General features: G+C 43.0%; 50 protein-coding genes (1 of these 50 running past the window's edge). 19 read left to right on the top strand and 31 right to left on the bottom strand.

The genetic code is table 11. The features are described 5' to 3' along the window. Window positions 1-139 precede the first annotated feature (139 nt). Window positions 140-874, bottom strand: a complete 735-nt coding sequence (locus I5907_RS09825; protein ID WP_196990537.1) for a LytR/AlgR family response regulator transcription factor — start codon at window positions 872-874, stop codon at window positions 140-142. A 21-nt stretch (window positions 875-895) separates the two neighbouring features. Then, window positions 896-1,945 (bottom strand): sensor histidine kinase, encoded by a 1,050-nt coding sequence (locus tag I5907_RS09820; protein WP_196990536.1) that lies wholly within the window; start codon window positions 1,943-1,945, stop codon window positions 896-898. A gap of 264 nt (window positions 1,946-2,209) precedes the next feature. Between I5907_RS09820 and dxs the strand changes: the two genes are divergently transcribed. Beyond that, a complete protein-coding gene (gene dxs, locus I5907_RS09815; RefSeq protein ID WP_196990535.1) occupies window positions 2,210-4,144 on the top strand; it encodes a 1-deoxy-D-xylulose-5-phosphate synthase in 1,935 nt (644 codons plus the stop codon). A gap of 226 nt (window positions 4,145-4,370) precedes the next feature. Here dxs and I5907_RS09810 read toward each other — a convergent pair whose 3' ends face one another. After that, window positions 4,371-4,895: a hypothetical protein gene (locus I5907_RS09810; protein WP_196990534.1), complete on the bottom strand. Its 525-nt coding sequence runs from the start codon at window positions 4,893-4,895 to the stop codon at window positions 4,371-4,373. A gap of 548 nt (window positions 4,896-5,443) precedes the next feature. Further along, complete coding sequence (locus I5907_RS09805) at window positions 5,444-6,601, bottom strand: homogentisate 1,2-dioxygenase (RefSeq protein WP_196990533.1); 1,158 nt, start codon at window positions 6,599-6,601, stop codon at window positions 5,444-5,446. 318 nt (window positions 6,602-6,919) lie between these two features. Here I5907_RS09805 and I5907_RS09800 point away from each other — a divergent pair, with 318 nt between their 5' ends. Further along, the gene (locus tag I5907_RS09800) at window positions 6,920-7,426 is read left to right on the top strand and encodes a metallophosphoesterase family protein (protein WP_196990532.1); all 507 of its coding nucleotides are present in this window, start codon (window positions 6,920-6,922) and stop codon (window positions 7,424-7,426) included. A gap of 183 nt (window positions 7,427-7,609) precedes the next feature. Here I5907_RS09800 and I5907_RS09795 read toward each other — a convergent pair whose 3' ends face one another. Together I5907_RS09795 and I5907_RS09790 are read right to left on the bottom strand one after the other, a co-directional pair. Further along, a complete protein-coding gene (locus I5907_RS09795) occupies window positions 7,610-9,871 on the bottom strand; it encodes a RelA/SpoT family protein (protein WP_196990531.1) in 2,262 nt (753 codons plus the stop codon). Window positions 9,872-10,256: 385 nt separating this feature from the next. Continuing rightward, a complete protein-coding gene (locus tag I5907_RS09790) occupies window positions 10,257-10,682 on the bottom strand; it encodes a hypothetical protein (protein WP_196990530.1) in 426 nt (141 codons plus the stop codon). A gap of 224 nt (window positions 10,683-10,906) precedes the next feature. Between I5907_RS09790 and I5907_RS09785 the strand changes: the two genes are divergently transcribed. Then, on the top strand, window positions 10,907-11,095 hold the full coding sequence (locus tag I5907_RS09785; protein WP_196990529.1) for a hypothetical protein: 189 nt from the start codon (window positions 10,907-10,909) through the stop codon (window positions 11,093-11,095). A gap of 131 nt (window positions 11,096-11,226) precedes the next feature. Here I5907_RS09785 and aspS read toward each other — a convergent pair whose 3' ends face one another. The 6 genes from aspS to I5907_RS09755 form a co-directional block, all read right to left on the bottom strand. Further along, window positions 11,227-13,056 (bottom strand): aspartate--tRNA ligase, encoded by a 1,830-nt coding sequence (gene aspS, locus I5907_RS09780; RefSeq protein ID WP_196990528.1) that lies wholly within the window; start codon window positions 13,054-13,056, stop codon window positions 11,227-11,229. 375 nt (window positions 13,057-13,431) lie between these two features. Then, complete coding sequence (locus I5907_RS09775) at window positions 13,432-14,115, bottom strand: ABC transporter ATP-binding protein (protein WP_196990527.1); 684 nt, start codon at window positions 14,113-14,115, stop codon at window positions 13,432-13,434. A 125-nt stretch (window positions 14,116-14,240) separates the two neighbouring features. Further along, window positions 14,241-15,038 carry an acyl-ACP--UDP-N-acetylglucosamine O-acyltransferase gene (gene lpxA, locus I5907_RS09770; protein WP_196990526.1) on the bottom strand — a complete coding sequence of 266 codons (798 nt, stop codon included), beginning with the start codon at window positions 15,036-15,038 and terminating at the stop codon, window positions 14,241-14,243. Between the two features lie 122 nt (window positions 15,039-15,160). Beyond that, a complete protein-coding gene (locus tag I5907_RS09765; protein WP_196990525.1) occupies window positions 15,161-16,564 on the bottom strand; it encodes a bifunctional UDP-3-O-[3-hydroxymyristoyl] N-acetylglucosamine deacetylase/3-hydroxyacyl-ACP dehydratase in 1,404 nt (467 codons plus the stop codon). 302 nt (window positions 16,565-16,866) lie between these two features. After that, window positions 16,867-17,919 (bottom strand): UDP-3-O-(3-hydroxymyristoyl)glucosamine N-acyltransferase, encoded by a 1,053-nt coding sequence (lpxD, locus tag I5907_RS09760; protein WP_196990524.1) that lies wholly within the window; start codon window positions 17,917-17,919, stop codon window positions 16,867-16,869. 73 nt (window positions 17,920-17,992) lie between these two features. After that, window positions 17,993-19,198 (bottom strand): HD domain-containing protein, encoded by a 1,206-nt coding sequence (locus I5907_RS09755; protein WP_196990523.1) that lies wholly within the window; start codon window positions 19,196-19,198, stop codon window positions 17,993-17,995. 344 nt (window positions 19,199-19,542) lie between these two features. On the opposite strand from I5907_RS09755, the gene porX reads away from it, so the two are divergent. Continuing rightward, entirely contained in the window at window positions 19,543-21,099 is a 1,557-nt protein-coding gene (gene porX, locus I5907_RS09750; protein ID WP_196990522.1) for a T9SS response regulator signal transducer PorX, read from the top strand. A 188-nt stretch (window positions 21,100-21,287) separates the two neighbouring features. Further along, window positions 21,288-21,575, top strand: a complete 288-nt coding sequence (locus tag I5907_RS09745; RefSeq protein WP_196990521.1) for a hypothetical protein — start codon at window positions 21,288-21,290, stop codon at window positions 21,573-21,575. A gap of 67 nt (window positions 21,576-21,642) precedes the next feature. Here the strand turns inward: I5907_RS09745 and hemL are convergent, their stop codons facing one another. The 9 genes from hemL to hemA form a co-directional block, all read right to left on the bottom strand. Continuing rightward, entirely contained in the window at window positions 21,643-22,932 is a 1,290-nt protein-coding gene (gene hemL, locus I5907_RS09740; RefSeq protein ID WP_196990520.1) for a glutamate-1-semialdehyde 2,1-aminomutase, read from the bottom strand. A gap of 26 nt (window positions 22,933-22,958) precedes the next feature. Continuing rightward, on the bottom strand, window positions 22,959-23,321 hold the full coding sequence (locus I5907_RS09735) for a four helix bundle protein (protein ID WP_196990519.1): 363 nt from the start codon (window positions 23,319-23,321) through the stop codon (window positions 22,959-22,961). Window positions 23,322-23,416: 95 nt separating this feature from the next. Then, window positions 23,417-23,710 carry a YciI family protein gene (locus tag I5907_RS09730; RefSeq protein ID WP_196990518.1) on the bottom strand — a complete coding sequence of 98 codons (294 nt, stop codon included), beginning with the start codon at window positions 23,708-23,710 and terminating at the stop codon, window positions 23,417-23,419. Window positions 23,711-23,799: 89 nt separating this feature from the next. After that, window positions 23,800-24,774, bottom strand: coding sequence for a porphobilinogen synthase (gene hemB, locus I5907_RS09725; protein ID WP_196990517.1), 975 nt, complete (start codon window positions 24,772-24,774; stop codon window positions 23,800-23,802). A gap of 301 nt (window positions 24,775-25,075) precedes the next feature. Next, entirely contained in the window at window positions 25,076-26,011 is a 936-nt protein-coding gene (gene hemF / locus I5907_RS09720) for an oxygen-dependent coproporphyrinogen oxidase (protein ID WP_196990516.1), read from the bottom strand. A 327-nt stretch (window positions 26,012-26,338) separates the two neighbouring features. Then, window positions 26,339-27,382 (bottom strand): uroporphyrinogen decarboxylase, encoded by a 1,044-nt coding sequence (gene hemE, locus I5907_RS09715; protein ID WP_196990515.1) that lies wholly within the window; start codon window positions 27,380-27,382, stop codon window positions 26,339-26,341. A gap of 124 nt (window positions 27,383-27,506) precedes the next feature. Then, a complete protein-coding gene (locus tag I5907_RS09710; protein WP_196990514.1) occupies window positions 27,507-28,214 on the bottom strand; it encodes a uroporphyrinogen-III synthase in 708 nt (235 codons plus the stop codon). Continuing rightward, window positions 28,201-29,124 carry a hydroxymethylbilane synthase gene (gene hemC / locus I5907_RS09705; protein ID WP_196990513.1) on the bottom strand — a complete coding sequence of 308 codons (924 nt, stop codon included), beginning with the start codon at window positions 29,122-29,124 and terminating at the stop codon, window positions 28,201-28,203. Before hemC ends, I5907_RS09710 begins: the two co-directional genes overlap by 14 nt. Window positions 29,125-29,132: 8 nt before the next feature. Then, the gene (gene hemA / locus I5907_RS09700; RefSeq protein ID WP_196990512.1) at window positions 29,133-30,356 is read right to left on the bottom strand and encodes a glutamyl-tRNA reductase; all 1,224 of its coding nucleotides are present in this window, start codon (window positions 30,354-30,356) and stop codon (window positions 29,133-29,135) included. A gap of 597 nt (window positions 30,357-30,953) precedes the next feature. Here hemA and rplM point away from each other — a divergent pair. The 5 genes from rplM to I5907_RS09675 all read left to right on the top strand — a co-directional run bounded on the left by rplM (window position 30,954) and on the right by I5907_RS09675 (window position 35,771). Beyond that, a complete protein-coding gene (gene rplM, locus I5907_RS09695; RefSeq protein ID WP_196990511.1) occupies window positions 30,954-31,397 on the top strand; it encodes a 50S ribosomal protein L13 in 444 nt (147 codons plus the stop codon). A 44-nt stretch (window positions 31,398-31,441) separates the two neighbouring features. Further along, a complete protein-coding gene (gene rpsI / locus I5907_RS09690) occupies window positions 31,442-31,831 on the top strand; it encodes a 30S ribosomal protein S9 (RefSeq protein ID WP_196990510.1) in 390 nt (129 codons plus the stop codon). Window positions 31,832-31,939: 108 nt separating this feature from the next. Beyond that, window positions 31,940-32,875: a 30S ribosomal protein S2 gene (gene rpsB, locus I5907_RS09685; RefSeq protein ID WP_196990509.1), complete on the top strand. Its 936-nt coding sequence runs from the start codon at window positions 31,940-31,942 to the stop codon at window positions 32,873-32,875. 410 nt (window positions 32,876-33,285) lie between these two features. Then, window positions 33,286-34,125 carry a translation elongation factor Ts gene (tsf, locus tag I5907_RS09680; RefSeq protein ID WP_196990508.1) on the top strand — a complete coding sequence of 280 codons (840 nt, stop codon included), beginning with the start codon at window positions 33,286-33,288 and terminating at the stop codon, window positions 34,123-34,125. A gap of 95 nt (window positions 34,126-34,220) precedes the next feature. After that, window positions 34,221-35,771 (top strand): CotH kinase family protein, encoded by a 1,551-nt coding sequence (locus I5907_RS09675; RefSeq protein WP_196990507.1) that lies wholly within the window; start codon window positions 34,221-34,223, stop codon window positions 35,769-35,771. Window positions 35,772-35,788: 17 nt separating this feature from the next. Here I5907_RS09675 and I5907_RS09670 read toward each other — a convergent pair whose 3' ends face one another. From I5907_RS09670 to I5907_RS09660, 3 genes are all read right to left on the bottom strand, one after another. Then, a complete protein-coding gene (locus tag I5907_RS09670) occupies window positions 35,789-36,679 on the bottom strand; it encodes a hypothetical protein (protein WP_196990506.1) in 891 nt (296 codons plus the stop codon). A gap of 273 nt (window positions 36,680-36,952) precedes the next feature. Then, the gene (locus I5907_RS09665) at window positions 36,953-40,060 is read right to left on the bottom strand and encodes an alpha-amylase family glycosyl hydrolase (RefSeq protein WP_196990505.1); all 3,108 of its coding nucleotides are present in this window, start codon (window positions 40,058-40,060) and stop codon (window positions 36,953-36,955) included. Window positions 40,061-40,202: 142 nt separating this feature from the next. Then, window positions 40,203-40,769, bottom strand: coding sequence for a hypothetical protein (locus I5907_RS09660; protein WP_196990504.1), 567 nt, complete (start codon window positions 40,767-40,769; stop codon window positions 40,203-40,205). 256 nt (window positions 40,770-41,025) lie between these two features. On the opposite strand from I5907_RS09660, the gene I5907_RS09655 reads away from it, so the two are divergent. The 3 genes from I5907_RS09655 to I5907_RS09645 all read left to right on the top strand — a co-directional run bounded on the left by I5907_RS09655 (window position 41,026) and on the right by I5907_RS09645 (window position 42,876). Continuing rightward, window positions 41,026-41,424: a hypothetical protein gene (locus I5907_RS09655; protein ID WP_196990503.1), complete on the top strand. Its 399-nt coding sequence runs from the start codon at window positions 41,026-41,028 to the stop codon at window positions 41,422-41,424. 76 nt (window positions 41,425-41,500) lie between these two features. Beyond that, window positions 41,501-42,295: a thymidylate synthase gene (locus I5907_RS09650; protein WP_196990502.1), complete on the top strand. Its 795-nt coding sequence runs from the start codon at window positions 41,501-41,503 to the stop codon at window positions 42,293-42,295. 83 nt (window positions 42,296-42,378) lie between these two features. Beyond that, window positions 42,379-42,876, top strand: coding sequence for a dihydrofolate reductase (locus tag I5907_RS09645; RefSeq protein WP_196990501.1), 498 nt, complete (start codon window positions 42,379-42,381; stop codon window positions 42,874-42,876). A 248-nt stretch (window positions 42,877-43,124) separates the two neighbouring features. Here the strand turns inward: I5907_RS09645 and leuB are convergent, their stop codons facing one another. The 7 genes from leuB to I5907_RS09610 form a co-directional block, all read right to left on the bottom strand. Next, window positions 43,125-44,195 (bottom strand): 3-isopropylmalate dehydrogenase, encoded by a 1,071-nt coding sequence (leuB, locus tag I5907_RS09640; RefSeq protein WP_196990500.1) that lies wholly within the window; start codon window positions 44,193-44,195, stop codon window positions 43,125-43,127. Window positions 44,196-44,260: 65 nt separating this feature from the next. Next, complete coding sequence (locus I5907_RS09635) at window positions 44,261-44,620, bottom strand: four helix bundle protein (RefSeq protein ID WP_196990499.1); 360 nt, start codon at window positions 44,618-44,620, stop codon at window positions 44,261-44,263. 43 nt (window positions 44,621-44,663) lie between these two features. Then, a complete protein-coding gene (locus I5907_RS09630) occupies window positions 44,664-46,238 on the bottom strand; it encodes an alpha-isopropylmalate synthase regulatory domain-containing protein (RefSeq protein WP_231402012.1) in 1,575 nt (524 codons plus the stop codon). Between the two features lie 311 nt (window positions 46,239-46,549). Next, on the bottom strand, window positions 46,550-47,146 hold the full coding sequence (gene leuD / locus I5907_RS09625) for a 3-isopropylmalate dehydratase small subunit (protein WP_196990498.1): 597 nt from the start codon (window positions 47,144-47,146) through the stop codon (window positions 46,550-46,552). A gap of 125 nt (window positions 47,147-47,271) precedes the next feature. Next, window positions 47,272-48,681 carry a 3-isopropylmalate dehydratase large subunit gene (gene leuC / locus I5907_RS09620; protein ID WP_196990497.1) on the bottom strand — a complete coding sequence of 470 codons (1,410 nt, stop codon included), beginning with the start codon at window positions 48,679-48,681 and terminating at the stop codon, window positions 47,272-47,274. A gap of 185 nt (window positions 48,682-48,866) precedes the next feature. After that, window positions 48,867-50,153 (bottom strand): YCF48-related protein, encoded by a 1,287-nt coding sequence (locus tag I5907_RS09615; protein WP_196990496.1) that lies wholly within the window; start codon window positions 50,151-50,153, stop codon window positions 48,867-48,869. Between the two features lie 218 nt (window positions 50,154-50,371). Continuing rightward, the gene (locus tag I5907_RS09610; protein WP_196990495.1) at window positions 50,372-51,730 is read right to left on the bottom strand and encodes an MATE family efflux transporter; all 1,359 of its coding nucleotides are present in this window, start codon (window positions 51,728-51,730) and stop codon (window positions 50,372-50,374) included. A gap of 300 nt (window positions 51,731-52,030) precedes the next feature. Here I5907_RS09610 and I5907_RS09605 point away from each other — a divergent pair, with 300 nt between their 5' ends. The 6 genes from I5907_RS09605 to rnr form a co-directional block, all read left to right on the top strand. Further along, window positions 52,031-52,852: a DUF3822 family protein gene (locus I5907_RS09605; RefSeq protein WP_196990494.1), complete on the top strand. Its 822-nt coding sequence runs from the start codon at window positions 52,031-52,033 to the stop codon at window positions 52,850-52,852. Beyond that, window positions 52,849-53,391 (top strand): RsmD family RNA methyltransferase, encoded by a 543-nt coding sequence (locus I5907_RS09600; RefSeq protein WP_196990493.1) that lies wholly within the window; start codon window positions 52,849-52,851, stop codon window positions 53,389-53,391. Before I5907_RS09605 ends, I5907_RS09600 begins: the two co-directional genes overlap by 4 nt. An 11-nt stretch (window positions 53,392-53,402) precedes the next feature. Beyond that, window positions 53,403-54,047, top strand: a complete 645-nt coding sequence (gene bioD / locus I5907_RS09595; RefSeq protein ID WP_196990492.1) for a dethiobiotin synthase — start codon at window positions 53,403-53,405, stop codon at window positions 54,045-54,047. Beyond that, the gene (locus I5907_RS09590; RefSeq protein ID WP_196990491.1) at window positions 54,044-54,613 is read left to right on the top strand and encodes a 5-formyltetrahydrofolate cyclo-ligase; all 570 of its coding nucleotides are present in this window, start codon (window positions 54,044-54,046) and stop codon (window positions 54,611-54,613) included. The genes bioD and I5907_RS09590 overlap by 4 nt, the downstream gene beginning before the upstream one ends. Next, window positions 54,603-55,691, top strand: coding sequence for a tetraacyldisaccharide 4'-kinase (gene lpxK / locus I5907_RS09585; protein WP_196990490.1), 1,089 nt, complete (start codon window positions 54,603-54,605; stop codon window positions 55,689-55,691). The genes I5907_RS09590 and lpxK overlap by 11 nt, the downstream gene beginning before the upstream one ends. A gap of 233 nt (window positions 55,692-55,924) precedes the next feature. Continuing rightward, window positions 55,925-57,671, top strand: partial view of a ribonuclease R gene (gene rnr, locus I5907_RS09580; protein WP_196990489.1) — the 5' portion only. The gene runs 299 nt beyond the window's last position; only the first 1,747 of its 2,046 coding nucleotides appear in the window; the start codon lies at window positions 55,925-55,927; the stop codon falls past the right edge of the window.

The raw sequence follows: 57,671 nt of genomic DNA, 5'->3' as shown, positions 1-57,671 counted from the left end.
GTGCTTTTTTACGCAGGCAACGTCTTTTGCGGTGTACAGGTTATAACACCCGCTCCTGCTCCTTTTACTTCCTGCAGTTGAAGAGTGCGACGCAACAGCAGTCTCATGCATGTACTGCTGCCGGGCTCATCATTAAAAACTAAAAACTCATCATCTCTTTAAACTTTACAGTTTGCCTGCGGCTTACTTCTATTTTTTCGCCGCCTTTCAACTCCACCAATAAACCACCGTTGAAGTATGGCTCTATTTTTTCTATCCAGCGCAGGTTAATGATATGCTTGCGGTTTGCACGGAAAAACACACGTTCATCCAGCCGCTCTTCCAGTGCGTTGAGCGATTTTAAGATCAGCGGCTTGTTGGTACCAAAAAATACTTTTGCGTAGTTGCCCACGCTTTCGAACAGGCGGATCTCGTTGAGTTTTACAAACCAGCAGCGTTCGCCGTCTTTTACAAAAACCTGGTCGTTTTCTGTTAATGGTCCGCGGTTCAGAAAACCGTTGAGCCCTTCTTTTTCTTTGCTTATCTCGTACTGCAGTTTTTGAATAGCATCACTCAGGCGTTTTGGCTCAATGGGCTTTAGCAAATAATCAAGCGCATTTACTTCAAATGCTTTCAGCGCATACTCGTCATACGCGGTAGTAAAAATAACATGCGGTGCCTTATCCAGCTCACCTAAAAGGTCGAAGCCTGTTTTTCCCGGCATTTGTATGTCGAGAAAAATAAGATCGGGGTTTTGTGTTTCTACTTTTTCCACACCTTCGTCTACATTGGCGGCTTCGTCTATTACATGAATGTCTGAAAACTCCTGTAATAATTTCCGCAACTCTGTACGGGCAAGTCTTTCGTCGTCAATAATTATCGCTTTAATTGGCATACAACAATAATTTGGTTTTAGTTATACATTTAATACTGGTATTACCACTTTTGCTTCAACCATGTTGCCGTTTACATTCTGTAAAGCAAAAGCTGCTTTATTGCCATACAATATTTTCAGCCTGTTTTGTGTGCTTACAATTCCGAAACCTTCCGGGTTTTGATCGGAAATAAAATGGCCTGTGTTCTGCACAATCAGTTCATGGTTGTTTCCCCTGAAATCTGAGATGATCCTGATTTTCCCGCCGTTTACCTGTTTGCTGATGCCGTGTTTAATGGCATTTTCCACCAGTGTTTGCAACATCATTGGCGGTACATGCTGATCGAGCGTGTCTTCATCTATATCATACTCTACATTTAGCCGGTCTTCAAAACGGATATGCTCAAGCCCCAGGTAATCTTTTACCAGGTTGAGCTCCCGTTCCAGCGGCGCTGTTTCCAGTTTCTCGGCTTGCATGCTGCTGCGTAGTATATTGCTCAATTCTGTAATGGCCGTTCTTGCACGTTCAGGATTTTCGTCTACCAGCGCCCTTATGCTATTGAGCGCATTGAATATAAAGTGTGGGTTGATATGTGATTTGATGGTCTTAAGTTCCAGTTCTTTCACAAGACTCTCGAGCCTGATTTTATCGAGTTGATCAGTTCTTGATTTCACTACATAGTGATAAGTGAAGTAAATCAGGTTCCAGATAAGTAAAATGAGAAAATAGTTTACAGACATGCGCAGTACTTTGTTCCAGAAAGTATACTTCTTCCACATGTCTGATTCCAGGCCAAGGAATTCGTCTACTTTCACGATCAGTGTGCCGTAAATCAGCGAGAAGAACAGGGTGGTTAAACCCATGAAAATGATCTGCCTCCTGATATCGAAATTCAGCAGCCTGTAGCGTTTTATAAACGTGCGCATTACGTGCGTAATACACAAACCCCCGATGGCATCAAGAAAAAGTGTAGGAAAAAAATCGGGACTGGGCAGTGTACGGATGGTAAAGTAAAAAAAGGTATATACAAGTATATAGCTGCTCCAGCCGCCTAACTGGCAAAGCCAATATGCTGAAATTTTGTTCTTCATTTGTGATTAAGGTTTATGCTTTCTCATGTTCAAATCAATTCCTTTCTATCATAAGCATTTTGGTACAAATGGCACAAATACAAATTTAACCTAAACTGCTTCCGCTCATTTTTTGTTTTGACTAAAGGCAAATAATACGGCTATGAGGTAATAATTTATTTTGAAAATGCTAAACCATATTTACAGGTGTATGTTTTTGTAATTTAACCAAAAGCGGCGTATGGCCTTAAAATTGTACTTTTACAGCTTTAAAATTGTTTCCGAATGGATATAACACCCGGCGCTCTGTTAGCCAGGATCAACACACCTGACGACCTTAAACTATTGACCCGAGAGCAGTTACACCAGGTTTGTGACGAATTGCGTCAATACATCATCGATGTGGTAAGTGTGCATGGGGGTCATTTTGGTGCCAGTCTTGGCGTGGTAGAATTATCAGTGGCGCTGCACTATGTGTACAATACACCCTACGACCAGCTTGTGTGGGATGTTGGTCACCAGGCATATGGCCATAAAATACTTACCGGCCGCCGGGAAAATTTTCATACCAACCGTAAATACAAAGGCCTGAGTGGTTTCCCCAAAAGATCAGAAAGTGAATACGATACTTTTGGTGTGGGGCATTCATCTACCTCTATTTCAGCAGCGCTTGGTATGGCTATTGCTGCCAAGCTAAAAGGAGAAGACCGCAAATCAGTTGCAGTTATAGGCGATGGTGCAATGACTGCCGGTATGGCCTTCGAAGCAATGAACCACGCCGGTGTTGCAGACGCAGATATGCTTGTTGTGCTAAACGATAATTGCATGAGTATAGACCCTAATGTGGGTGCGCTGAAAGAGTATCTTACAGATATCACAACCTCTCATACCTATAATAAATTCCGGGATGATGTATGGAAGATGCTGGGCAAACTGCCCGTGGGTAAACATTTTACACGGGACATGGCCAGCAAACTTGAAGCAGGTGTAAAAGGTATGATCAGCAAAAGCAGTAATCTTTTCGAATCACTTGGTATACGGTACTTTGGCCCTATAGATGGTCATAACATTACGAAACTGGTAGATACACTTAAAGACCTGCGCAGTATGCCGGGCCCTAAATTATTACACATTGTTACCGTAAAAGGAAAAGGTTACGAACTGGCAGAAAAGGACCAAACCAAATGGCATGCGCCAGGTTTATTTGATAAGGTAACAGGTGAAATTTACAAAAAGAAGTTCGACACAATACAACCGCCCAAATACCAGGATGTATTTGGACACACGATGATAGAACTGGCGGAAAAGAATGAAAAGATCATGGGTATAACGCCCGCTATGCCAAGCGGTTCTTCTTTAAAGTTTATGATGGAAAAAATGCCTGCACGTGCGCTGGATGTAGGTATATGCGAACAGCATGCTGCCACACTAAGCGCAGGCCTTGCCACACAGGGCATGCGGGTTTTCTGTAATATCTATTCCTCTTTTATGCAGCGGGCATTCGACCAGGTAGTGCATGATATTGCAATACAGAAACTACCGGTGGTATTATGTTTAGACAGGGCTGGCCTTGTAGGGGAAGATGGACCAACGCATCACGGTGCGTACGACGTGGCGTATTTCCGCTGTATACCAGACATGATCATCAGTGCGCCGATGAATGAAAAAGAATTGCGTAATCTCATGTACACTGCGCAGCTCGAAAGTACTGTTTATCCTTTTGTAATCCGCTATCCACGTGGTGAGGGTGTAATGCCGGACTGGAAAACCCCTTTTGAAGAAATCACTATCGGCAAGGGCAGGAAAATAAAAGATGGTAAAGATGTGGCGATTTTAACCTTTGGTCACCCCGGCAATTTTGCCACTGCGGCCATCCGCGAATTACGCACAGAAGGCATTGATCCTGCGCATTACGATATGCGTTTTGTAAAACCCATTGACGAAGCATTGTTACACGAGGTTTTTTCAAACTATAGCAACATTATTACTGTAGAAGATGGAACGGTGATAGGAGGTTTTGGCAGTGCCGTGCTCGAGTTTATGAATGCACACAATTACAAGTCCACAGTCAAGATTTTAGGTATACCAGACAGGCTTGTAGAACATGGTACCCTGAAAGAATTACACCGCGAATGTGGGTACGATGCCACCGCCATTGCAGCAACGGTTCGCAGTTTTGTAAAAGACAAGGTGCATACAAGTTTTACAATAGCCGGATAAAACGTAGATTCATTTATATAAAACACCATCCCTGACCGATGGTGTTTTTTTATTTACTTAACTGTTGTCTATCCATTAAGCTTTTGTTGTGTCACTCACTTGTGCGGCGGTGCGTTCTTCAGCATATGCGGCCGGGCCGGCGATAAATCAAACTGCTCGTTGTAAAACCTGTTAAAACAAAAAAGAGGCTGATCAGCAGCCCTTGGTGTATGCTTTTTGAAGGTATTTATTTAACTACCGGCAAATAAAACTTACCGTCGGTTACAGAAACTTTTCCTGGCCCGTCGCCGCCATGATCGAAAAATGTACCGCTAAAAGTGCCACGTATGATCTTATCAGTTAATTCTGTGATCGTAATGGTGAGCTTTGGATCTGTCCCTTCCTGTAAACCTGCGCCGTAGGCTTCTGCGTCATCCATCGATCCAAGGTTAAAACCACCTAATACAAATACATCCTCGTTTGTATAATCATCTACATAAGTTCCGGGAACAATGGCGCCCAGTTCAGATTGTTTCAATATGTTCAGTGTAAAAATATCGTTGACTGAAGCGTCTGTATAAGCTGCCATGCCCACGCTGTAGGCATCAAATGCATCAAGCATAACTGCAGTCGGCGTATAGGTATAAGATTTTACATTGCCATCAATTGTTGCTACGATAGCATAATTCTCAGACGGCTCACCGCCTTCCTTTTTACAGGCTGTAAAACAGAGGCAATACAATAAGACCAGTGACGAAAGTGTACGATTCATTTTTTAAAGTTTAGTTGTTGAATACAATGATAAGTTATCTTATCAAGTTGCCATACAAACGTTGTACGCACAATTTTAGTCTATGGCGGAAGTAATTTATGTTTAGCGCGTTAAGTGATGAGTTTTTAGTGATGAGTTTTTAGTTAATCAACTTATCACCTACAACCTACCACTTACTACTTATTACCTAATACGCAAAACTTACCACCCATAACCTTCAACCTAACCACTTACTACTTACTACCTAATACGCAAAACTTCCCACCCATAACCTTCAACCTACCACTTACTACTTACTACCTAATACGCAAAACTTACCACCCATAACCTTCAACCTACCACTTACTACTTACTACCTAATACGCAAAATTTACCACCCATAACCTTCAACCTACCACTTACTACTTACTACCTAATACGCAAAACTTACCACCCATAACCTACGACCTACCACTTACTACTTACTACCTAATACGCAAAACTTACCACCCATAACCTACAACCTACCACTTACTACTTACTACCTAATACGCAAAACTTACCACCCACTACTCTGCCCAACTCATTACATAACCATCATTCTCTATTTCCAGCGCGTCAACAGTTAGCTGTAATGGGTGAAAAGTGTCAATCATTACAGCCAGCTCTTTTGTTTCTTTTGCACCAATACTTTTTTCTACAGCACCCGGGTGCGGACCATGTGGTATACCGCCCGGGTGTAAAGTAAGCATACCACGCGTTACATTTTTGCGGCTCATAAAATCGCCATCTACATAGTATAATAATTCATCGCTGTCTATGTTGCTGTGGTTGTATGGCGCCGGAATAGCCTGCGGATGATAATCATACAGGCGTGGCACAAAACTACATACCACGAAGTTGTGCGCATCAAATGTCTGGTGCACCGGAGGCGGCTGATGCACACGGCCTGTTATTGGTTCAAAATCGTGTATGCTTAAAGCATATGGATAACAGCAACCATCCCACCCTACCACATCAAACGGATGATGGCCGTAGTGAATATGATACATCATACCGCGCTTCTTTGTTTTAATAAGAAAGTCGCCTTGTTCATCAACTGTAACAAGGTTTTGCGGTGTACGGATATCGCGCTCACAATAAGGTGCATGCTCCAGCAACTGCCCGTATTTACTCAGGTAGCGTTTGGGAAATACAATGGGTGAAAAGCTCTCCACAATCAGTAACCGGTTGTTATCTCCATCAAATAGTAACTGGTAGATCGATCCCCGTGGTATAATAAGGTAATCACCATATGCAAACTGTATTTCACCGTATTGCGTTAATAATTTACCGCTACCCTCATGCACAAATAACAGTTCATCTGCATCAGCATTTTTATAAAAATAATCCTGCATACTTTGCTGCGGTGCAGCCAGTGAAATATGGCAGTCATTATTTACGAGTATTGGTTTGCGGCTCTCAAGATAATCTGCTGCAGGTTTTATTTTAAAGCCTTCAAAACTGCGGTGCTTCAACATTTTTTCTTCCGCTATTTTGGGCATTACACTATACTGCGCTTCTGTTTTAATAATCCTTGTTGGCGGGTGGCAATGGTAAAGCAACGAAGCATCGCTGCTGAAACCTTCAGTAGAGAACAATTGCTCTGAATATAAACTGCCATCTGGTTTACGGAACTGTGTATGGCGTTTATGTGGTATGGTACCGAGCGTATAATAGTGTGGCATAATAACCGAATTAATAATTGACAATTAGTAACTGTATATATAAAAATTATGGGCCCATCTGTATTGCTATTATTAAGCTTTGGTTGCGTCGCACACTTGTACTGTATATCATTTTGCAGCAACGATACTGCATGTGCCATCACGCTGCTTTAAAAGTGTACAATCTACAACCAGCTGCAGACATTTCAGGCAGATAATGCAAGCGATGCAAGCAGGAACACATATTTCCATCTGCGCTTGTCTATATAGTAAGTAAAGTTTCTGAAGAAAGGCATAGTTTGCAACGTTATTCCACAAATTTACAGTTTTAATTGTTGCATGAAAAAGATAGGACTTATCTCAGATACGCACAGCTTTCTCGATGATAAAGTGTTTACGCATTTTGCATCGGTTGATGAAATCTGGCATGCAGGAGATTTTGGCAATGCTGCCATTGCCGATGCACTGAAAGCATTTAAACCTCTGCGTGGCGTATATGGAAATATTGATGGTTACGATATTCGCAGTGATTACCCCGAAGAATTGATCTTTACGTGCGAAGCTGTGAAAGTTTTTATCAAACACATTGGCGGGTACCCAGGCAGGTATGCGCCGGGTGTGAAAAACACAATCCTGAAAGAACAACCGCAACTTTTCATCAGCGGGCACTCTCATATTCTTAAAATACAATACGATGAAGCACTGCGCTGCCTGCATATAAACCCCGGTGCAGCAGGCTTACAAGGCTGGCATAAAGTAAAAACACTGGTAAAGTTTAGCATAGATGGCAAGCAGTTAAAAGACTGCGAAGTAATTGAATTAGGCAAGCGCGGCAGCGTTAACTGAAGACATTGTTTACACGAGCATAGAACAGGATCATTTATTTCATCTGTTGCTCAAAAGACTTAGATGTTGCCACAGGAAGTAGCAACCATACAACACCACCACTTACACATTGCCCACCAGTATTGTTGCCGTACAAGTGAGTGACACAACCAAAGCTTAATAGTAGCAATGCAGCCAAGTACATTATTTCTTTATCTCTTCCATGTCAAATCTTGTTACACTTTGAATACCATTGAGCTCAAGTAATTTTATCACCAGTTCATCAAGCTCCTCTTTATCGTGTACAAATATTTTTATGGTACCATGAAAAAGCCCTTCGCCGGATTCAATAGTAAGCGCCGAAATATTGATGCGCATATCTCCACTTACCACGTTGGTAATTTTATTGATAACGCCCACATCATCCAGCCCAACGATCTTGAGGCCTGTAAGAAATGAAATCTCTTTGTTCTTGGCCCATTTGGTTTTTACAATACGGTGGCCATAATTAGCCATCATTTGTGCGGCATTGGGGCAATTGGTGCGGTGTATCGTTAACCCCTTGCCTGAGGTTACAAAACCAAACACATCATCCCCGGGAATGGGGTTACAGCATTTGGCGAGGTTATACATGATCTTATCGCTACTCTCACCAAATATGATAAGCTCAGAATCTTTTTTTGATACCGGTGCTTTTGTTTCTGTTTCTGTTTTTACTTCTGCAGGCTTAACAGGTTTTGGCGGCTCAAGTTTATCGCCCAGTACATGAAACTCTTTTAATTCTTTAAGATCATTTTGCTTGATAGAGATGCCATAAAATAAATCGAGCTGCGAGTGTACTTTGTAGAATTCAGTAAGTACATCAATATTGTGCTGGCTATATGCGGCGCCCATGCCTTCGAGCTTGCGTTGCAATACGTATTTGCCCTCATCGGCTATCTTGCGTTTTTCTTCCTTCAGTGCGTCTTTGATCTTGCTTTTGGCTTTTGCAGTAACCACAAAGTTCAACCAGTCTTCTGTGGGCTTTTGCTTGTTGCTGGTAATGATCTCCACCTGGTCTCCGCTGCGCAGCTTGTGGCTGATAGGCACCAGTTTGTGGTTCACTTTTGCACCAATGCATTTACTGCCAACCGCAGAGTGTATTGAAAATGCGAAATCCAGCGCAGTAGAACTGATGGGTAGCATTTTTACATCGCCCTTTGGTGTGTACACATAAATTTCTTCTGCAAGAAAACTTGTTTTAAAGTCCTGCAGAAAGTCAACACTGTCTGTATCCTGGTTGCTGATCACTTCACGTATCTGGCCAAACCATTTGTCGAAGCGGTCTTCATCATTGCTGCCTTCTTTGTATTTGTAGTGTGCAGCCAAACCTTTCTCTGCAATTTCATTCATACGTTTACTGCGTATCTGTACTTCTACCCAGCGGCCCTGCGGGCCCATAACTGTTGTATGCAGCGCTTCGTAGCCATTACTTTTAGGATTGCTCAGCCAATCGCGTAAGCGCTCGGGAGAAGGTGTGTTCTCATCAGTAATCATCGAATAAACCTTCCAGCAATCTTCCTTCTCTTTTTCAGGTGGCGAGTTTAGAATAACGCGAATAGCAAAGAGGTCATATACTTCGTTAAAGGCAACGCCTTTCTTTACTATTTTGTTCCATATAGAATGTATGCTTTTGGGTCTGCCATAAATCTCAAAATCGAGCCCGGCAGCTACCAGTTTTTCCCGCAGAGGTTTTATAAATTCGTTGATGTACCTCGAGCGTTCCCTTTTTGTTTCAGACAATCTCCGGGCTATGTCTTTGTAAGCTTCGGGTTCCAGGTATTTCATAGACAGGTCTTCGAGTTCTGTCTTTATGGTATACAACCCCATACGATGTGCCAGCGGTGCATATACCCATACTGTTTCACTGGCAATCTTCAATTGCTTCTCACGCTTCATGTAATCAAGCGTGCGCATGTTGTGCAAACGATCGGCAAGTTTAATAAGAATAACCCGCGGGTCATCCGTAAGCGTTATAAGAATTTTCTTAAAGTTATCTGCCTGCTGGCTGCTGCTGGCATCTATTACAGAAGATATCTTGGTAAGGCCGTCTACTATTCTTGCAATCTCGCTGCCAAATTCACGCTCCACATCTTCCAGTGTTACATCAGTGTCTTCAACGGTATCGTGCAGTAATGAACAAATGGTACTGCGCACACCCAGGCCAATTTCTTCCACGCAAATTCTTGCTACCGCAAGCGGGTGCAGGATGTAAGGCTCGCCGCTTTTCCGGCGCATTGTTTTATGCGCATCCGCAGCCATTTCAAAGGCTGTGCGCACCAGTTCCTTATCGCCGCGTTTCAGCTTGGCACGCAGGCTGCGCAATAATGCGCGGTACTGGCGCAATATCTCTTTACGCTCCTGCTCTTCGTTTAATGTATATTTTGGTAAAACATTTTCTGCAATCCTAACCTGCTCTTGCTCCATATTTACGAATTTACAAAAAGGCCATCAATCTATTGTACACGTGTATTGTTGTGAAAAGCTAAAATAAGCGATAAGATCATATAACAAAATAAACATATAGAAAGGCTTTTTGTGTAGCAGGCGGCACAGCTACTATCATCGCCTGTTGTGTCACTCCCTTGTACTTCCTGTTCAGTATTCGGCACATGCTATGCCGTTCTTCTTGCAAAAGCCGGCTTTTATGTAACATGTGCTTACGTTTTACAAATTTTTGTGCGTTGTCGTGCCCGAGGTGCTGAAATATGCTTCCGGCGTTGAAGAGTGCGACGCAACGATGCTTAATAGCAGTACAACTGCCGGGCTCATTCAATAAAAAAGCCGGCATTCGAACCGGCTTAATATCACTTTAACTGATAAACTTATCATGCCGGAAAAGATAAGGAATTAAGAAAGCTGCAAGGCCGCCGATGATTACCTGCGTACCTACAACGAGCACCCTGAACTCATCCGGCACTACATCCTGCACCAGGTAACGCAGGTTGATGCCAACATACACCATGAGCACCGTTACCAGCAACACCATAATGCGATAAAACAGGATGCCTTTATTAAGATAATGCACAAAGAAATAAAACATAACACCGCATGCAAGCGACAATAAGATGGTGCCGAATACTATGGTTGTAATGTCTATTGCATTGAACTCGTAAAACCGGGTAGCAGTTCTGTAAATAATTGTAAATGCAAGATTGGAAACCGTGGCCACAAGGCCTGAAAACAAACCGGCAAGAATTGATCTTGAAAGGTCTGATTGCGTGTAATCGTAATTCATAACCAGGTTTTGAATGGTGAGAAAAAAATGTTTGATACCAAACCTGAAAAGGCATCAAAATATTTCCGTTTTGCAGATTCTGTAATTATGGCCGGCGATCTTCAACAAACCTGTTTACCTTAACAGGGAAGCATCTTAAAGTTACTGTTTTCCGGCGCAGCAACCGAAAATTTAATCTGCCGGTTATTTTAAAGGGGCATAATTTTTGAACCTCTGAAAAGTGTATGCAAAGTCATATCCCCCATATCAATATTCAGCAATTAGAAGCAGAACTGCGAGATGAAAAATCGAAGTTTGCAAAGGCATTTCACCGCGGCAAAAGCATGGGAGAATTGAGGGAGGTGGTTGATAAAATCCATGCGCTTGAACAAAGGGTGAGAAACCTGTTGCAGCAATCATTCAACAGGCAGTAACGCGTATATTGCTCATAACCTGTGAAGAATATCCTGTACATTTTCTGCAGGGGCTACACTCTTATGAGATTGGTTAAGCTAAACAAAAACAGTTTCAACATAAAAAAAGCCGCTTTACAGCGGCTTTTTGTTTATCCTTTCAGGTTAAGCTTTATCTGTAGTTCGTCAAACTGTTTATCATCAATAGTGGAAGGTGCATCTAGCATTACATCCCTTCCGGAATTGTTTTTTGGAAAAGCAATAAAGTCGCGTATACTTTCGCTGCCGCCCAATATGGCACACAACCGGTCAAAACCAAAAGCAAGACCACCGTGCGGTGGTGCACCGTATTCAAATGCGCCGAGTAAAAAGCCAAATTTATGCAGTGCTTCTTCTTCGCTCATACCCAATGCAGCAAACATTTTTTCCTGCAGTTCGCGCTGGTATATACGAATAGAGCCCCCGCCAATTTCATTTCCGTTTAGTACCATGTCATAGGCATTTGCTTTAATGTTGGCGTATGGGTGCTCAAGATACCTGGCGGCATCTTTAATTGCAGGATCGTTGCCAATCATCGTTTGTATGTCAGACGGTTTGGGAGAAGTAAAAGGATGATGCCTTGCTACCCAACGGTTGCTTTCTTCGTCATATTCAAACAAAGGAAAATCGAGCACCCACAATAGCCTGAACTCATCTTCTTTCCTGAGACCTAAACGTTTACCCATTTCAAGGCGCAGTTCGCTGGTAGCTTTGCGGGTACGTTCTTCTGCACCTGCCAGTATCAATACCAGGTCGCCTGCTACTGCACCTGCTGCTGTTGCAATGGCTTTTAGCCTTTCTTCACTGTAAAACTTATCTACGCTGCTTTTATATGTTCCATCTGTATTGCATTTGATAAATACGAGCCCTTTCATGCCAATCTGCGGACGCTTTACCCACTCTGTTATTTCATCTGTTTGTTTGCGGGTATATTCACTGCAGCCGGGCACTGCAATTGCCAATACCGTTTCGGCATCGTCAAACACTTTAAAGTCTGCGCCGTTTACCAAAGCCGCATTATCGCTTTTGTTTACGTATACAGACCCCGGTTTTTTTATGTTGCAGATCTTCATGCCGTAACGAATGTCCGGTTTATCATTACCATAATGCCACATAGCATCCTCCCAGGTCATACGTTCTACTGTATCATTGTAGTCGATGTCTTTTACATCTTTGAAGATCCTTTTTACCAAACCTTCAAACATGTTCAAAATATCTTCCTGTTCTACAAAAGCCATTTCGCAGTCTATTTGTGTAAACTCCGGCTGCCGGTCTGCGCGCAGGTCTTCATCCCTGAAGCATTTTACAATCTGGTAATAACGGTCATAACCGCTTACCATCAGCAGTTGTTTAAATGTTTGCGGGCTTTGGGGCAAAGCATAAAACTGGCCCGGGTTCATACGGGATGGAACAACAAAATCCCTGGCACCTTCCGGTGTAGATTTTATAAGAAACGGCGTTTCAATATCCATAAAACCCTGTTCGTGCAAATAATTCCGGGCACTGCGGTTTACCGCGTAACGCAACTCCAGGTTTTTCTTTACCGCATTCCTGCGCAGGTCGAGGTAGCGGTATTTCATACGCAGGTCATCTCCGCCGTCTGTTTCATCTGTAATGGTAAAAGGCGGTACGGCAGATTTGTTGAGCACGGTAAATTTATGCACCTGCATTTCAATTTCACCGGTTGGTATATGCAGGTTTTTATTACTGCGTTCCTGTATAAAACCTTCGGCCTGTATTACAAATTCACGCCCCAGCGGGCTGGCATCTAACTGTGCCTGCAGATCTTCTCCAAACAGCAATTGTGTAATGCCGTAACGGTCGCGCAGATCGACAAATGTTATAGCACCAAATTTTCTTACTGTCTGTACCCAGCCGGCAAGTGTTACCGTCATGTTTACATGCTTTACTCTTAACTCTCCGCAGGTGTGTGTGCGATACATATAATAGAGATTAACTATTCTAATAATCACTCTCTCAGAAGTGTGGAATGATGAACAAGGCGAGACAGCGCAGAGCTAACTGAGAATTCTCTGCCGAGAAGCCTTAATTCAACGGGGTGCAAATATAAGCGGAATGGGCAAGTAGTAAAACTTGCCAAAGAAGTTTAATATATGGTTTACGGGCAGATGATCTTTGGGCATCGCCTGTTGCGTCGCATTACGTTCATCTGCAGGGCAATGATTGAGCTGTGGCGTTCCGGTATAGCGGAGTTGTTATCGGTAGTTTGACGCTTTCAGGCGCCTGGCCGCACTCAGGCTTGCAGAGGTATGCAAAATAGCATTGATGTTTGTGTCAACGGTCAGCCGGGAGGCCCGTCAGACCGTGGTGTTGACGGGATTTTTGTAATCTGCAATAGAGATTACTTCTTTGCAGAAGTTGTATTCATTTTTATCGTTGCTGCTTACAATAATGAGTTTATCGCCGCAGTATTTTGCAATAAGTGCATGATAGAGTTCGTAACCGGAGAGATCAAGATTGGTGCAGGGTTCATCGAGCAGCAAAACAGGCACGGCTGAAAAAATGGCCTGCGCCATTTTCACACGTTGCTTCATGCCGCTGCTGTAAAAACGGATCTGCTTATGTGCAGCGGCGGCAAGGCCTATTTCGGCGATGATCTGCGGAATGCTGACAGCAGCCAGCAGGGGTTTGAATGATGCATGAAAAGCCAGGAACTCGGTAGCTGTCATTTCTTCAATTACTTCCAGGTAGGGTGCCACTATAGCTACATGTTTAAAAACTTCTTCATGACTGATCACAGTATCATTAAGCCTGTATTCAATGGTGCCTTCGTTTGATTGTATGGCCGCTGCTATGCACTGCAGTAAAGTACTTTTACCGCTGCCGTTGGGGCCTGTTACGGCGTAAGCATTGCCAGATGTAAAAGTGTAATGCATGCCGCGAAAAATCCAGTCGCGGTTGAAACGTTTACCAGCTCCTGTCAAATCTATGCGAAAGGTTTGCAGACCTGTATGCAATACCTGCTGTGCTGAAGCTTTCATGGAATGTTTGAGGAATGTTTAAACCGGAAACTACAGATGCCCACAGAACGGAACGATGAACGTAATGCGACGCAACAGGCGATGCCATAAAATACCACTGCCGGCTACCTGAAATATTTAACTCTTTAATCTTCGTCGCTGCCGCCTTTGGTATGTCGTTTTATAACACCACGGCCACTTTCGCGGATGAAGGTTACGATTTCATCGCGCTCATCCGTTGCGGGAAATTCTTCTTCGATGAATTCCAGCGCCTGGGATACGTTCATGCCTTTGTTATAAATAATGCGGTATATATCGAGTATCTGGTTGATTTGCTCCAGCGTAAAACCACGGCGTTTGAGCCCGACACTGTTTACACCACCATAGCTAAGCGGTGTTCTTACAGCTTTTATGTATGGCGGTACATCTTTATTAACAAGGCTGCCGCCACCAATGTAAGAATGCTGGCCAATGCGTGAGAACTGCTGCACGGCACATACGCCGCCAATGATTGCCCAATCGCCCATTATTACGTGACCAGCTACCTGAGAGCTGTTGCTGAGAATACAGTTGTTACCAATAATACAATCGTGGGCAATGTGGCTATATGCCATTACCAGGCAGTTATTGCCGACTTTCGTTTTCCAACGGTCGTTGGTACCGCGGTGTATGGTTACAAATTCGCGAATGGTGGTATTATCGCCAATTTCCACGTAAGTCTTTTCATCATTGTATTTGAGATCCTGTGGTGTGGCACCTAATACGGCGCCGGGAAAAATGCGGCAGTTCTTGCCAATTCTTACACCTTCCATTATGGTTACGTTACTGCCAATCCACGTACCTTCTCCAATCTCCACATCGTGGTGAATTACAGTAAACGGGTCTATTTTTACATTTTGTGCCAGCCTGGCATTGGGATGTATGTATGTATGCGGATGAATCATGAAAGCACTTCGATAGAGTGTTTGATGTATGTTTCTGAACTTTTTACAAAGCAGCCATCCCTGTTTTGGGATGGCTGCAAAAATAATGGTAATAATTTAATACGGCGCTTACAGTTTTGTGCTTACTTCTTCACTATCTGCGCCACAAGGTCTGCTTCGGTAGCTACTTTACCGGCTACATACACAGTGCCTTTCATTTCGCATATACCGCGGCGTATGGGAGAAGCCAGTTCCATTTTGAGCAACATGGTATCTCCCGGTACTACTTTCTGTTTGAATTTACAGTTGTCTATTTTTAAAAAATAAGTATCGTATTTACCACCGCCCATACTGTTGATGGCCAGTATGCCGCCCGTTTGCGCCAATGCTTCGATCTGTAAAACACCCGGCATTACAGGATTACCGGGGAAGTGGCCCTGGAAGAACGGTTCGTTGAATGTAACATTTTTTACACCCACGATCTTGGTATCTGTAAGTTCAATGATCTTATCGATCAGCAGAAAAGGATAACGGTGTGGCAGTGTTTTTTCAATATGCTGAAGGTCGTACACAGGCGGCTGTGCAGGATCGTACACAGGTACATCTTTTACATGTTTGTTCTTTTTGATATATTGTTTGATCTTCCTGGCAAAATCTACGTTGGTGCTGTGGCCGGGCCTGTTGGCAATAATCCTGGCTTTTATGGGATAGCCGATGAGTGCAAGGTCTCCTACCACATCGAGCAGTTTGTGACGTGCAGGCTCGTTAGGGAAACGCAGCTCCAGGTTGTTGAGATAACCTTCGCTCTTGATCTCAATCTTTTCTCTTTTAAAAACTTTTGCCAGCCTCTTCATCTCCTCTTCTGTTACGGGTTTATCAACCACCACGATGGCGTTATTGATATCGCCGCCTTTAATAAGGTTATGATCGAGCAGCATTTCCAGCTCGTGCAAAAAACAGAATGTGCGGCAGGGCGCTATTTCGGCTTTAAAGTCGCGCATGGTTTTTAGGCCAGCATGCTGGGTGCCCAATACGGGGCTGTTGAAATCTATGAGCGTGGTTATCTGGTATTCCATTGCAGGCAACGCCACCATTTCTACGCGTTTCACTTCATCGTAGTGATAAATATTTTCATCAAGGCTATACCAGATTTTTGCAGCTTCCTGCTCTGTTACACCTATTTCTTCAATCAGTTCTATAAATGGTTCTGAGCTGCCATCCATGATGGGTATTTCGGGGCCGTTCAGTTCAATGAGCACATTGTCTATGCCCATACCTACCAGTGCAGCCAGTATGTGCTCTACAGTACTCACTTTTGTATCGCCCACCTGCAGGGTGGTGCCGCGGCTGGTGTCTGTAACAAGATCGCAATCTGCTTTTATAACAGGCTTGTTGGGCAAATCAACACGCTGAAACTGGATACCAAAACCGGCACTTGCGGGGTTAAGCGTCATATCTACCATTACACCGGTGTGCAGGCCTGTACCGCTTATTGTAACTTTTGAAGACAGCGTATGCTGTTTGTCTGGATTAAATGTTGCGTTCATGTTTATTAATTATGAGCCCGGCTGCAGCACTGCTATGAAGCTTTTCTTGCGTCGCACTCTTGTACTGCAGCAGCAATACGCGGCAACCGCGAAGTTTATTCCATATGCAAATGTGCGTTTACGCACCCATTTGGCTTATATGGCTGCAAAAATAAGGTTTCAAAGCAAAGAGAAATGTGCGTTGGAATATTATAATGACTGAAGAAACACCGGGAGACTGTAACCGTGCTGAGAAAAGTGATGAGGTACAAGTGTGCGACGCAAGGGACGATGCCACCTGCACTGCTGCCGGGTACATACAATTATAAGGGCACCCGCTCCTGCAGTAGTTGTTGCACCAGCTTTTCAAGGTCTGCCACTCTTTTTTCAAGATCGGGCAAATTGCGTGTTACAGCCTGGCTGCGCAATGCGCTGGTATAGTCTGCGGCGGGTGAGCCGGTAACGGCGGTATTGGGTGTTTTAATACTTTTACTTACGCCGCTTTGTGCATTGATTCTTGTGCCATCGGCAATTTGTATATGGCCTACAATGCCGGCCTGGCCGCCGATCTGCACGTTGCTGCCAATTTTTGTGCTGCCGCTGATACCTGCCTGCGCGGCAATTACGGTGTTATTGCCCACTTCTACATTGTGGGCTATCTGTAAGAGGTTGTCCAGCTTTGCTCCTGATTTTACGATGGTGGAACCGATTGTTGCCCTGTCTATACAAGAATTGGACCCGATCTCCACAAAATCTTCCACTACTACATTACCGATCTGCGGTACTTTTTTGTAACTGCCATCAGGCTGTGGTGCAAAACCAAAACCATCTCCGCCAATTACGGTGCCGGCGTGTATGGTTACATTTTTACCAATAATACAATCGTGGTAAATTTTTACTCCGGGCAGTATAACTGAGTTATCGCCCACTTTTACATTATCGCCAATATAGGCGCCGGGATAAAGTTTAACATTATTGCCTATGTGTGCATGCTGGCTGATATAACAGAATGCGCCAACAAAAACATGCTCGCCCAATACTGCCGTTTTATCTATAAAGCTGGGTTCCTGTATGCCGGTAAGCTGCTGCCGCATTATTTCCTGGTACTTGTGCAGCAGCGTGGCGAAAGCTGAGTAGGCATCGGGCACACGTATGAGTGCTGCACTGATGGGTTCTTTTAGCTCCTGGGATTCATTTACGATGATTACCGAAGCTTTGGTAGTATAGAGAAAATCCTCGTATTTGGGATTGGCAAGAAATGCCAGCTGGCTGGCTTTTGCTTCCTCTATCTTACCAAACGAATCAACAGTTGCAGAGTCATTTCCTTCTACCTTACCGTTGATAAGCATGGCTATTTGCGCTGCGGTAAACTGCATAAAAAACAATTATTTAAATTTAGCTATTTAGATCATCGGGCAATAAAAAAACTTATACACGAAGGGGAACAACCTAAATATTAAGGTAGCAAATGTAGAATTTTTTCACAGGCATAGACAAGGTTTGATGGATAAGCGGGTTATCTACATTGGAAATGCCTTTTACTGTTTCATCTTTATACAAAACATTGATGTGTTCATCACCAAGTTTGTATGTTGTGTTGATGGCCTCGCCTGTAAAAACAAAATAACCTGCCTCGTGCGACGTGATATTAAGGCTTTCCATTACCGCCTTCGTTTTTTGCTGAACAAGTGCTTCATCAAAACGCTCTGTCTGCAACTTACATTTCAGCAAATCTCTTTTTAACAGGTTTTTACATAAGGTAGACAACACAACATCTTCATGCGTGGCCCAGCATTTAACAGAACCTATAACATCATAATCGTCGAGCTCGCAAAAGGCAGGCAGTTGCTGATGAACGGTTTGCGAAGTATGCGGCTTATGCAAAAAACCATTGAGGCTGGGCGAGAATGATATGGCGCCTGTTTCCCTGGCGCGTGTAATAATTTTAACCAGCATTTTTTCTGCAGCGAGTACGGTTTTATGCAAATAAACCTGCCAGTACATTTGCCGGCGTGCAACAAGAAATTTTTCAACGCTGTATATGCCCTTTTCCTCAATCATCAACTGGTTATCGTGCGCCACGAACATTTTGAGAATGCGATCGTAACCGATAACACCTTCACTTACACCTGTAAAGAAACTATCTCTTGTAAGGTAATCCATGCGGTCTACATCTAACTGGCTGCTGATGAGCTGGTGCAAAAAGAACTTGTGGTAATTGCCTGTAAACAACCTGATCGTAAGATCGAGCTGGCCATGCAGTTCTTTGTTGAGGGCATGCATAATGGCGAGGCTGATCTCTTCATGATCTACACCGGGTATTAAAACATTTTCCAGCGCATGCGAAAACGGGCCGTGACCAATATCGTGCATGAGGATGGCTGCTTTTGCCGCCACTTCTTCGTCCGGTGTGATTTGTGCGCCTTTGTTTTTTAATTCATTTATGGCAAGACACATAAGATGATAGGCACCGAGTGAATGATGCAATCTTGTGTGTACCGCACCGGGATAAACCAACTGGGCCAGCGCCATTTGATGTATACGGCGCAACCGCTGGTAAAAAGGATGTGCTATTATACTAAAGATGAGCGGGTGATCTATAGTAATGAAACCATGAACAGGATCATTAATGATTTTACGCCTGGGAATATGCACTGCTGCTTTTGATTTGTTAATTTGATAATAAAAATCGAGGCAAGTTAGTCAAATCTATATGTATTGAAAGAATGAATGTGCAGATTTGCAGAAACGCAGCACTAATATTGCTTGGTTAGCGTTTTACCAGTGAATGGTATTGCTGTTACAGCTTTCAGGCTTGCCGGTTTAGCTATATACGTGATCATTGTACCTGTTAAAGACAGTAACATTACAGGCTGACAGTGCCGGCGTGCCGAATAATGATGTGCAGTACAAGTGAGTGACACAACAAAAGCTGAATAGGCATTCAAAAGCCGGCTCAACAAAAAAAATCAAACATCACACAAATCAAATATTGATCTATGGCATTAGCAACTATACTTTGGGTAGATGATGAAATCGAAAGTCTTCAGTCTCAAAAATTGTTTTTAGAAAATAAAGGTTACGAAGTACATACATTAACGAATGGCTTTGAAGCGATCGATTTTGTAAAGGACAACCCGGTAGATGTTGTGCTGCTTGATGAAACGATGCCTGGTATAACCGGACTTGAAACGTTGCAGAAAATAAAAGAAGTGAACAGCCAGGTTCCGGTGGTAATGATCACCAAAAACGAAACGGAAAACCTGATGGATGACGCCATTGGCAGCCAGATAACCGATTACCTTATTAAACCTGTAAACCCTAACCAGGTATTGCTGAGCCTGAAAAAAATAATTGACAACAAAAGGCTGGTATCTGAAAAAACAAATACGGCTTACCAGCAACAGTTCAGGAATTTATTTATGGCACTTAACAGCAGCCCGGACCATAACGAGTGGATGGATATATATAAAAAACTGGTATACTGGGAACTGGAAATGGAGAAGAGTGACAGCCCCGAAATGCGGGAAGTATTGCAATCGCAGAAGCAGGAAGCTAACACGGAGTTTTTTAAATTTATTTCTAAAAACTATGCTGACTGGTTGCACCCAAAATCAACAGATGCACCTGTTATGAGCCACGACCTCTTTAAAAGAAAAGTACTGCCACATGTGGAGCAAGGTGTACCAACGTTCTTTATACTGATTGACAACCTGCGTTACGATCAGTGGAAAGCCATACAGCCCATTTTTGCTGAGTATTTTCGCATTCTGGAAGAAGAAACTTTTTACAGCATTTTACCCACGGCCACACAGTATGCACGCAATGCAATATTTGCAGGTATGTTACCGGTGGAAATTGAAAAACGCTTTCCGCAACAGTGGAAGAATGATGAAGATGAAGGTGGCAAGAACATGTTTGAAGATGAGTTTTTCAAGGGCCAGTTAAAACGCTTAAACAAGGCAGAACTGAAATACAGTTATACAAAAGTTATTCACCACAATGATGGACAGCAGCTCGTAAACAATATACACAACCTGCTGCGCAACGACCTAAACGTTATTATTTACAATTTTGTGGATATGCTTAGCCACGCACGTACAGAAATGGAAGTGCTGAAAGAGCTTGCCGGCGATGAAAGAAGCTACCGCAGCATTACGAAAAGCTGGTTTGAACACAGCCCTTTGTTCCAGGCACTGAAAAAAATTGCAGATAAAAAGATCAACCTTGTTTTGGCAACAGACCATGGCAGTGTGCGTGTAAAAACGCCATACAAAGTAATTGGGGATAAGCAAACTACTGCCAACCTGCGCTACAAGCATGGCAGAAATCTGAACTATGAGCCAAAAGAAGTATTGGCATTCAGAAATCCTAACGAGGCCGGTTTGCCTGTGCCAACGGTAAATTCATCGTTTATCTTTGCAAAAGAAGATGGCTTTTTATGCTACCCCAACAACTATAATTATTACGTTAACTACTATAAGAATACTTTTCAGCATGGTGGTATAAGCATGGAGGAAATGATTATTCCGGTTGTGAAGATGGTGAGTAAATAGTTATTGGCTACAGGCTATTGAAGAGCAGAATTTTATGAGCCGGGCTGAAGAATAAGTATGAAGCTTTGGTTGCGTCGCACTCTTGTACTGTATCACTTTATTGAACAGGTGCGCAGTTGCATGAAGGTGCAGACTTTTATACTATTCGTTATAAGCTATTCGTTTGTGAAAACATAAACCTTTAAAAATTGAAAGCGCTCAGGTATACTACCATTACTATCTCTATTTTCTTATCTGGAGTATTGCTGCTCACAATGCTTGATGAATTACCGACACAAACTTTTGATAGTCGAGAATTTTATGAAACGTTGTTATATGGTATAATAGGGATATTGTATTATGTTATCATTATCATCGTTGTTTCCAGGAATAAACATTCAGGTAAACTTGCTCAATGGCTGGCGTTTATTTTTTGTATGATCCCCGTAGCCCTGTTTATTACTGCACTGATCTTCATGAGCCGCATTGAGTGCTAAAATGAAATAATTATAAAAGCCGCATAGTTAATCTTATGCGGCTTTTATATCCCGTATTCCATTGAATTTATAAAATCTCTTTTAAACTTTCTGCTGTTGCTTTGATTGTATGATCAAGATCTTCCTTTGTGAGTGCATTATTTAAAAACCAGCTTTCAAATGCAGATGGTGGTAAATACACACCACGGTTGAGCATAGCATGGAAATATTTTTTAAACAGTTCATTGTTGGCAGATGCAGCAGTTGCAAAATCTGTAACAGGATGATCACTAAAATGTATGCTGATCATTGAGCCCAGGTGGTTGATGACATAAGGTGTACCTGATGCTTTCAACACGTTATCTAAACCATCTTTCAAATAAGCCGTTTTATCATCCAGCTCTTTTAGTAACTGGGGCTGCTCTTTTAAAATAGATAGCAAAGTATAGCCCGCAATCATAGCAATTGGGTTACCGCTTAATGTTCCTGCCTGGTAAACATTACCCAAAGGAGATACCACTTCCATGATATGTCTCTTACCGCCAAATGCACCAACAGGCATACCTGCACCAATCACTTTTCCGTACGTAATAATATCTGCATCAATACCCAGTTTTTCCTGTGCGCCACCCAATGCCAAACGGAAACCATTCATTACTTCATCAAAGATGAAAACAATGCCGTCTGCATCGCATATTTTGCGAATGCCTTCCAGGAAGCCCGGTTGAGGAATAATGCAACCCATATTACCTGCAACAGGTTCTACAATTATTGCGGCAATAGCTCCTTTATGTTCTTCTACCAATTTTTCTACCGCGTCAAGATCATTGTAAGCACAGGTAAGCGTATCTGTACTTACACCCGCCGTAACACCCGGAACAGTTTGTATATTAAAAGTAGCAACACCGCTGCCCGCTTTTACCAGAAAGGAATCTGCATGACCGTGGTAGCAACCCTCGAACTTGATGATCTTATTTCGTCCTGTATAACCACGCGCCACACGTATGGCACTCATGCAGGCTTCTGTGCCGCTGCTTACCATCCGTATAAGATCTACATTCGGCACCATGCTTTTGATGAGCTCTGCCATCTTTATTTCTAACTCTGTTGGTGCTCCATAAGATGTTGAATAAACTGCCTGCTCCTGTATAGCTTTTACAACCGGCTCATACGCATGCCCAAGTATCATTGGCCCCCATGAAGCAATGTAGTCTATATACTGATTGTCATCTGCATCGTAGAGGTAGGCGCCTTTTGCATGGTTGATAAACAAAGGAGTTCCGCCTACACTTTTAAACGCCCGAACGGGAGAATTTACTCCACCGGGAATTGATTGCTGCGCCCTGTTGAACAATTGCTGGCTTGTTGAGATATTCATAATCGTGAATGGTCAATGGTGAATGGTCAATCAGCTTTTGAGTTTATTAATCCGGTTAAGATCTTAAAAGTTCTTACTATAACCTCACCAAGATGATCAATTTTATAGTTGTCTAAATAATTAATTTCTTTTGCAACATCAAGTGCCGCGTCAATTTCAATCACAGATCCCCTGGCGACCTCGTAGAAACGGTTTCTTTCTGCTGCTGATTTGCGCGAAGCTCCTTCTGCAATATTAAGATGAACAGACAATGCCGCTCTTCTTATTTGAGATATCATTCCAAATTTTTCGTGAGCAGGCAGAGATGTTGTGAGTTTATAGCATTCGGCAACCAAAGTTTTTGAAAAGCTATACAGATCTAGTTTTTGATGGTTTAGCTGAAGAAACATGGCAGTACTTTATGGTGAATAATTATAACTAAAATAGCAATTCAGCCAGTGCTTACACAATTTTATTCATCATTCACCATTGCCGATTCACCAACTTATTCCTCCCCGGCAAAGCCGTCGTATTCTTTGATCTTTTTGGTTGCTTTAAATTCGATGATGCGGTAGTCTGCAATACCCAGCGTGTTGAACGGATCTGCCGCAATGATTTCCTCTACGCGTTTTTTAGAAGAGGCTCTTGCAAAAATAAGTCCGCCGTCTCTTGGCTCCTTTCTGCCTGATGCAATAAAATGGCCGGATTGATAGTATTGATCCAGGAATGCTATGTGCGCTGCCATATGTTGGTCAGCTGTGGCCAGCGGCACTTTGTATGTTAGTTCAATTATAAACATGACTGTGGTTTTTGCTGAATAGAATTGTTGCCGTACAAGTGAGTGACACAACGATGCTCAATAGCAGCAATGCAGCTAAGTACAAAAACTTAACCTAACAACTGTACTGCATCTTTTGCAAAATAGGTGGCGATCAAATCTGCACCTGCACGTTTCATGGAAGTAAGTGTTTCAATGATGGCTTTTTGCTCATCTATCCATCCCATTTTTGCGGCGGCTTTTATCATGGCATATTCCCCGCTGATATTGTACGCACTCACCGGCACATGTACGGCATCTTTTACTTCGCGAATGATATCAAGGTAGGCGAGTGCAGGCTTTACCATTACTATGTCTGCGCCTTCTTCCACATCCATCAATGTTTCTTTGATGGCTTCTGCGCGGTTGGCATAATTCATCTGGTATGTTTTTTTATCGCCAAATCCCGGTGCACTGTCGAGCGCATCCCTGAAAGGCCCATAGAAACATGATGCATATTTGGCACTGTAAGCCATGATGCCCGTTTTTGTAAACCCGCTTTCTTCAAGCCCTTCGCGAATGGCACCAATGCGGCCATCCATCATATCGCTCGGTGCTACAAAGTCTGCACCTGCAATGGCATGGCTTATGCTCATCTTTACCAGCGCATCTACGGTTTCATCATTTACTATTTCACCATTTTTTACAATACCATCGTGGCCATAAGATGAAAAAGGATCGAGCGCTACATCAGTCATTACCACCATTTCAGGACATGCATCTTTAATGGCTTTTATGCTGCGCTGCATAAGGCCGTCTGCATTCCATGCTTCTTTGCCTGTATTATCTTTCAGTTCGTCTTTACATTTAATAAACAGCAACACGCATTTTAAACCCATGCCCCATAACTCTTTTACTTCTTTAACCGTAACGTCAAGGCTATTGCGGTAATAACCAGGCATAGAAGCGATCCCGGTCTTCACATTTTCGCCTTCATCTATAAACAACGGCACAATAAAATCGTTCGGTGTCAATGTTGTTTCACTAACGAGGCTTCTTATTGCCGGGTTGGCTCTCAATATCCTGTTTCGTCTTTGTAAATACATACTTATTTCTGATTGCTGATTTTTAGATGCCTGATTTGTTTCGCTTCGATCTAACTGACTTATGTGTAGCAGTAAATGTTGCGTTTAACTGGTTCGTTTCGTCAATGCGTTGGTCAACAATTTGTCCTGTTTTTACCGAAGCCTCTTTTACAACTTCCAGCCAATATAAACGTTCATCTGTTTCCTCTTATCTACCTTATTGTAGAGCTGAAATCCGCTGCTGGCTTTGCTCTTACTGCTGCACGATCATTTGCACCAACAGATTGTGCCAGCCTGACTAATTGTTTTGCTGCTTCAGACTTCAAGACATTTTCACATCATATATTCCTATCCAATCCTTCGGGTGCAGGCAGGCCTGCAATAACTGATCTTCTTCACTGCCGGGCACAGGCTGGTAATTATATTCGAAACGCACTGTGGGCGGCAAACTCATGAGTATGCTTTCAATACGGCCATTTGTTTTTAAGCCAAACAAAGTACCACGGTCGTGCACGAGGTTAAACTCTACATACCTACCTCTTCTTATCTCCTGCCAGTGTCTATTTTCCCGGGTATATGGCAAATGCTTTCGCCTGTCTGCTATTGGCACATATGCATCTATAAATGCGTAGCCACAGGCTTTTGCAAAGTCCATCCAGAATTGAATATCCTGTTTGCTGTCAGGCCTTTTATAATCGTAAAATATACCACCAATACCACGACGTTCTTTATTGCGGTGCCAGTTTACAAAATACTCGTCGCATGTTTGTTTGAACGCAGTGTAAAAGGATGGGTCAAAGTTATCGCACACATCTTTATACGTTTTGTGAAAATGTATGGCATCTTCTTCAAACAGGTAATAAGGTGTAAGATCTGTACCACCACCAAACCAACGGTCTATTACATCACCTTTGTCATTGTACAATTCAAACATACGATAGTTGCAATGCACGGTGGGGGCCATCGGGTTTTGCGGGTGCATTACCAGGCTTAAGCCACATGCAAACCATGTAGAACCAAATATTTTCAACTGGTTGCGCATTTCGTTTGATACATCACCATATACCACCGAAGTGTTTACACCGCCCTTTTCAAATACAGCGCCGTTTGCAATTACACGGGTTATGCCACCACCACCTTCTTTACGCTCCCACTTATCTTCTGCAAACTTTGCTTTACCATCACATGCTTCAAGCGCCGCACATATATCGTTTTGCAGTTGTTGAATAAAATGTATCCAGGTATTTCTTACATGCATAGCTGAATTTTTTACAAAGTTTGCAACATGCGTTGCTTAAAATTATGATAATGATCAGCAGGAAAAATAATTATGAGCCGGGCCGCAGTACAAATGGCATCGCCTGTTGCGTCGCACACTTGTACAAAAGAAGCTTTACTGAGCTTGTGAGAAGAATGAAAGCGTAAACCAGGAATCGCCTGACAGGCCATAAAGCAAACGTAATCACGACAGGTACCCATTCAAATAATTTCCTTACGCTAAAGCCATGCCCGCTTTTGCGAATAACCCAGGGCCTAAGCACTGGGTTAACAGCTAAAACTTATCATGGGTTTTAGCTACGGGTTTTTATTGCGCTGCAAACCGAAACTCCTTCACCGCATCTACAAAAGCTCTTGCATGATCAACAGGAATATTGGGCAATATGCCATGCCCAAGATTGGCAACATGCCTTTGCGGTCCAAATGCCTGCAGCATTTCTCTCACTTCTTTTTGTATAACAGGTATTGGCGACAATAATTTTGCAGGATCGAAATTGCCCTGCAGTGTTACATTGCTGCCGGCCATCTGCCTTGCCAGTTGGGGTTTTATACACCAGTCTATTCCCAAACCGGCTGCCCCTGTTGCGGCCATTTCTTCGAGCGCAAACCACGCTCCTTTTGCAAAAATGATCGTAGGCACTTCGTCTTTTAAAGCCGCTACGATCTGCCTGATATATTGCAGGGAAATTGCTTCAAAATCGTGCGGGCTTAACAAACCTCCCCAGCTATCGAATATTTGTATCGTATCTGCACCGGCCGCAACCTGTGCCTTGAGATAAGCGATTGTGGTGTCTGTGATCATTTGCAATAACCGGTGCGCCAGTTCCGGCTGGGTATAACAAAAAGCTTTTGCTTCATCAAAAGTTTTGCTACCCTTACCCTGTACCATGTAGCAAAGCAACGTCCACGGTGCACCGGCAAAACCAATCAGGGGCACGCGGCCATTCAATTCCTGTTTAATGAGTTTGATAGCATCAAAAACATATTGCAATGTTTCCTGTACATCGGGTACCCGTACACGGTTAAGATCTGCGGCTGTTTTAACAGGGTCTGGGAGTACCGGGCCTTTTTGTTCTATCAGCTGCACCTCCAGCCCCATGGCCTGCGGTACCACCAATATGTCTGAGAATAAGATGGCGGCGTCTACACCAACAATATCAACCGGCTGAATGGTTATCTCGCAGGCAAGTTCCGGTGTCTGGCATCTTTCGAAGAAACCGTATTTTTCTCTCAGTACACGGTACTCGGGCAAATAGCGGCCGGCCTGGCGCATCATCCATACAGGTGTGCGTTCGGTTTGCTCTCCCCTTAGTGTTCTTAGTAAAAGGTCGTTCTGTAGTTGTTGTGACATATATTTTATTCGTCAGTAATGTATGTTAGATAAACTTACGCTGATGACGCCTTGCTGAAATACACGTTGCAGTACAAGAGTGCGACGCAACAGGTGCTTTATAGCAGCAATGCAGCCTGGCTCATCATGCCTTTATTTTATAATATTCAATGACCATTTCAATCATATTTTCTTTACCCGGCCACTCGCTGGTAAGTATTTTATTGGCTGAATATGTTTTGATGGTGGCCGTTGTAGTATTACCTATAGAAAACAGCACCACATTTGTAGAGATGGTATTATCAGAAAAAAAACTGTGTACCGCGCTTGGACTGAAGAAAACAATACCATCGTAGTCTTTGGAGACAAATTTTGGAAGCAGGGTTGTTTTATATACCACCACTTCCTGTACGCTGGTGCCGTTTGCTGCAAGTGTTTGAGGTAATTCATCCAGCCTTTGGTCTCCGCAGAAAAAAACGACCTCGTTTATACCGCCTGTATGCATCATTTTTTCTGCCAGCGCTTTTGCATTTTTGGCTGTTCCCTTTACTGCTTTTTCTCCAAAAAAATTGAACACTGTTTCTTTTGTAATGCCGCCAACGCAGTAAATGTTCCATGCCGGAATACCTTTTAACTGGTTTGTAACTGCATCAACAGCATTCATGCTTGTAAAGACAACAGTCTTGTTTTCAGTTGCAAGCGTGGTGATTGCATTTACGACTGCATCTGTTATTACAGGTTCTGTTTCTACAAAATTCATGTTGTCTATGGCAATGCCGTTATTGGCAGCTTTATAAACAAGCATGTTGTCTATACTGCGTGTACACAATATGTGATAATTAAATTGCGGCATTGCGGATAGCGGCAGTTATTTTATCGGCACCTTGTTGCAATAATGCCCCGGCTGCTTGAACACCAATGGCGGATGCATTGTTTACGGGAGCTGATTTTTCTGTTTCGAGAAACATTGATCCGTCTGGCGAGAAAATATTGCCTTTTAAATAAAGCGTATTGTTTTTTATTTCTGCGAGGGCACTGATAGGTGTGGAACAGCCACCCATTAAAGTCTTCAGAAAATCTCTTTCAATTTTGGTACATAGTGCTGTTGCCTCGTCATTTAGCGGCGCGCAAGCTGCTTTTGCATATGCATCGTCTTCATTACACACCACCATAATGGCGCCTTGTGCGGGTGCCGGTAACATCCAGGAAATATCAATCGAATTTTGCGGGCGCACATGTATGCGCTCAACACCGGCTGCGGCAAAGATTGCGCCATGCCAGTTATGGTCTTTTACTTTTTGTAAGCGGGTATTTACATTGCCACGCAGGTTTTCTATAATATGGTTGGGGTACCTGCTTAGCCACTGCGCCCTGCGGCGTATGCTGCTGGTTGCAATCGTGGCAACTGCATTTGTATCGTGCAAAAAATCTGTATTGTGCTTATAAACCAGTATGTCTTTGTAACTGGCTCTCTTAAGAACCGCAGCCTGTGCAATTCCTTTGGCCAGTTGCACCGGTACATCTTTCATAGAATGTACCGCAATATCTATTCTTTTATTCAGTAAGGCGGCATCGAGCGTTTTGGTGAAGATACCCTGTACGCCTATTTCGTACAAGGGTGTTACAAGATCTATATCGCCTTCACTTTTAATGAAGACCAACTCGCTTTCGATATGATGTGTTGCTAATTGTTTTTGTACAAGCTCAGCCTGCCAAACAGCCAGCTGACTTTCTCGTGTACCAATCCTGAGTACTTTGGGCATAGGCAAAATTAATGAACACGGCTGGTTATAAAGTCATTAATTGCTTCTATATAATTACACCCTGGCTTGCGTTGCTGGCGCATCCTGAGCGCCATAGCGTTGATGATTTTTTGAATAGAATCTTCAGAAACAGTATATGAAGAAGATCCGGAATTGGTATGCATGGCCAGAAAGAGGTTACACTCATGCATGCCCTGTAATTTTTGCTTTACAGCTTTGAGTACAGGTACATCTTTGCGCATACTGTACCACTTCGAAAATTCTTCCATATGCGTAGCAATGATTGATTTTGCTTTTGGCACTTCTGCCTTTCTTTTAGCAAGCGTAGCATCGTTGATCCTGGAAAGATCATCCACATTTACCAATGTAATGTGTGCCAGTTCTTTTGCAGCAGGATCTATATTATTGGGAATAGAAAGATCTACGAGTATTTTGGCATTGCTGTTCAACAGGTCTGCTTTCATAATAACCGGGTGCTCGGCGTTGGTAGCAACAATGACAATATCGGCGGCAGCAATGTGCTGTTCTGCATCTTCAAACGAAGCATTTTGCAAACCGAGCTCCAGTGCAAGTTCCGCAGCTTTTTCAGGTGTACGGTTTATTAAGGTGATATTTTTGGTATTGAGGTAGTCTACAAGGTTTTTGCAGGTATTACGACCAATCTTGCCGGTACCGAGCAATACGATTTTTTTGCCGGCGATGTCTGTTACGGTGTCCATCAAAAACTGGATAGCTGCAAACGACACTGAAACTGTTCCGCCACTTAAAGCTGTCTGCGCTTTTACTGCTTTTGATGATTGCAGTACAGTATTAATCATGCGCTCCATAAAAGCGCCGATAAAACCGTTTTCACGCGCAAATTTGCTGGCTTGTTTTAGCTGGCCTACAATTTCGTAATCGCCCAGTATCTGGGAATCGAGACCAGATGCTACATTGAATAAATGCTGAATAGCTTCTTCGCCCTGTTTTATGTATGCGAGTTCTTTGAATTGCTCTGCTGAACCTTCGGTCTCGCTACACAACAGGTGCACAAGACTATCCACACAGGGAGATACACCATAGATTTCCGTTCTGTTGCAGGTGCTGAGTATAAAAAGTTCGTTTAGAAAATAAGATGGCGCTTTTTGAAGGATGGATTTATAATGATCATTATTAACAGCAAATAACCCTCTCTTTGAAGCATCCGTCTTTTTGTAGTTGATCCCTGCTATGTAAAACTGGTTAATATGCATTGCTTCTGCTGTTTATCTTATATCGCGACGCAAAAATACTTGTTGACGCTCCGTTTAAAACATGACATGCATCATTCCTGTGTCATTTCTGTGTCATGTTTCAATGTTGCATTTATAGCTGCGTGTAAGATTGGTGATTATATAATGATTGTGTACCCGGCTTCAACACTAAATTAAGCTGCCGTTGCGTCGCACTCCTGTACTGCAGTGCTAAGCCGGGCAAATGATTTAATGAACAGTTTTATTTACGGAATGAAATGGGGTAAGGGATTTGCCGGCATAACCGATATGACTTTTGCATGACAATCCTGTAAAGTAAGCACTGGATGATGCAGCCTAAAAAGCGGGGAGGTGCCCATTGCTGAATAGTATTGTTGCAGTACAAGTGAGTGACACAACAGGCGGCAAATAGTAGTAATGGCGCTGGTTTCACACCATCACTAATTTTATCGTGCAAAATTTTTATTGAAAATCAATTAATTACAAAAGATGCATAAAAATAACTTTGCGAATTCTTTGGCGGAATAAATGCAGAACCGCACCTTTGCGCTCCATTAAAAACCTGCGGGATAGCGCAGGCTAATAAAACAAAATACAATGAGTAAACTACATTTCACAACAAAAAGTGCGAACGAGGCTACCGTACAGCGTGACTGGTATGTTGTTGACGGTACTAATCAAACCGTAGGTCGCATAGCATCGAAGATCGCGGCTGTTCTTCGCGGTAAGAACAAAGCGTACTACACCCCACACGTAGATTGTGGAGACTATGTAATTGTTATTAACGCTGACAAAGTTGTTTTTACAGGCAACAAGATTGAGGACAAACAATACATCAACTTTTCGGGCTACCCTGGTGGTAAAAAAGAAGAAACAGCGAAAGACCTGTTGCGCCGCCGCCCCGAGGTGGTAATGGAAAGAGCGGTAAAAGGCATGTTACCTAAAAATCGTCTTGGCCGTAAAATGTACAAAAAGCTGTACGTGTATGCAGGTGACAAACACCCACATACTGCACAACAACCAAAGGCATTCAAATTCTAAACATTGCTTAAAGCCCAAAGCTTAAAGCCTAAAGCAAAATAAAAATGGAAAAGCAAAAGAACGCAGTTGGTCGCCGTAAAGAAGCGGTTACACGTGTTTTCATCAGCAAGGGTGAAGGCAAGATCACTGTAAACGACAAAAACTATAAAGAATATTTTTCACTGGCATATTTACAAAACCAGGTTGAAGCTCCGTTGAAAACAATTGAAGCTTTAGACAAATTTGATGTTCAGATCAATGCAGCAGGTGGTGGCATTAAAGGCCAGGCAGAAGCTGCAAAACTGGGTATTGCACGTGCGTTATTGGAGATTAATGCAGAATATCGCCCGGCTTTAAAAGCTGCAGGCTACCTGAAACGTGACCCACGTGGTGTTGAACGTAAGAAATTTGGTCATAAGAAAGCGCGTAGAAGCTACCAGTTCAGCAAACGTTAATACCAATACTGCAAGCTTTAAGCTTTATGCCTCAAGCTGCAGAAATGACAACTTAATTTTTAACAAAAGCCTACGGCTAGCAGCCCAAAGCTTAAAGCAAATAATAAAATGGAACAAAATACTTCTTTACAGCAACAGTTGCTCGAAGCAGGTGTACATTTTGGTCACCTCAAGAAGAAGTGGAACCCAAAGATGTTGCCTTACATCTTCGCAGAGAAGAAAGGTATTCACATCATTGATCTCAATAAAACTGTTGACGGTTTGCAGGAAGCTGCTGCTGCAATGAAACAGATTGCAAAAAGCGGCAAGAAGATCATGTTTGTAGCTACAAAAAAACAGGCTAAAGAAATCGTAAGCGAATGCGCCAAGAAAGTAAATATGCCGTATGCTACAGAGCGTTGGTTAGGTGGTATGCTTACCAACTTCAACACTGTGCGTAAAAGCGTTAAGAAAATGCAGAGCATTGAAAAAATGCTGAACGATGGCAGCGCTGAAAGCCTTACCAAGAAAGAGCGTTTAACGCTTAGCCGTGATAAGGATAAGATGGAAAAAGTGTTGGGTGGTATTGCCCAGCTTGGCCGTCTTCCTGCAGCATTGTTTATTGTGGATATTGGTCACGAGCATATTGCCCTTGCAGAAGCAAAACGCCTTGGCATTACCACTTTGGGTATGGTAGATACCAACTGCGATCCTAATAAAGTTGATTTCTCTATACCAGCGAATGATGATGCTACAAAGTCAATCGCCATCATTACCAACTATATTACCGCAGCCATTGCAGAAGGTTTGGCAGAACGCCAGGCATCTAAAGATGACGAAGTAGAAGAAACAGATAATGAAGCAGAAAGAAGAGCAGCACGTTTACAGGCTGAGGCAGAAGCTGAAACTGCACGCGGTGGCCGTGGTGGTCGTGGTGGCGGCGGTGCCGGTGCCGGCCGTGGCCCTGCAGGTGCTCCTAAACGTCGTGTACCAGGTGGTGCAAGCCGCAGACCCCAGGGTGGTGGCGCACCAGGCGGTGGCGGTGTTGGTGGCGGAAGAAGATAATCAAAGTCGCAAATAATAGTGGGTCAATAATCATTGTCATTTGTGAGGTGATTATTGACCCAACTTTTATACTACTATTGAGCTTCCGTTGCGTCGCACTCTTGTGCGTTCTGAAGTTTCTTCGGCAAACGATGCCTTTTCCCTAACCTTTATAAAAACTGTTAGTCCTTTGTGATGAAAAAAGCAATTTTAAGCGTATTACTTTTATCGTGCATCCTAATTGTAGCTGATATATTATCAGCTGGCGTTGACGGCGATAAGACAATTAAGGAAAGTATAACCTGGTTGTCAGTAACAGCCGCAATCATTACAAGCATAATAATCTATTTTATAGGAAAGTTGACTGGTATTTCATTTAAAGGTTCGAACAGCAAACAGAAATCAAATTCATAATTTTCAAATAACATTTTATGTCAACAGCAACAATAACTGCAGCAGACATCAATAAACTCCGCCAGGCAACCGGCGCAGGCATGATGGATTGCCGTAAGGCTCTAACAGAAACAGGTGGCGATTTTGAAGCTGCCATCGATTGGTTGCGCAAACAAGGTCAGAAAGTGGCTGCCAAACGCAGCGACCGTGAAGCAAAAGAAGGTGTTGTAATTGCTAAAACATCTTCGGATAATAAAGTTGGTTATGTGGTATGCATTAGCTGCGAAACAGATTTCGTTTCTAAAAACGCAGATTTCGTGGCATTTGCACAAAGCATAGCAGACGCAGCCGTTGCAAACGATGTAAAGAGCGCAGAAGAACTGAATGAAGTATCTGTAAACGGTGCAAAAGTTTCAGATCTTATCAATGATAAACTGGCTTCTATCGGTGAAAAAATTGGTGTAGCTAAATTTGAAAGAATTGAAGCGCCTTATGTAGCCTCTTATATTCACGGTGCAAACAGGATGGGTGTATTGGTTGGCCTTAGCAAGGAAGCCGCTGAAGCAGGTAAAGATGTAGCAATGCAGATTGCCGCAATGAACCCTGTTGCAGTTGATCCTGCAAGCGTACCTGCAGAAACAGTAGAACGCGAAAGAAACATTGTAATTGAAACAATGAAGCAGGATCCTAAAATGGCCGGCAAAACAGATGAAATGCTTGGCAAAATTGCAGAAGGCAAGCTAAATGCGTTCTTTAAAGAGCAAACGTTGCTTGCACAGGCATTTGTAAAAGATGCCGGCGTAAGCGTTGAAGCTTATTTAAAAAGTGTTGATCCTTCATTGAAAGTAACAGAATTCAAAAGAGTAGCGCTGGGATAATAAGTACAACTTTAAATTTTATAAAAAAGAGTAAACCTTGTGTTTACTCTTTTTTATTGTTTTAGTTTCGTCTGTATCCCAACCAAAATATGTTTATGAGATTGAACCTGCCACTGCTATTTACAGCCTGCATCATTTCCTTTTGCCTTGCCTGCTCTAAAACAGAAGAAACACCTGCACCTTCTGATGAAAAAACCTTTACATCTTTTTCGTTTACAATAACACAAAATGCTACGTTGCCGCAGGATATTGTTTGCGAGATTGAGAATGATACAATCTATGCGTTTGTTTTCTCCGGCACAGATATTACAAATCTTAAACCGTCATTTACAAGCAAGGCAACCGAAGTACTGATCGGAGATGTAAAGCAGGTGAGTAACCAGGCAGCACATGACTTTTCCCGTCTCATAACTTATACGGTAAAAGCGGCAGACGGCAGTGCAAAAAACTATGTGGTAAAGTTTAGCGATACAAAACTACCGGCACTGTATATCTCCACCAATAACGTTCCTATCGAAAGCAGGGATACATACATACCAGGTTATGTTACCATAAAAGAAAACATGAGTAGCGATAGCCTTTTTGGTGGTGAGATAGAGATAAAAGGGCGTGGCAATTCTACATGGGACATGCCTAAAAAACCATACAAGTTCAAGCTTGGCAAAAAAGCCGGTTTGCTTGGCATGAACGAAAGCAAACAATGGGTACTGCTGGCCAATTACGCTGATAAGTCTCTTGTAAGAAACGAAGTAGCCTTTGAGCTAAGTCGCCGTGCAGGGCTCGCTTACACACCTGCCGGAAAATATGTAGATGTAATACTGAATGGGAAATATATTGGTAATTATGAACTGGTTGAACAGATTGATGTTGGTGAACACAAAGTAAATATTCATGAACAGGAAGAAGGTGCCAATACATGGCCCGAAATTTCTGGTGGATATTTAACAGAAGTAGATGGCTTTGCGTTTACCGAAGCAGTAAACTTTTTGACAACGAGAGGTATGCCTGTTGCTGTACACTACCCGGATGATGATGAGATTACCGACGCACAAAAAATCTACATCACCAACCATTACAACAAATTTGAGGACAGTTTATTTTCTGACAACTTTACTGATATTAATAAAGGCTACCAGCAATACTTTGACCTTGATTCTTATGTGAACTATTACATCGTTAATGAAGTAATGGGTAATTCTGATATATTCTGGAGCACTTACATGTACAAAGACTATGGAAATGATAAAATGTATTCCGGACCAGTATGGGATTTTGATATTGCCGCAAATAACGATGACCGTATAGGAGATGCCGTAAACCGGCTGATGATTGACGCGGCACACGAACCTAAAATGTGGATAAACAGGCTAATGGAAGACCCCACATTCCGGAAAGCTGTTCGCGAAAGATGGAACATTGTTAAAGCCAATATAACCAGCATTCCTGCCTTTGTTGACGCGCTTGCCTTTCAGCTTCAATATTCACAAACAAAAAACTTTCAACGCTGGAATATTCTAAATCAAAAAGTTTACCGCAACTTCCAGGTGGCGGGATCTTATAAGGGAGAAACAGACTACCTGAAAAATTATCTTACAAACCGCATAACCTGGCTGGATGATGTATTCAATGGGCCACGGTTTGATTAAAGGCTTTACCAGTGGCATCAATAAGCAGCCAACACGTTTTTAAGATACTCCAGCGATGCAGGGTGACCATTCTTCCTGTCGCTCAAATGATATCTTGCCGGCTGATGCAATTGAGCTACCGGGTATTGCACAAAGCTTTCCATGTATTTATTGTTTACAAAAAAAGCATTTACGCCATTTACATTACAGCACACAAGCGTATAATGGAATTTTTCAAATAAGCTGCACCATGCTGTTAATGATGCTCCGAAATAATCACTGCCATTCCAGACACGGTTTGGATCATAACTACAAACAACAGCGGAGCCGGGTGGAAATTTTGCGTTGTATTCCACGCAAATTACTTTACAGGTAAGCCCACTTTCAAACATCGTTTTAAGAACATGGTAATCGTTACCATCTATATCCAAAGAGAAGAAGTCAATCTCGTCCGTTTGTAAAAACTGCTTGTAATGTGTATATAACTGTATAATGTTTTGAAGATCGATAAAGCGGTTTTCAAACAAAAATTTACCTGGGAATATTGTTTTTCCAAAGTAGCGGTTAAAGGCATTGTATTCGGTTTCAGAACCATCTACCCAAACACCTTTCCAGTCATTTAGCAGTAACCAATGCGTATTGTTTTCCCTGCCGTCTCCTGTACCGATTTCCAAAAAAGTTTTATTGCCACCTATCTTTCCAAACAGGAAATCTATAATGCCATCTTCATCTACCATGCTGTAAACTTTGTAGCCGTGCAGTACCGGATTCTCTGGCGTTCTTTGTTGTACATGTAGTAATATTTCTGCAATTTCTTTCTCAACAAAGTATTGCTTGATTGGTGTAAGCCTATTGTCTATTGCATTTACTAACCTGTTCTGGTTTGATTTTACCTGGTTTTTATAACGTTGTCTTAGCTTATTAAACATCCCGGTTTTTTACTAAAAATCGTCTTTTTTACCGGATACGTCAATTTAAACAGGATTATTTCTGTTCTTGTTACAGGCAGGCTTATGCTTCTGCCCTTATACCGTTTAAACTGCGCGTTGATGGGGAAAGCAGCATGCTGCAGTTGCCATAAAAACGGAACGCACAAGTGAGTGACACAACAGGTGATGCCATGAAAAGCAACTGCCGGGAGCACAAAAAAATCCCGTCTTACAAATAAGACGGGATATGTAAAAACTTCACACCAAATCATACTATTGAATAACCAATTTTTCTGTAGCGGTGCTGCCAGGTGTACTGATCTTTAACACATAAATTCCCCTGGCCAGCCGGGCAACAGGCACATTAATTTGCTGACCTGCAACAGCATTTATTACAGCAGAGCTGTAAACTATTTTGCCAGACAAATCCGAAAGCGTTAGCTGGAGGCCTTCTACATTTTCCTGCATATACAGCGCCGTGTTTTTATTAGCAGGATTCGGATACAACTGCCATTTAACTTTGTTATCAAATTTAACCGGAAGTGTTGCAGAATAGCGATAAGCACCATCGTTGTCTACCTGCTTTAACCTGTAGTAATTAATGGCGGCTGCCCTGCTGTCAGTATACGAGTAGCTTTTTACTGCGGTACCGGCCTGTGCATTTACTTTACCAATGGCAACAAAATTGTTTGCGTCTGAACTACGCTGTACTTCAAAGAAACTGTTGTTACTTTCTGCGCTGGTGCTCCAGTTCAATTGTACTGCCTGTGCAGAGGTTTTTTGCGCAGTAAAATTTAACAGATTAACCGGCAGCAATATATCTTTATTGGTGAACACGTAATAAGCTCCCGGAGGCAATGTTACATTAACCGTAGTTGAATTAATTGTGGCAACAGAATCGTTGAGGTAACTATACCAAACACCTGTAGCCGGGAATGTAACGGTGGCGGTTACAGTATTTACATCAAAATTGCCGTATACCACAACTTTTAGCGCATTATCAGAAACATTGAGCCATTTAACGGCGCCACTTAAATTGGAATTGATGGTACCCGTTGTAAATGTAGAAAGATAGGCTGGTGTATTTCTTAACCGCGCAAGGTTTGCATATACATCGTATAACGCTTTACGGTTTGCGTTACGGTAGTATTCCCATTTGATCGGTTTTGGATCGAGTTTTCTGTTACAATCTCCTTCTTCGCCGTTAGTAGACAAATAGCACCTGGAGTAATCATAGCCCAACTCGCCAAACTCCCAGATCATTTTCGGTCCCGGAACCATCATCATAAATGCGGCTGCCATGCCATTTCGTTTTAAACCGATGGCTGTGTCTCTTACATTATAAGCGCTGTTTCCATTGTTACCATATTTTTCGTTCTTGTACATTAATCTCTCTTCATCGTGGTTTTCCATAAAGCCTACCAATGCAGGTTTGGTCCATCCCTTTTTAGTATACAGAATGCTTTCAAAATTGGAGTTTCCCAACCATCCCATTGTGGCTTCCTGGAAATTGTATGTAGCCCTTGACCAAAGCATCATTCCATTGTCTGACAATTCTTTCTCTTCGGTGTTATCGCAAAAGTGCTCCAGTATTACATAGGCGTTGGCATTGGCCGTTTTTATCGTGCTGTTGTAAGCTTTCAGGATAGCAATACGGCTGGCATCATAAGCAGAAAACTGTTGATCTGTTGATGACTGCTTTTGCGTAAGTCCTTTGGTAAAATCGAGCCTGTAACCATCAATCCTGTAATTTTTTATCCAATGTTGCAGTACGCGGTTAAAGAACGATTTGGTATCTGCACTTTCGTGATTAAAGTCGTTGCCAAAACCAAAAGCAGTGGGCGCTACCGCATTGTACCACGGGTTATTGGCCGCAGGCCTGTTATTTGCCGCATCCCAATACATTTGTGCAAGTGGCGACTGGTTGTAGGTATGGTTAAGCACCATATCCATTATTACAGCCATACCCTGTTTGTGACATTCATCGATCAGTTGTTTAAGCGCCGCTTCTGTTCCATAATACTTATCCGGTGCAAAAAAGTAGCTTGGATTGTAACCCCAGCTGCTGTTGCCTTCAAACTCGTTAAACGGCATTAGTTCTATTGCATTTACGCCAAGCCTTTTTAAATAAGCCAGGGAGTCTTTCAGTGTTTGCCAGTTATGTGCGGCAACAAAATCCCTCAGCAATAACTCATAAATGATCAGGTTATTCCGGTCTGGCCCTGTAAAGTTGGTTACCTGCCAGTTGTAAGCCGGTTTGTTTGTTTGAAAGAGGCTTACAATACCGGTTGTTTTTCCTGCCGGGTAAGCTTTTAAATTGGGATAAGTAGCTGTTTCTATAAACGGATCATTGGCAGGATCAAGAATTTTTTCAGTGTAAGGGTCAGCAATTTTTAAATTGCCGTCTATAAGGTACTGAAAGGCATATTCTGTTCCGGGTGTAAGGCCTGTAAGCCTTATCCAGAAACGCTTAGAGTCCGGGGTAATGTTCATTAAACCTGCAGCACCCGCGACCCAGTTGTTGAAGTCGCCAATAGCAAATACATTCTTCTTGCCCGGTGCATATAAAACCAGTACTACTGACGTGTTACCTGCTTCGTAATTAATACCATCCTGCACACCGGCTGGTAACTCAGCTACATTGTTAGAAGGTATTACTACAAACTTTACCGAATCTTTTTTAACAGTATTACCGCTTGCAGATTCAGCAACGATCTGTTGATCTCCGGATACCGCAATGGTGGTAGTAACGGTAAGGGAAGTGTTTGCTGTAGTACCCAGTAAATTGCCGTTAAAGAAAATCTTTAATGTCCCTGCAGTGTTTTGCTTTGCAGTTATGGTCAGTGCATCACCCACTTTTTTTGAAACAGGTTCCGGAACCGGCACATAGGTTGGCTGTTTAAACGGCTCATCAATGCGTGCATTAACACCATTGTCGTAGACCGGAACATACATGTCTGAGCCATCTGTATTAGCCTGCTTTCTGTTACCGTCGCCAGACCTGAACAGAATGGCAATTTTCTGGATTGTTTCTGTGGCATCTGTAACACTAAAGAATGTTCTCAATCCGCCGTTGATCGTAAACTTCCATTTGTTGTTGCCCAGGTATTCGCAGCGTGCTGCCGTATTTGTGGTGGCCCAGGCAAATGGCACATGCTTCCAGTCAGACGAGCCCGAGCTTTTATTGGTAATAACACCTATGTGCACATATACGTCACCGGTAGGTGTGTAGTTGAGCAGGCCTTTGTTGCCAAAGCTTGCATCCATTGTAACCACGACGGGTGTAGATGATTCTTTTATAAAGTCGGGAGACCAGGTAAGTAACTGGGCTTTTGCAATGCATGAGAGTATTACAAAAGTAAAGAGTAGTACTTTTTTCATATAGCGATGTTAGTTTTAGCGAGTGAGCAGGCAAATATATGTGTAAAAAATACACATTAGCAAAAATCAGTAGTTCTTTTTTGCGGCGCAGGATGCAGGTTTCCAATGTGCAACCCCTGACCCATATTAATGTTAAATGATTTTACTCGCCTAACCTCCGGGAAATTTCGTCATTGATACGGTTGAAAAGATGTTCGGGTTTATAAACGCGCCAGTTGGTAATATCCATCAGTTCTACGTAGTAATTCAGTTTCTTTTTACGAAAATCATATTGCGTGGCCTCCGGCATGTCCAGCGCTACAATCCAGCCGCCTTCATCCGTCACCTCATCAAACCATTCCTGGTAATATTCCCTGTCGCTGCTGTGGAAGTTCAACACGTTTTCCGCAATCAGGATGAACTTCGTAATGCCCTGGACAAACAGCTTATCGGTCACTTCGCGTTTCAGCATCATAATATCATTTTCAATCGCATCGTTCCACTCTCCTATCAATTCTATTATTACAAACTGCTGCTCATAATCTGCGTACAAAATTTTCATGTATAATGTACGGCTGCCAAATTCATCCCACTGGGGATGTATGTAGTAATTATACACCACCTGAGAAAATTCAAACTCACTATAGGTGCGCCCAAAAAACGGTGATCGTGGATCTTCCTCCGCAGTATATAAATGACGCCAGTTGTAAAACGGTTCTATCTCATGCATAAGGTAAACTCCCTGCAAAATTAATGCAAATGCAAACGGCAGGCTTAAGTAGCCGGCAGCATTGCTACTATTTGGCTATTGTTGTGTCACTCACTTGTACATCCTGTCCATTATTCAGCAATGGTACAACGCCGCTTAACCAATCTGCCATCATTATGTTCATATGCGGGCAATATATTTGCACGCTTATTAAAGAAAATCTTCCCTGCATGCAACGGCCAATTATTTTTTTATGTCAGCCACCAAAATTAACACCGTGAAAAAGTTGTTATACCTGCTGCCTTTACTCATTGCTGTTGCCTGTAACAAATCTGCCACCTATTACAATACAGGACTGGCAGGCAAATGGCAGCTTACAGAATATTTTATAAGCCCCGGCGATGCAGGTGCCTGGCACCAGGCCACAGGCATTGAAACCATCACTTTCAACAGCGACAAATCTTTCGAAAGCTCTGATGGTGCATACAACAATGCCATCGGCTTTACCATTATCGATAGTGCGAAACTGGCGTTCATACTGCCCACACAAATGCCTTCTACCATGGAATGTTATTATACCATACAGGATAACGGTGCCACACTTATTCTTTCGCCGGTTGGTTGTATAGAAGGCTGCTCCAATAAATACAAAGCCGTAAAAAACGGCAGCAATTAGTTTTTATAATCCACAGTTTGCGCACAAAATATACCGCCCAAAAAATCATGGTGCATAGTTTTCTTACCTTGCAGCCATGCAACAGTATTTAGACCTGCTTCAGCATATTGTAGATAACGGCAGCACAAAAACTGACCGTACAGGAACCGGAACCACCAGTTGTTTTGGCTACCAGATGCGTTTTGATCTGCAAAAAGGTTTTCCGCTGGTAACCACAAAAAAGGTTCATATGAAAAGTATCATCTATGAACTGCTGTGGTTTTTAAAAGGTGAAACAAACATCAGGTACCTGAAAGAACACAACGTAAGTATATGGGATGAGTGGGCCGATGCAAATGGCGAACTGGGCCCGGTTTATGGCAAACAATGGCGCAGCTGGGAAGGGAAAGATGGTGTGGTGATAGACCAGATCAGTGAAGCCATCAGGCAGATAAAAAATACACCAGACAGCCGGCGCATTATTGTAAGTGCATGGAATGTGGCCGATCTTCCAAAAATGGCGCTGATGCCTTGCCATACCATTTTCCAGTTTTATGTTGCAGATGGTAAACTGAGTTGCCAGTTGTACCAGCGCAGCGCAGATGTGTTCCTGGGTGTTCCGTTCAATATTGCTTCTTATGCATTGCTTACCATGATGGTGGCACAGGTTTGCGATCTTGCACCCGGCGATTTTGTACACACATTTGGCGATGTACATATCTACAGCAATCATATGGAGCAGGTGCAACTGCAATTGAGCAGAACACCTTACGAGTTGCCAACCATGAAGCTGAACCCAGCGGTAAAAAATATTTTCGATTTTAATTTCGAAGATTTTACACTGGAAAATTACCAGTCGCACCCCGCTATAAAAGCACCTGTTGCGGTGTAGGGTCGCTCTTCCATGCAATGAACAACAGGTATAATTTTATCTTTTCGTTCATTGCTTATTATTCACTGTTAATGATGCTTTGTATGATTCTTACGCATGTGGTAGCGGCAGCGGCCAACAACGCCATTGGAAAAGATAACCAGTTGCTGTGGCACCTGCCAAACGATCTTAAATTTTTTAAAAATATTACATGGGCCATGCCGGTGGCCATGGGCAGGAAATCCTTTGAATCGCTTGGCAACAAACCGCTGAATGGCCGCTTCAACATTATTATTACACGCAACAAGGCATTTACCGCGAAAGATAGTGTGGTGGTTCACAACTTTGATGACGCCATCTTTATTGCGCAACAGAACGATTACAAAGAACTGATGATACTTGGTGGTGGCGAAATTTATAAGCAATCAATAAACATTGTTGATAAGATCTATATTACGCGTGTGCACGCCACATTTGAAGATGCTGATGCTTTTTATCCTGTCATCGATGAAAGCAAATTCAGACTGGTTTCTAACCAGGATTTTTTTGCAGATGAGAAACATGCATACGATTACAGTTTTCAGTTATGGGAAAAACAATGATGACGAACTGTAATTTTATACCTCGTAATAAAGGTGCTACTCATTTACCGCTTACGCGTGTGCGTGCCTCGAAAAAATAATGTAGGTTGAAAAGTGCTGAGTTATTTGTTGCCGCACAAGTGAGTGACACAACAGGCGTTGATAGTAGTAATGCTGCCGGCCCCCCAATAACATGCGAAAAAACTACGCCTGGCGATACAATAAAAGCCACGACATGCGTGGCTTTTATTGTATCGTTTTATACGCTTTTAAATAAACTTCAGAACGGCTTCACCCATTGCTGCTGTGCCCAGCATATTTTCGGGCGTGGTAGCTGCATCTGCAATATCTCTTGTGCGGTAACCCTCTTTCAACACTTTATCTACTGCGCTTATTACAAGCTCAGACTCTTCTTTCATGCCGAAAGAAATATCGAGCAGCAATGCTGCGGACAAAATGGAAGCCAGCGGGTTGGCCACGCCTTTGCCGGTAATGTCATGCGCAGAACCGTGTATGGGTTCATATACGCCCGTACCATCGCCAATGGATGCTGAAGCGAGCATGCCCATAGAACCTGCGATCTGCGATGCTTCGTCTGTAAGAATATCGCCAAACAGGTTTGCGGTAACCACCACATCGAACCTGCGCGGGTCTTTGATCAGCAGCATGGCCGTTGCATCTACAAACTGGTGCTCTACTTCCACATCAGGATATTCTTTTGCAATTTGCTGTACTACCTCTCTCCACAAACGACTTGTTTCAATTACGTTGGCTTTGTCTACCGAGCAAAGCTTTTTTCTTCTTGTTCGAGCGGCATCGAATGCTTTGCGTGCTATGCGCTCTACTTCGTAGCGGCTGTATTCTGCAATATCGTACGCGGTATCACCATTGTTCTTCCTGCCTTTTTCCCCGAAGTAAATATCGCCTGTCAGCTCACGGAAAAAAAGTATGTCTGCGCCTTTGAGTATTTCAGGTTTTATGCTGGATGCACCGAGCAGTTCATCAAACAATTTTATCGGCCGCAGGTTGGCATACAAGCCAAGCTCTTTACGCATTTTCAACAAACCCTGTTCGGGTCTTACCTTGGCAGAAGGATCGTTGTCATATTTAGGGTGGCCCACTGCGCCAAATAAAACGGCATCTGACTTACGCATTTTTTCCAGCGATTCATCCGGCAGGGGATTGCCTGTTGCTTCGATGGCCACATGACCGATCAGGGCTTCATCATACGAAAATGTATGGCCAAATTTTTCCGCGATTTTGTCGAGTACTTTTTTACCAACTGCCGTTACTTCCTGTCCTATTCCGTCTCCGGGAACGATTAGAATGTGTTTATTCATTTTTTATAGTTTAGGCAACAAGGCACTGTGGCACTTAGGCACTTAGTGATGTTGCGTTACTTATCTTAGTTAATCTTTTTTATTAATGAAAATGTCATGACTTCCAGCTCACTTGTTTTAGCAAGCAAATCTTTAAATACATCGTGCAAAAGGGATTTAAGGTTAAACGCGATTTCCGGTTGGGTTTGTAACTCAAATGAAGACGCCACCGCTATTTGCAAAAATCGTTTATAATCTCCCGAAGATTTCCGTCTATAACCTTCCGCAATATTACTTGGTGTAGATACAGCGCATCTCCTCATTTGATTTGTTAATCCGTAAAGTTCTGATGAGGGAAAATCAGCTGTAACCGAATACATTTCTGTTACCAAAGTCATAGACTTTTGCCAAATTATCAAATCTCTGAAAGTTTTGATACCAGCCATACTCATTTGCCTTAGTGCCTTGTTGCCTTAATGCCTTGTTGTCTCAAATAATATTCAGCATTTTTTGCGTGGCCTTTATGGCCGATACAGTCTGATCGCTATCAAGACCACGGGTTTTAAATTCTTTGCCATTGTGCATCCAGGTAATAATCGTTTCACATAAAGCGTCTGTTTTTCCACCCGGAGGTATGTGCACTTCATAATCTGTAAGGAAAGGAAGTACAATATTCTTCCTGATGTACACTCTTTTCAGCGCATTCATAAAAGCATCATACTGGCCGTCGCCCTGTGCATGCTCTTCAAAAAATTCGCCTTCGAAATTGATCTTCAGCGTGGCAGACGGCCGCAAACCCTGTGAATGTGTAAGGGCGTAATTTTCAATCTTCACTTTTTCATCAATAGAATTACTGTCGAGCACATCTGAGATAATGTATGGCAGATCGGCCTGTGTTACAGTTTCTTTCCTGTCGCCCAGCTCTATAATTCTTTGTGTTACTTTTTTAAGATCTTCATCAGACAACTGAATACCCAGTTGCTGCAGGTTGTTTTCTATATTGGCCTTACCGCTTGTTTTACCCAATGCGTATTTACGTTTTCTGCCAAACCGTTCCGGCAAAAGATCGTTGTAGTACAGGTTATTTTTCTTATCACCATCTGCATGTATGCCTGCTGTTTGGGTAAAAACATTCTCGCCCACTACAGGTTTGTTTACCGGTATTCTAAAACCCGAAAAGTTCTCCACCAGCTTACTCACTTTATACAATTCTTCTTCCACCACAGATGTACGCACATCTTTTACATAATCATTCAACACTGCTACTGCGCTTGCCAGCGGTGCATTACCGGCACGCTCACCCATACCGTTTACGGTAAGGTGCAAACCGTGTACGCCTGCTTTCACTGCTTCCAGCACATTGGCAGTACCAAGATCATAATCGTTGTGTGCATGAAAATCGAAATGTACAGCCGGGTACCTGTTTACGATCTCGTGCAGGTATTCGTATGTTTCTGATGGTGTAAGTACACCCAGTGTATCAGGTAGTAAGATTCTTTTGACAGGTTGCGCAGACAAAAAGTCCAGGTAAGCAAAAACATAGTCTTTAGAATGGCGCATACCATTGCTCCAGTCTTCGAGATATACATTGCATTCAATCCCTTTTTTATTAGCGAGTGCAACTACCGCACCCACTTCATCAAAATGTTGTTGCGGCGTTTTTTTTAACTGGTGCGTTAAATGGTTAAGAGAACCTTTGGTAAGCAGGTTCATTACTTTGGCGCCTGCTTCCAGCATCCAGTTAATGGATACTTCCCCGTCTACAAAAGTGAGTACTTCAACTTTATCAATAAAGCCATTGGCTGCCGCCCATTCAGTAATTTTTTTTACTGCCTGGAACTCACCTTCCGAGACACGTGCAGAAGCAACTTCTATACGATCAACTTTTAACTCGGTAAGCAGAAGCTGGGCAATCGTAAGCTTCTCAGATGCGGAGAAAGATACACCACTGCTTTGTTCACCATCACGCAGCGTGGTATCCATTATTTCCAGGTGGCGCTGTTTGGTTAGTACTGCATCTCTTAACAGAGCTGCATCTGTTGTTGGCTGTGTTAATGTTGTCATTGTCACTTTATTCGTTCTTGGGCAATCCTTTTTTTTATGTATGTGCAGGCATTTGTACAGGTGGCATCGCCGGTTGTGTCACTCACTTGTGCGTCCGGAACTTTTATGGGCAACGAAGCATGGGCAGCAGAAGCGTAAGCGTTATACCCTTCCTTTCCTGTTAGTCATCATGTCTGATCTTCTATCATCACCGGCTTCGGTCTTCGCTTTTGCCTGGTAATGATTCTTTGGCTGAAGAGTGCGACGCAACAGGTGCTTCATACATATTCTACTGCCGGGTTCATAAAAATATCTCCGGATACACAACGGGTTTAATACAGGCTTGAGGTTGCAAATGTCGCAATCTCTTCTTTGATATTTTGCAGGTAGTCGATATCATCAAAGCCATTCATCATGTTATGTTTTTTATAGCCGTTGATGGCAAATGATTCAGCTTCGCCGGTTGCCAGTATAATGATCTTTTGTTCGGCCAGGTTTACTTCCAGTGCTGTTTTAGGATCTGCTTCAATAGCGGTGAATATTTTTTCAAGAAAACCGGCGCTTACAGTTACCGGCAGTATGCCAATATTGAGTGCATTACCTTTAAAAATATCTGCAAAAAAGCTGCTTACCACGCAGCGAAAACCGTAGTCGTACAGTGCCCACGCGGCGTGCTCGCGGCTGCTGCCGCTGCCAAAGTTTTTACCGGCCACCAGTATTTTACCTTCGTAAATGGGATTGTTTAACACAAAATCCTGCTTTGGTGTATCGTCGTTATTGTAGCGCCAGTCGCGAAAAAGATTATCGCCAAAACCTTTGCGTTCTGTAGCTTTCAAAAAACGGGCAGGAATGATCTGGTCTGTATCAACATTCTCAATGGGCATTGGAACTGCTGAACTTGTTAATACCGTGAATTTATCGTAAGCCATATCTAAAGCTTTGGGCTACAGGCATTCAGCGATATGCTTTAATGCCTTAGCTTTCGTTTGTGATGATTTATTAAATGAAAAAGCTTTGCCTGATGAGCAGTGCTTAAAACTTACAGCTTTGCCTTTTATGCTTCCAGCAACTCTCTGGGGTCTGTAACAACGCCTGTAACGGCGGCAGCGGCGGCTACCAGCGGACTTGCCAATAATGTCCTGGCGCCGGGGCCTTGTCTGCCTTCAAAATTCCTGTTACTTGTACTTACCGCGTATTTACCAGCCGGAATTTTATCATCGTTCATGGCAAGACATGCCGAGCAGCCAGGCTGGCGCAGCTGAAAACCTGCTTCTGTTAGTATATCGAGTATGCCTTCTTCTTTTATCTGCTGCTCTACTATGTGTGAGCCCGGTACGATCCATGCAGTAACGTTGTCTGCTTTTTTCCTGCCTTTTACAATAGAAGCAAATGCCCGAAAATCTTCAATACGGCCATTGGTGCAACTACCGATAAACACATAGTCAACTTTTTTGCCCAGCATAGCTTCATCTTCATTAAAGCCCATGTAGCCAAGTGATTTCTCGTAAGTGGCTTTGCCACCACCTGCGGCTTCAGCCGTAGGAATGTGCTTTGTAATACCAATGCCCATACCCGGGTTAGTACCGTAGGTAATCATCGGTTCAATATCTGCTGCGTCGAAATTGTATTCCAGGTCGAAAGTGGCGCCTTCATCTGTTTTCAGGGTTTTCCAGTATGCAAGTGCCTTGTCCCATGCTTCACCTTTTGGTGCTTTTTCACGACCCTTTATATATGCAAACGTTGTTTCGTCAGGTGCAATCATACCACCACGGGCACCCATCTCTATACTCATGTTACATACAGTCATTCTGCCTTCCATGGTCATGTTGCGGAAAACATCCCCGGCATATTCTACAAAATAGCCGGTAGCGCCAGCGGTTGTAAGTTTTGAAATAATATAAAGGATTACATCTTTTGGCAGTACGCCTTTATTAAGTGTTCCATTTACATTAATACGCATCTTCTTTGGCTTTGGCTGCATGATACACTGGGAGGTCAGTACCATTTCAACTTCGGATGTACCGATACCAAAAGCAATGGCGCCAAATGCACCATGGGTTGATGTATGAGAATCGCCACAAACGATGGTCATGCCCGGCAGTGTTATACCATTCTCGGGGCCAACAACGTGTACAATACCATTCTTTGGGTTATTAAGCCCCCAATGAGAGATGCCGTATTTGGCGGAGTTGCGCTCCAGTGCCGCAAGCTGGTTGGCAGACAAAGGATCTTTAACCGGCTTATCCTGGTTTATGGTAGGCGTATTATGGTCTGCAGTAGCAAATGTTCTTTCAGGAAAAAGTACACTCAAACCTCTTTGCTCCAGGCCGAGAAATGCTACGGGGCTGGTTACTTCATGAATGAAATGGCGGTCGATAAAAAACACATCAGGACCATCTTCAATTTTACGCACCACATGTGCATCCCACACTTTATCAAAAAGGGTGTTGGCAGATTTGCTCATTTTGCAATCTTTTAAAAAGTTAGTTGAGAAATATCTAAGAGGCAGGCAGCGCGAATTTCGCAAAAAATAGGGTAAAAAGGTTTATCGTACTGATTTTTATTTAAATATCACAAATGAATGATTGTTAGCAAAAAATAAAAAAGCAACAGCGGCCGCTGTTGCTTTTACATAAAACAGATGTTATGCTATCTTACTATTACCAGTCTTGTACTACCCAGTATGTTTGCGCCATTTAGTACACTTACATCGTATAAACCTTTATAAAGATCTGCTACCGCAAGCTCTACCTGCTGATCACCTTTCTCCAGGTAAACCGGCGCTTTTACATATACCGTTTTGCCTGTGGCATCGGTAATTTTTATTGTTACAGGTTGCGACGCGGTAAGCCGGAACCGTACGGTTGTTTTAAAATTTGCTGGGTTGGGCGTTGCAGTAATGTGCAACTCATTGGCAACAGGTTTTACTGTATGTATGGCTTCTTTTTTAAGAATTAAACCTCCGTCTCCGGCAATATAACCAAGTTCTTCATTAACCATGTATATGGCATTCAACACCGCTTTACCCGCGTATTCGGGCTTCCAGTTTTTGCCGAAGTTGGCAGACCGGTACACATGGCCTTTATCGCCAACGGCATAGGCAATGCCTGTTTTAAAAAAACGACAAGCATTCAGCCTGCCGGGAAAAGAAGGCACAAATACTTTTGCATTGAAATGCCATTGGGGACCGCTCAATTCCTGCCGCAAACGAAAATTGCTAAGCATGATAAGCTGGCTTGAATCTCCCGGCAAAAAGCGGTTGTAAAAGTTTGTAAACATAAAAGCAGTATCAGCATTTACAAAATCCATGGTGCTGAAACCATTGGCATTGGGAAAGTCGAAAGGAAAACTGCCATACCATGTTTTACCACTGTCTGCGGTGCGTATAAACTCGGCAGAATAAGTAAACGCGCCTGAAATATTACCACCAATCATGCCGGCGGCCTCGTTTGCAAAACTGATATAGTTATAAGCGCTGGTATTATTGATGTCTTTTACTGACGACCATTTTTTTCCTTTGTTGTTACTTTGGTAAATACTGTCGCCAATGGCAAACACTCTTTTTGCTGGTGTGCCTGCTGCATACAAACCTGCCGGCGCACTCAATGTTCTAACCCATGTAATGCCGCCATCCTGTGAGCGGTAAACAGCGGGTACATTTTCATAGCTTGATGTAGTGACGATCACAACTGCGCTGTCGACCAGCGTTACAGAAGTAAGATTGTCTTTAGATGGAAAATTCATTTGCTCCCAGTTGCGGCCACCGTTTTTTGTTCGTAGTAGTGTACCGCCATCTCCTGCGGCATAGCCTGTTCTTTCGTTGTAAAAACGGATTGCTGTTAAATTGTTCTTCACCGGTGTTTGTTGCTGCACCCACTGACCAAAGCAAAAATGGGTGAAGCCCGCAAGCAGGAGCGTTAGCAGATTGGCCTTCATAATTTGTGTGTTTGATTGAGATGCTGTACGAAGCAAGCATTGCATTCGTTGGCATGCAGCACAAAAATTATTTAAGCGCTTATATAATTTTTGCAGATGCCTGCATAAAATGTGGCAGGTTAAACACAGCCGCGCAGCATATGCCGAAGCGCATACAGGACGTACAAGTGAGTGACACAACGATGCACAATAGCAGCAATGCAGCCGGTTACAAAAAATCAGATTTTTTTATGTTTCCATTTACCACTGCGCAGGTAAATGAATGCAGGCGTAAACATGCAGCACCAATACACCCACTCTGCTGTCCAGCCGTACTGTATTGGCAGGAAAAGTTTTTCAAGAATCAACCAGGCATACATGCTGTAAATGGTAATTGCGGCAAACTCTATTAACAGGTTAACTTTTGTGTTGCCGGTGCCAATAACCGCATTTAGCCACACGGTTCCAAATGCCATCATAATAAGTGCGACAGATACAATTCGTACAACCGGCACAGCTTCGGCAATAAAATCATCGCCCTGCCCATAAACCTGTAAGAGAAAAGACGGGGCAATATTGAGCAGTAAAAAAATGATCAGTGCAAATGAAACACTCAGTTTTGTAATCTTTACCACAAGCTCTATAACACGCTCATGCAAACCTTGCCCAATGATATTACTGACCATTGTAGTAGAAGCTGCTGCAAACGCCCAGGTAATGCAACCAAACAAACCGAAAATATTGCGCATGGTGTTTGAAATAGCAAGGGCACGGTCTCCGTGGTGTTCTACCAGCATGTAAAAAAACTCCCAGCTTCCAACACTGATGACATACTGCAAAATGAGTGGCAGCGACTGGTTGGAAATAAGGCGGATAGTGGCAGGATTGAAAGAGTGTTTGGCAAACATATTCAGCCCGTCTGCCACGCCTTTTTTGTGTATTACAAAAAACATGACCAGTAAGCCGGCAGCTTCTGCAATGATAGAGGCGATTGCCGCACCATTAAAACCCAGTTCGGGCAAGCCAAAATGCCCATAGATAAGCGCATAGTCGAGCAGGATGTTTGTAAGCGTTTCAGCAAGCGTGCCCCATATCAGCCATTTGCTTTGATTTGTACCAACCAGTAATGCATTGCGCATCTGGTACAGGTATAAAAACGGCAAACCCCATATTCTTATATACAGGAAACGCACTGCCATATCTATGTTTACAGCATCGTGCAATGCAAACCTGAAAATAACGGGTGCCAGCAGATACGTAACCAATATGCTAAAGACCGAAATAACCATGGTAATACGTATACCGTGGTTAAACAGGTTACCAATCTCGTGCAGGCGGTTCTCTCCTGCACGCCTGGCAATGAGTGCCTGCAACCCGTTGTTGAGGCCAAAACCCATTACTGCAAAAACAAGGTAATAAACGCCCGTAATACCAGCTACTGCCAGCGGCTGTTCGCCAAGGCCACCAAGAAAAATATTGTTGGTGATGAAGTTTACCTGTGGTACAAGAATAGATGCAGCAATAGGCAGTGCAATTTTTAAAATTTGCCTGTTGCTTACTTCAACTTTCAGGTTTTTATTTGTGGCAACTGCATCCATACAAGGGGTTGCAAATGTACAACGGTGCCGTGCATTCATCAAAACACGTATGGTGTGTATAATTATTTTTATGTTACCGGCTGTGGTACATATGGCATCGCCTGTTGCCACGCTCGGTTCGGGGTTCCTCTTTTATGGCGGCTGCAGCGTTCCGTAAACCCGGCAGCAGCAAGGCAGTGGCTTCGCAGAAAAAATTCTATTTTTTAACCACTTTCTTCCCACCGCAGAAACCCGCATACAACTTGCCCCGCCAAAAGATTTGCACATTAATTGCTATCATTGCAGACTAATCCATACGGCATGGTGCAAAAAAATTTTGGTATTTACAGCGATGATCTTTCCGGTAGCGATCTGGTGATTGAAACCGGTGCTGATTATATTGCATGCTGGTGTAAAGACAAAGCTGCGGCCACCGTTAAAGCTTTTGAGCTTTTTGGTTTTGCTGCCGGCTACGAAAAACCTTTTGCGCAGCTGCTGGCGGAAGTACAGTTACATTCCAGGTTGCTTACCACGCATTTTAATACCGTGTATTGCATTTGGGGCTATGCCAACGGCATTTGTGTACCAAACGAATATTATTCGCGCAGCACAGCAGCCGCGGCAATTGAATTAATGCATGGTACCACGGTAGACCAGAAAAGCATTATTGAAAATACACTTGGCGACTGCGTGGTTGCTACAGCCATCAAGGAAGATGCGTGGGATGCATACACAAAGCATTACCGGGTTGCAGCAAACATGCACAAATATTATTCGCTGTTAAGAATTCAAAAACCAAAAGACGAGGAAGATAAAATACATATCGTTTTTTATCACAACGATTTCATTTTGTCGGCCTATAAAAAAGGACAGTTGCAGATTGTACAGCGCTTTGCTTATAAAGTGCCAGAAGATGCGCTTTACCACATCCTGAATGTCTGCGATATTTATAACCTTAACGCCGGTGAAGTACCCGTACGCTGCAGTGGCATGATAGACGATTCTTCTTCATTGTACCATACGCTGCAGGCTTACCTCGGCAACTTTACGTTTGAAGTACCGGAGAAAGCCATCTTCGCTGCTGAAAGTTTTCATGAATACCCGCTGCATTATTTTGCATCATTTTGTCAACATGATATATGAGGATCATTTCGGGAAAATATGGTGGCAGGCGCATTAGCCCGCCGGCAAATATGCCATACACAAGACCTACAACAGATATTGCCAAAGAAGGCTTGTTCAATATTTTACAAAACCGTACCGATTTTGATGGTGCCAAAACACTCGATCTTTTTGGCGGTACGGGCAGCATCAGTTACGAACTTGCTTCAAGGGGTGCAGCAGACCTTACCATTGTGGAGAAAGACAACACCATGCACGCCTTCATAAAAAAGAATATTGACATGCTTGGCATACAACACTGCAAGGTGTTAAAAATGGATGTCTTTGGTTTTTTAGCAAACTGCAATGAACAGTTTGATTTCATATTTGCAGGTCCACCCTATGCCCTGGGAGCGATTGATGAACTTCCGGCAATCATTGCAGAAAAAAAACTGATTGCAGACAATGGCTTTTTTGTACTGGAGCATACCCCCAGAAACAGTTATGAAAATTTTACAGGCTTCAGCTTTGTAAGAAATTATGGTACCACCCTGTTTTCTTTCTTTGTTCCTGCACAGTAAACAAATGTTACATGGAGACAATTTTTATTACGGGCATAGGTACAGGTGTAGGTAAAACAATTGTATCAGCTATTGTTGCACAGGCACTAGAAGCTGATTACTGGAAACCTGTACAGGCGGGTTTTGATGATGGAACAGATACGCAGTCGGTAAAACGGCTGATCGCCAATGACAGCTCCAACATACACCCGGAAGTATACAGCTTACGACTGGCTGCCTCACCACACATTGCTGCAAGGGCAGAAAATACCATCATTGACCTTAACGAAATTGTGGCAGCCCATGAAAAGATCTCAGCAGAAAGCGCAAATACAACCCTGGTTACCGAGGGTGCAGGCGGGCTTATGGTGCCTTTAAACGACGACCAGTTTGTGGCAGACCTGGTAAAAAGATTACAGGCAAAAGTGATATTGGTAAGCCGCAATTACCTTGGCAGCATCAACCATTCTTTGCTTACAGCAGCTTTTTGCCAACAACACCGCATTGATGTACTCGGGTGGATATTCAATGACCAGTACATGGATTATGAAGAAGAAATTGTTAAATGGAGCGGTTACAAAAGATTAGGTTCAGTACCTTTCACCAAAGTGGCAGACAAAAATTTTATTGCCGATGAAGCTAAAAAGATGCGACCATCTTTGCTTGCAGCATTATGACGAAGAACGAACTTAGAAAAATTTACCGGGAAAAACGTGCAGCGATACCTTCAAAAGAAAAACTGAAACTCGATGATCTTCTACTCATCAATTTTCAGCAACTCTATTTTGAAGATGTGCAGGTACTGCTGACCTACTGGCCCAAAGCAGATACCCAGGAACCTAATACGCATCTTTTTTCGGGTTATCTGAGACATATGCTGCCTGATTTGCAGATTGCTTACCCAAAAGCTGATTTTACCGGTAACACGATGACAGCCTTGCTGGTAAACGAGGATACTGTATATTACACCAATCAGTATGGAATAACCGAACCAAAAGAGGGTATCATCGTTGATGCCGCTGCAATAGACCTTGTGCTGGTACCATTCCTGGTTTGTGACAAAGACGGTTACAGGGTTGGTTATGGCAAAGGGTTCTATGACCGTTATCTTTCTGCATGCCGGCAGGATGTAATTAAAGCAGGCATCAGTTATTTTGAACCTGTGGAGCAGATCGATGACCGGAATAACTTTGATATACCTTTAGATTATTGCATTACCCCAGAGAGCATTTATGAATTTTAACTCCATTTTTCTCAAATCTTTTCGTGTATTGCTGCTGCCTTTTGCGCTGCTGTATGGTGCAATAGTAATGCTGCGCAATTTGCTGTTTGATAAAAAAATACTTCGTTCATCTGAATTTAATTTTCCGTTGATATGTGTGGGTAATCTGTCAGTTGGTGGTACAGGTAAATCTCCCATGGTTGAATACCTGATCCAGTTACTGAGACCGCACTATAAAATAGCCACTGTAAGCCGTGGCTATAAAAGAAAAACAAAAGGCTACGTGCTTGCAAAAGATGGTACCACTGCACTGGAAATTGGCGACGAGCCGATGCAGTTCCATATTAATTTTCCTGATATTGCCGTGGCGGTGGGTGAAGAAAGAATTGTGGCCATACCACAGCTATTGCACGATAAGCCTGACACCCAAGCCATTATTTTAGATGACGCTTTTCAGCACCGGGTGGTAAAAGCAGGCTTCAATATTTTGCTTACACCGTATGGCGATTTGTTTACCAAAGACTTCTTTTTGCCAACAGGCGATCTGAGAGACCAGCGCTCGTCTTACAAAAGGGCAGACGTTATTATTGTTACCAAATGCCCTGCGGATATTACAACTGCGGAAAGCCAGACAATAACGGAAGAAATAGCCCCGCTGCCACACCAGAAAGTTTTTTTTACTGCGATAGAGTACGGAGTTCCGTACCACATTATTCACCACAACTTCAGGAAAATTACCAATGAAGATGAGGTATTGCTGGTATGCGGTATTGCCAACCCGAAACCTTTGAAAGATTACATTTTTGATACGGCTGCAACTTATTACCAGATGGATTATACAGATCATCACATCTTCAGAATTGATGACCTGAAAGACATCCGTAAAAAATATGAAAACATCCAGGCTGAAAAAAAGATGATCATTACTACCGAAAAAGATGCAGTAAGATTGGTTAAGTTTATTGACGAACTACAAAAAATGGAATTGTATGTTTTACCGATTCGTCATAAATTTCTTTTTGATGCAGGGATGGAATTTGATAAAATGGTCTTGAATTTTATTCATCATTTTAAAATGAAAGAAGAAGTTACCGTTTAGTCCGAAAGGCCTTTGCCTTTTATGAAAATGATTGCCCGTAGTGTACAACATATACCATTTACCGGCAGACCAGCACAGCACATACGCGTACCTTCATCTTTAAAGTAAACGACAAATTATTATACTGCCTGCAACCAGCGCTTCGTTAGCTCATACATGTACTGCAGTACAAGAGTGCGACGCAAGAAAAGCTTCATCAAGAGCAGGACCCCTGGCCCAAAAAACAAATGATTATGGCTAAGAAAAACAAAAGCAAACACCACAAAACCAATGATGCACAGGCATTGAAAGGCAACCTTGAAATAACAAGATCCGGCATTGGTTACGTAGTTATCAGCGACGGCACCGGTGATGTACTTGTACGCCCCGGCAGCTTCAACAACGCGCTTCACGGAGACACTGTACGTGTAAAGGTTACTAAAATGAACCCGCTGAATGGGCGGCGCGAAGGACGCATTACCGAGATTGTATCGCGTAAGCAAACAGAATTTGTAGGCACACTGCAACTGGCTACCAACTATGCATTTTTTGTGGCCGACAGTGACAAACCAATGCCCGATATATTTATTCCGCTAAGCAATGTAAGAGGTGCCCGGAACAAAGACAAAGTGGTGGTGCGCATGCTGCAGTGGGAAAGTGCCGATAAAAACCCGGTGGGTGAAGTGGTAAGCATTATGAAACCGGAAGATGCCAATGATATGGCTATGAAGGAAATACTTACCGAAGGCGGTTTTCCATTGTCTTTTAGTGATGATGTAACAGAAGAAAGTGAACGCTTGCCGGATGTCATCAGCGAAAGCGAAATTGGCCGGCGCAAAGATTTTCGGGATGTATTAACCTTTACCATAGACCCGGCAGATGCCAAAGATTTTGACGATGCATTGTCTATACGCATGCTAAAAACCGGTCTTTATGAAGTGGGTGTACACATAGCAGACGTAAGCCACTACGTGGAGACAGGAACAGCGCTGGATGAAGAAGCATACAAACGTGCAACATCTGTTTACCTGCCCGATCGTGTAAACCCAATGCTGCCGGAAAGAATATCGAATGAGTTGTGTTCATTACGCCCCAATGAAGACAAATTAACCTTCTCTGCCGTCTTTACCATGGATGCAAATGGCAAAGTAAAAAGCCAGTGGATCGGCAGAACGGCCATACATTCAGACCATCGTTTTACCTACGAAGATGTGCAGGAAATCATTGAAAAAGGAGAAGGTAAATACAGCGAAGAAATAGTATTGCTCAACCGCATGGCACGCAGCCTGCGCAAAGTACGGTTCGATAAAGGTGCCATCAATTTCTCCTCGCAGGAAGTGCGTTTCAAACTCGATGAAAAAGGCAAGCCGATAGGTATAGTCATCAAAGAAAGCAAAGAGGCGCACCAGCTTATTGAAGAGTTTATGCTGCTAGCCAACAGAACAGTGGCAGAATACATTGGCAAGATCAAAGTAAATAAAAAACCTGTGCCGTTTCCTTACCGCGTGCACGATACACCTGATGAGCAGAAACTGCTGCCATTTATTGAATTTGCTAAAAAATACGGGCATAAGTTCGACATCAGTTCTCCTGAACGCATAGCCGAAAGCTTTAATGCCATGCTGGCCGATGTAAATGGCAAACCCGAACAGCATGTACTGGAACAGCTTGGTATACGCACAATGGCCAAAGCATCCTATGCTACGGAAAACATTGGCCACTATGGCCTCGGCTTCGAAGATTACTGTCATTTTACATCTCCTATACGCCGTTACCCTGATGTGCTGGTGCATCGTGTGCTGCAATCCTGTTTGCAGCAGGAGCCCGCCATCGATAAAAAGATGGAAGAGAAATGCAAACACTGCAGCGAGCGTGAGCGTGCAGCCATGGAGTGCGAACGTGCAGCCAACAAGTACAAACAGGTTGAATACATGAAAGAGCACCTTGGCCAGACATTCGAAGGTGTGGTAAGTGGCGTATCTTCTTTTGGCTTTTGGGTAG

The sequence above is a fragment of the Panacibacter microcysteis genome, assembly GCF_015831355.1.
Lineage (GTDB): Bacteria > Bacteroidota > Bacteroidia > Chitinophagales > Chitinophagaceae > Panacibacter > Panacibacter microcysteis.
The sequence above is the reverse complement of the archived record's forward strand: the minus strand, read 5'-3'. Positions and strand labels throughout refer to the sequence as shown.

Coding starts and splice junctions, on each gene's coding strand:
- I5907_RS09825 (WP_196990537.1), bottom strand. CDS start 874: ATGCCAATTAAAGCGATAATTATTGACGACGAAAGACTTGCCCGTACA.
- I5907_RS09820 (WP_196990536.1), bottom strand. CDS start 1,945: ATGAAGAACAAAATTTCAGCATATTGGCTTTGCCAGTTAGGCGGCTGG.
- dxs (WP_196990535.1), top strand. CDS start 2,210: ATGGATATAACACCCGGCGCTCTGTTAGCCAGGATCAACACACCTGAC.
- I5907_RS09810 (WP_196990534.1), bottom strand. CDS start 4,895: ATGAATCGTACACTTTCGTCACTGGTCTTATTGTATTGCCTCTGTTTT.
- I5907_RS09805 (WP_196990533.1), bottom strand. CDS start 6,601: ATGCCACACTATTATACGCTCGGTACCATACCACATAAACGCCATACA.
- I5907_RS09800 (WP_196990532.1), top strand. CDS start 6,920: ATGAAAAAGATAGGACTTATCTCAGATACGCACAGCTTTCTCGATGAT.
- I5907_RS09795 (WP_196990531.1), bottom strand. CDS start 9,871: ATGGAGCAAGAGCAGGTTAGGATTGCAGAAAATGTTTTACCAAAATAT.
- I5907_RS09790 (WP_196990530.1), bottom strand. CDS start 10,682: ATGAATTACGATTACACGCAATCAGACCTTTCAAGATCAATTCTTGCC.
- I5907_RS09785 (WP_196990529.1), top strand. CDS start 10,907: ATGCAAAGTCATATCCCCCATATCAATATTCAGCAATTAGAAGCAGAA.
- aspS (WP_196990528.1), bottom strand. CDS start 13,056: ATGTATCGCACACACACCTGCGGAGAGTTAAGAGTAAAGCATGTAAAC.
- I5907_RS09775 (WP_196990527.1), bottom strand. CDS start 14,115: ATGAAAGCTTCAGCACAGCAGGTATTGCATACAGGTCTGCAAACCTTT.
- lpxA (WP_196990526.1), bottom strand. CDS start 15,038: ATGATTCATCCGCATACATACATACATCCCAATGCCAGGCTGGCACAA.
- I5907_RS09765 (WP_196990525.1), bottom strand. CDS start 16,564: ATGAACGCAACATTTAATCCAGACAAACAGCATACGCTGTCTTCAAAA.
- lpxD (WP_196990524.1), bottom strand. CDS start 17,919: ATGCAGTTTACCGCAGCGCAAATAGCCATGCTTATCAACGGTAAGGTA.
- porX (WP_196990522.1), top strand. CDS start 19,543: ATGGCATTAGCAACTATACTTTGGGTAGATGATGAAATCGAAAGTCTT.
- hemL (WP_196990520.1), bottom strand. CDS start 22,932: ATGAATATCTCAACAAGCCAGCAATTGTTCAACAGGGCGCAGCAATCA.
- I5907_RS09735 (WP_196990519.1), bottom strand. CDS start 23,321: ATGTTTCTTCAGCTAAACCATCAAAAACTAGATCTGTATAGCTTTTCA.
- I5907_RS09730 (WP_196990518.1), bottom strand. CDS start 23,710: ATGTTTATAATTGAACTAACATACAAAGTGCCGCTGGCCACAGCTGAC.
- hemB (WP_196990517.1), bottom strand. CDS start 24,774: ATGTATTTACAAAGACGAAACAGGATATTGAGAGCCAACCCGGCAATA.
- hemF (WP_196990516.1), bottom strand. CDS start 26,011: ATGCATGTAAGAAATACCTGGATACATTTTATTCAACAACTGCAAAAC.
- hemE (WP_196990515.1), bottom strand. CDS start 27,382: ATGTCACAACAACTACAGAACGACCTTTTACTAAGAACACTAAGGGGA.
- I5907_RS09710 (WP_196990514.1), bottom strand. CDS start 28,214: ATGCCGCAATTTAATTATCACATATTGTGTACACGCAGTATAGACAAC.
- hemC (WP_196990513.1), bottom strand. CDS start 29,124: ATGCCCAAAGTACTCAGGATTGGTACACGAGAAAGTCAGCTGGCTGTT.
- hemA (WP_196990512.1), bottom strand. CDS start 30,356: ATGCATATTAACCAGTTTTACATAGCAGGGATCAACTACAAAAAGACG.
- rplM (WP_196990511.1), top strand. CDS start 30,954: ATGAGTAAACTACATTTCACAACAAAAAGTGCGAACGAGGCTACCGTA.
- rpsI (WP_196990510.1), top strand. CDS start 31,442: ATGGAAAAGCAAAAGAACGCAGTTGGTCGCCGTAAAGAAGCGGTTACA.
- rpsB (WP_196990509.1), top strand. CDS start 31,940: ATGGAACAAAATACTTCTTTACAGCAACAGTTGCTCGAAGCAGGTGTA.
- tsf (WP_196990508.1), top strand. CDS start 33,286: ATGTCAACAGCAACAATAACTGCAGCAGACATCAATAAACTCCGCCAG.
- I5907_RS09675 (WP_196990507.1), top strand. CDS start 34,221: ATGAGATTGAACCTGCCACTGCTATTTACAGCCTGCATCATTTCCTTT.
- I5907_RS09670 (WP_196990506.1), bottom strand. CDS start 36,679: ATGTTTAATAAGCTAAGACAACGTTATAAAAACCAGGTAAAATCAAAC.
- I5907_RS09665 (WP_196990505.1), bottom strand. CDS start 40,060: ATGAAAAAAGTACTACTCTTTACTTTTGTAATACTCTCATGCATTGCA.
- I5907_RS09660 (WP_196990504.1), bottom strand. CDS start 40,769: ATGCATGAGATAGAACCGTTTTACAACTGGCGTCATTTATATACTGCG.
- I5907_RS09650 (WP_196990502.1), top strand. CDS start 41,501: ATGCAACAGTATTTAGACCTGCTTCAGCATATTGTAGATAACGGCAGC.
- I5907_RS09645 (WP_196990501.1), top strand. CDS start 42,379: ATGATTCTTACGCATGTGGTAGCGGCAGCGGCCAACAACGCCATTGGA.
- leuB (WP_196990500.1), bottom strand. CDS start 44,195: ATGAATAAACACATTCTAATCGTTCCCGGAGACGGAATAGGACAGGAA.
- I5907_RS09635 (WP_196990499.1), bottom strand. CDS start 44,620: ATGGCTGGTATCAAAACTTTCAGAGATTTGATAATTTGGCAAAAGTCT.
- I5907_RS09630 (WP_231402012.1), bottom strand. CDS start 46,238: ATGACAACATTAACACAGCCAACAACAGATGCAGCTCTGTTAAGAGAT.
- leuD (WP_196990498.1), bottom strand. CDS start 47,146: ATGGCTTACGATAAATTCACGGTATTAACAAGTTCAGCAGTTCCAATG.
- leuC (WP_196990497.1), bottom strand. CDS start 48,681: ATGAGCAAATCTGCCAACACCCTTTTTGATAAAGTGTGGGATGCACAT.
- I5907_RS09615 (WP_196990496.1), bottom strand. CDS start 50,153: ATGAAGGCCAATCTGCTAACGCTCCTGCTTGCGGGCTTCACCCATTTT.
- I5907_RS09610 (WP_196990495.1), bottom strand. CDS start 51,730: ATGGATGCAGTTGCCACAAATAAAAACCTGAAAGTTGAAGTAAGCAAC.
- I5907_RS09605 (WP_196990494.1), top strand. CDS start 52,031: ATGGTGCAAAAAAATTTTGGTATTTACAGCGATGATCTTTCCGGTAGC.
- I5907_RS09600 (WP_196990493.1), top strand. CDS start 52,849: ATGAGGATCATTTCGGGAAAATATGGTGGCAGGCGCATTAGCCCGCCG.
- bioD (WP_196990492.1), top strand. CDS start 53,403: ATGGAGACAATTTTTATTACGGGCATAGGTACAGGTGTAGGTAAAACA.
- I5907_RS09590 (WP_196990491.1), top strand. CDS start 54,044: ATGACGAAGAACGAACTTAGAAAAATTTACCGGGAAAAACGTGCAGCG.
- lpxK (WP_196990490.1), top strand. CDS start 54,603: ATGAATTTTAACTCCATTTTTCTCAAATCTTTTCGTGTATTGCTGCTG.